This window comes from Nocardia sp. NPDC127526 (assembly GCF_042672265.1).
In the GTDB taxonomy this organism is placed as follows: domain Bacteria; phylum Actinomycetota; class Actinomycetes; order Mycobacteriales; family Mycobacteriaceae; genus Nocardia.
The window spans coordinates 511,965-568,515 of the sequence record NZ_JBHXVO010000003.1; the positions used below are offsets into that span (position 1 = coordinate 511,965).

The following is a 56,551-nucleotide window of genomic DNA, read 5'->3' on the forward strand; positions in this document are numbered from 1 at the left end:
GGGTCGTACGGTGAGGTGCGCGACGAGACGCCCTACGGCGAGATCCGGCAGGAGATCGGGCCGGATGGCATGGTGCGCCGGGTTTTCCCGGATCAGCCGCAGCCCGAACAGCAGCAGTCGCAGCCCGAGCCGGGGCATTTCGGCGGGCCGTCGCAGGGGCAGTTCGCGCCGGGCAATGATCAGCCGGGTGGGCCCATCTACAGCTGGTCGCCGCCGCCCGCGCCGCCGCAACCGCAGCCGCCGGTCGAGCAGTCACAGCCGGGCTTCGCGCAGCAGCCGGGTTATCAGCAGCCGGGCTGGAATCAGCAGCCGCCGCAGGGTTTTCCGCAGCCGCAGCAGCCCTTCGGGCAGCAGCATCCGCAGCCGGGGCAGTCGGTCAATGATCTGAACCTGCTCAAGCGGGCTCGCAAGGCCCCGCGCAGCGGCTGGCGCCGCGCCGTGCACAAGGCATCCGGCGGCATGATCAATCCGGGCGAGTCCTCGGCGGATGTGGTCTACCGGCAGCTGGTGGACCGGGTGAACCAGCCGGTGCGCGGCGACTACCGGATCGCCATCCTGTCGCTCAAGGGCGGCGTCGGAAAGACCACCACCACGGTCGGTCTCGGCTCCACCTTCTCCTCGCTGCGCGGTGACCGCGTCATCGCCATCGACGCCAACCCGGACCTGGGCACGCTCGCCCACCGGGTGCCCCGGCAGACCCGCTCCACGGTGCGAAACCTGCTGGAGGACAGCCACATCACCCGCTACTCCGATGTGCGGGCGCACACCTCCCAGGCCCCCAGCCGCCTGGAAGTGCTCGCGTCCGAACAGGATCCGGCGGTGTCGGAGGCGTTCAGCGAGGCCGACTACCGCAAGGCCATCGGCATCCTGCAGCAGTTCTACAACATCATCCTGACCGACTGCGGCACCGGACTCATGCACTCGGCCATGTCCGGCGTGCTGGATATGGCCAGCTCGCTGGTGCTGGTCACCTCCCCGGCCATCGACGGCGCGCGCAGCGCCTCGGCCACCCTGGACTGGCTCGACCACCACGGCTACCACAAGCTGGTGGAGCGAACCGTGGTGGTGGTCAACGCTTCTCGCAAAGGTTCCTCCACCGTCGACCTGGACCAGCTGCGCAAGCTGTTCCTGGACCGCACCCGCGCCGTGCAGGTCGTCCCCTTCGACGACCACCTGGCCGAGGGCGCGGAGATCGACCTGGAACTGGTCAGCAAGCCCACCCGGCGCGCGCTGCTGGAACTGGCCGCCATGGTCGCCGACGACTTCGGCTACCACGCCGCCCAGCAGGGCTACCCGCACCAGATGCGCTGAGCCCAAGGGCAGTCCCGGCGGACCGACTTCCGTTGGTCTTCCCGGCGAACCGACTTCGGTTGGTCATCCCGGCGTGCCCTTGGCCGGGATCTCCGGCGGCGCGGTGGATTCCGGCCAAAAGCGCGCCGGAATGACAAGGCGGGTGGGCGTGCCGGTCAGCCGGTCAGCCGGTTGGCTTGCTTGGCTTGCCCGAATTGCCCGGGGCGGTCGCGCGCTTGGCCGCGGTCCGGAAGGCCGCCAGGACGGTGGCCACGGCGGGCCGCTTCTCCGCGTGCGGGCGCGTGGCCAGGTCGTAGAGCCGGGCGGCGCGCACCCCGGCCAGTCGCAGCAGCACCAGCTCCGGATTGCGGCTGGCATAGCGGGGCATGAGGGCCACGCCGTAGCCGGAGGCGACCAGGGCCTCGATCACGGTGAAGTCGTTGAGCCGCTGGGCGATCCGCGGCTGCACGCCGGTCACCGTGGCGATCGAGCGCAGCACATCGTCCACCGGGAACCCGCCCCGCACACTCAGCCAGGTCTCGTCGGCCAGCTCGGCGGGCACCACGGCGCCATTGCGCGCCAGCCGGTGCTCCGGCGCGACCAGGACATCGATCGGCTCCCGCATGAGCACGCGCGAATGCACCCGCGGCCCACCGGGAGACGGGCCGCGCTCATCCCGATGCGTCAGCACCACGTCGTAATCCGCCAGCAGCCGCGGCACCTCGATGGGCGGCACATCCTCGTCCCGCGCCACGATGTCCACCCCGCTGTCGCGCAACTCCGCCAGCACGTGCGGCAACAGCAGCGCCGCCCCCGAGGGGAACAACGCCACCCGCACCTGCCCGCGCGGCGATCCGCGATACGACGCCATTTCGGACGCCGCCCGGTCCATGGCGGCCAGGACCTCATCGGCCCGCACCACCAGCGCCCGCCCGGCATCGGTGAGCCGCACCCGCCGCCCATCGGGCTCGAGCAGCGCCACCCCGGCCTCCCGCGCCAGCACCTTCAACTGCTGCGACACCGCCGACGGCGTCATCGAAAGGGCCTGCGCCACAGCGGCAACCGTCCCCCGATCCGCCAATTCCCGCAACACACGCAGCCGTTCGACGGCCATGCCGGTCGCACCGATCCGCGTGGCGGCGGGACCCGCCGCCACGGCCCGATCCGAAGGTCCGGCCTCCTCGTGCGCTGGTCCGGCTTCCTCATGCGCCGACGTGGCCGGGTTGCCCGTGGGTCCAGACCTCCGGGGCGTTTGCCGGGCAGGGTTGGGGATGCGGCGTGGAGGCGGGACGGTGCGCGGGGGGTGCTGGTCCGCGGGGTGGGGTGGATCGGCCTGCGGCATAGTTAAGTTGTACTACATTATTGGTGCAGAATTATTCGATTGTTCTTACCTATCGATGGCCCCAGAATTTTCCGCATGACCAATCGCGATCGCCTGCTCGGGCTCACTGTGGTGGTGCTGTGGGGGCTGAACTTCCTCGCCATCCGAGTGGGCCTGGACCACTTCCCGCCGTTCTTCTTCGCGGGGCTGCGATTCGCGGTCATCGCGCTGCCGGTGCTGTTCTTCATTCCGCGGCCGAATGTGCCGTGGCGGTGGCTGTTGTTGTACGGCACCGGATTCGGGATCCTGCAGTTCGCCTTCTTGTTCACGGCCATGCGCGCCGGGATGCCGACGGGGCTGTCGTCGCTGGTGCTGCAGTCCTCGGCGCCGTTCACGGTCATGCTGGGCGCGCTGCTGCTGAAGGAACGGCTGCGCGGGATTCAGCTGCTGGGCATCGCGGTCGCCATGGCCGGTATGGCCGTCATCGGCTGGGATCGCGCGCAGCACGCCGCACTGCTGCCCCTGCTGCTGACGCTGGCGGCCGGATTGGGCTGGGCCTTCGGCAATATCGGATCGCGGCTGGCGGTCGCCGGCGCGGACGCGTCGCCCGATCACCCGGTCAATCCGCTGCACCTCACACTGTGGATGGCCGTCGTGCCGCCCATCCCGATGTTCGCCCTGTCCGCCCTGACCGAGGGCCCCGCCACCGGCTGGCGCGCGCTGGCGGCCTCCTTCTCGCCGAGCGGCTGGCCCGCCTTCGCGGCGCTCGCCTACATCGTGCTGCTGGGCACCATCGCGGGCTCGGGCCTGTGGACCTATCTGATGAGCCGCTACCCGGCCGGCACGGTCGCCCCGCTCTCGCTACTGGTCCCGGTGGTGGGCATCGGCGCCTCCTGGGCGTTCCTGAACGAGACCCCCTCGGCGCTGTCGCTGCTGGGCGCTCTCATCGTGATCATCGGTGCGTTCACCGCCACGTCCGCGGGCAGCCGGATAGCTATCCCGGCCCGCTGGAGAATCTTCGGTCCGAAAAAGATCACCCCTACGGACCCGGTGCCGGTTCCCGCTGCTTAGGATTCCTCCCAGCGTGGGAGGTAGCAGGGATGGCAGGACAGCGGAGGTCCGTCACGCGGCGGACGGTGCTGCGGGGCGCGGTCGCGGCGGGGGCTGTAGCGGGGGCGGTGAGCGCGGGCGCACTGCGCCCCACCTCGGCGACCGCGGCGCCGGGCCGTCGCGTGGCCGTACTGGGCGGCGGCGTGGCGGGCCTGACCGCGGCGCACGAGCTCGCCGAGCGCGGCTTCGCGGTGACGGTCTACGAGCGCCGGGCGCTGGGCGGTAAGGCGCGCAGCATCCGGGTGCCCGGCAGCGGCCGCGACGGCCGCCCGGAGCTGTGGGGTGAGCACGGGTTCCGTTTCTTTCCCGGCTTCTACCGGCACCTCCCGGACACCATGCGGCGAATCCCGTTCGCGGGCAATGCCAATGGCGTGTGGGACAACCTGGTCGCCGCCCCGGAGGCCCGCTTCTCCCGCCGCGACGCCGACGATGTCATCCTGCCGCTGGGCAAGGCGTTCAAGTCCTGGGCCACCCCGGACCAGTTCCGTGAGACCGTCGGCTCCGCCATCTCCACCTCGGCCAAGATGCCGACCGCGGACGCGCTGTTCTTCGCCAATCGCTTGCTGGTCTTCAACTCCAGCTGCGATGCCCGCCGCTACGGCCAGTGGGACGACATCTCCTGGAAGGAGTACGTCGGTGCGGGCCAGCGGTCCCGGGAATTCCGCATGCTGCTCTCCCGCACCCTGACCACGCTGCTGGTGGCGGCCAAGGACGATCTGGCCAGCACCCGCACCATCGGCAATATGGGCGAGCAGTTCCTGGGCAATCCGCTCGAGATCGCCAATGACGGTCCGCTGGACCGATTGCTGAACGGCGCCACCACCGAATCGTGGATCGACCCGTGGACGGCCCTGCTGCGCGATCTGGGCGTCGAATTCGTGCAGGCGGAGGTGCGCGGCCTGGAAGTGGGCGGCGGCCGCATCGCCGCCGCCACCACCGCCGGCGGATCCCGCATCGAGGCCGACCATTTCATCGCCGCCATGCCGGTCGAGGTGGCGCGCACCCTGTGGACGCCCGAAATCCTGGCGCTGCGACCGGAATTGGCGGGCATGAGCCAGCTGGTCGTGGACTGGATGACCGGCATCCAGTTCTTCCTGAAGAACCCCACCACTATCGTGCGCGGTCACGCCGCCTACGTCGATTCCCCATGGTCGCTGACTTCCATTGCGCAGCAACAGTTCTGGAATCGCACCCCGATGACCGACCTCGGCGACGGCACCGTGCGGGACTGCCTGTCGGTCGACATCTCCGACTGGAACACCCCCGGCATCCTCTACGGCAAGCCCGCCAAGGAATGCACCCACGACGAGATCGCCCGCGAGGTGTGGGCGCAGCTGCAGGCGCACCTCAACGATCGCGAGGATCTGCTGCGCGATGACGATCTGCACTCCTGGTTCCTGGACACCGGCATCACCTGGGATGCGGCCAACCGCCGCAATGTGAATGCCGATCCGCTGCTGATCAATACCGCCGGTTCCTGGGCGCTGCGCCCGGAATCGCATCAGCCGGCCATCGAAAACCTGTTCCTGGCGGGCGATTACGTGCGCACCGGCGTGGATCTGGCGACTATGGAAGGCGCGTCGGAGTCGGCGCGGACCGCGGTCAACAAGATCCTCGAGGTGACCGGTTCGGACGCGCCGCGCTGCAAGCTGTTCTCGCTGTATCGCGCGGCCGAACTCGAGCCCTTCCGGCAGCTCGATATCGCCAGGTACGCGGCCGGGCAGCCCAACCTCTTCGACGTTCCGATCTAGCGACCGTGCGAGGGGTAAGGGGGTGTGCGGGCCAGGTTTCTCACAAATCACTGGTGCTCCAGCGCGGTTCACCGTTGAATCGAGTGATGAGTGAGATCACCGACCCCGCCGAACTACGTGAACTCCTCGGCACCCCCGCCGAGCGCACCGTCAAGAAGGAACGCGCCCTCCTGCATCCCCGCGATCGGGAGTGGATCGCGGCCTCCCCGTTCCTGGTGCTGGCCACCAGCGACGCCGACGGCAATTGCGATGCCTCCCCGAAGGGCGATCCCGCCGGTTTCGTGCGGGTGCTCGACGACAAGACCATCGCGATTCCGGAGCGCCCGGGCAATCGCCGCGCCGACGGCTATCTCAATATCCTGAGCAACCCGCACGTCGGCGTGATCTTCCTGATCCCCGGCCGCGGTGAGACCCTGCGGGTCAACGGCCGGGCCCGCCTGATCCGCGAGGCCCCGTACTTCGACGACATGGTGGTGCGCGGCCATCGCCCGATCATGGCCATCGAGGTCGATATCGACACCATCTTCCACCACTGCGCCAAGGCCTTCCTGCGCAGCAATCTGTGGAAGCCCGAGCAGTGGGCCGAGGTCACCCTGCCCAGCCAGGCGCAGCTGGTGAAGGAGGTGCAGCCGCAGATCTCCGAATCGGTGGAGGAGCTGGAGCGGCACTACGGCGAGCACTACGAGAAGCTGCTGTACAACACCTGATCGCACGTCACACCCGCCATCCCCATAAACTCGCGTCGTGGCAGACATCTCGATGCGGGGACGATTGGCGTTGCGGGCGGCGACGGCGGCGTCGTGGGCCTCGCAGGCGGCCGGGCGCGGCAAGGGCTCCATGATCGGCGGCCTGATCGCGCTGAAGATCGATCCGACGATCATGACCCAGCTGGGCCGCGGCCGGCGCACGGTGCTGATCACCGGCACCAATGGCAAGTCCACCACCACGCGCATGACCACCGCGGCGCTACAGACGCTGGGCCCGGTCGCCACCCAGGCCGACGGCGCGAACATGGACGCCGGAATCGTGGCCGCGCTCACCGCGAATCGCACCGCGGGGCTGGCCGCCATCGAGGTCGACGAGCTGCATCTGCCGCATGTCGCCGATGCGCTGAACCCGTCCGCGGTGGTGCTGCTCAACCTGTCCCGCGATCAGCTGGACCGGGTCGGCGAGATCAATATGATCGAGCGCCGCCTGCGCGCCGGCATGGCGAAGCACCCGCACGCGGTGCTCATCGCCAACTGCGACGACGTGCTGGTCACCTCCATCGCCTACGACCACCCCAATGTGGTGTGGGTGTCGGCGGGCAGCGGCTGGGCGGTGGACGCCACCAGCTGCCCGCGCAGCGGTGAGCCCATCGTGTGGGAGGGCGAGCACTGGTACAGCACGGGCGCCGATTTCAAACGCCCCGAACCGCAGTGGCGCGTCGACGAGCACACCCTCTACGGCCCCGACGGGCTGGAAATCCCGCTGTCCCTTGCCCTTCCGGGCCGGGCCAACCGCGGCAACGCCGCGCAGGCGGTCGCCGCGGCGGCGGCCCTGGGCGCGGATCCGGCGCGGGCCACCGCGGCGGCGGCCACCGTCCGCGAGATCGCGGGCCGCTACCGCACCGTCGAGATCAACGGCCACAGCACCCGCCTGCTGCTGGCCAAGAATCCGGCGGGCTGGCAGGAGGCGCTGTCCATGATCGACCCGGCCGCAACGGGTCTGGTCATCGCGGTCAACGGCCAGGTGCCCGACGGCGAGGATCTGTCCTGGCTGTGGGATGTCCGCTTCGAACATTTCGAAGGCACCCAGGTGGTCGCCGCCGGGGAGCGCGCCACCGACCTCGCCGTGCGCCTCACCTACGCCGGCGTGGAGCACACCACCATCGCGGATCCCTTGCGCGCCATCGCCTCCTGCCCGCCCGGCCGGGTGGAGGTGCTCGCCAACTACACCGCGTTCCGCGATCTGAACCGCGACCTCGAGGAGAAGGCGGCCGCCCGCGCATGACCGAATCAACGCTTCGAATCGGCCTCGTCCTGCCCGATGTGATGGGCACCTACGGTGACGGCGGCAATGCGGTGGTGCTGCGCCAGCGCGCCCGCATGCGCGGCCACGACGCCGAGATCGTCGAAATCTCGCTGAGCGACCCGGTTCCCGACTCGCTCGACATCTACACCCTCGGCGGTGCGGAGGATTCCGCGCAGCGGCTGGCCACCCGGCATCTGCAGCGCTATCCGGGCCTGCAGCAGGCCGCGGGCCGCGGGGCCCCGGTGCTGGCGATCTGCGCGGCCATCCAGGTGCTCGGCCACTGGTACGAGACCTCCTCCGGCGAACGCGTCGACGGCGTCGGCCTCATCGACGTCACCACCTCCCCGCAGGACAAGCGCGCCATCGGCGAGGTGGCCACCGCGCCCCTGATCCCCGGTCTCTCCCAGCCCCTCACCGGCTTCGAAAACCACCGGGGCGGAACCAAACTCGGCGGCGAGGCTACCGGCCTGGCCCGGGTCACCCGCGGCGTCGGCAATGGCGTGGGCGACGGCCTCGAGGGCGTGGTCCAGGGTTCGGTCATCGGCACCTACATGCACGGTCCGGCACTGGCCCGCAATCCCGAGCTCGCCGACCTGCTGCTGGCCCGCGCCCTGGGCGTGGATTCCCTGCCGCCGCTGGATCTTCCGGAGGTCGACCAGCTGCGCCGGGAACGCTTGCGCGCCTGAGGATATGAGTCCGGTGCGCGGCGAATAATAGCTTATCGGCATTAATTCCGGCCGGTTCTTTTCGAACGTGTTGAGCCGGTGCCCTCCTCCCGGTAGTGTCGCGCGCGGCCATATGTGATGAGGGAGGTGGCCGGTTGCGCAGGCGCGCCGTGTTGAAGGCTGCCGGGGTGGCGGCTCTGCTGGCGGGCGTGGGAACGGGTGCCGCCGTGCGCGGTACGGGTGCCGCGTCCGCGAATCCGGTATGGAACGCGCTCTTCGCGGAATGGGTGCCGGAAATCTTTGCGCCCCTTCCGAACCCGCCCGAGCACTCGGAGGCCATCGTCATCGGCTCCGGATTCGGCGCGGCCGTCACGGCGCTGCGGCTGGCCGAGGCCGGCGTGCAGAACACGGTGCTGGAGCGCGGCTCGCGCTGGCCCAATGATCCGTGGCGGGAGATCTTCACCGGCGACGATCTGCCCGACGGCCGCGGCTTCTGGCATCGCACCAGTTTCACCGGCGTCACCAAGGTGCCCATGTCCTTCGCCGATTTCGGCGGCGTGCTCGATGTCACCGAATATCCCGGCATCGACGTGTGGCGGGCCGCGGCGGTCGGCGGCGGCTCGGTCATCTTCACCGGCGCCATGGTGGCACCGCCCAAGCATCTGTTCGACGCCGTCTTCGGCGGCGTGGTCGACTACGACGAGCTGGACCGGGTCTACTACCCCCGCGTGCGGCAGATGCTGCGGCTGAGCCCCATGCCCGCGGATGTGTACAACTCCGCGCCCTTCGCCCATTCCCGCATCTGGGATCAGCAGGTGCGGGCCGCGGGTTATCAACCGCAGGCCAATGATTCGATCTTCAACTGGGATGTCATCCGGGCCGAACTGGCGGGCACCTCGCGCGCCTCGGCCACCGCCTCGCGCAGCAATCTCGGCAATTCCAATGGCGCCAAGTTCGATCTGAACCAGAACTATCTGCGCTACGCGGAGGCCACCGGCAAGTCGGCCATTTACCCGGGCCATCGCGTGGATTCCATCGGCCAGGACGCCAATGGCAAATACGTCGTCAAGGTGACGAAGCTGGCCCCCACCGGTCAGGTGCAGGCCACCCGCACCCTCACCTGTGATCGCCTGTTCCTCGGCGCGGGCTCGGTCGGCACCTCGGAGCTGCTGGTGCGCGCCCAGGCAACCGGCGCGCTGCCGCAGCTCAACGAGTACATCGGCGACGGCTGGGGCACCAATGGCGATGTGGTGCTGGCGCGCAGCTTCAGCACACCCACCGGCACCGGCGGCGGCGTGCCGAGCGCGAGCCGCATCCTGGACGAGTCGGGCGTACCGCTGACCCTCGAAAACTGGTATGTCCCGGGCATTCCCGTGGAGACCGGCGCCATCGCCTCGCTGGGCATGGTGCTGGACCCGACGCGCGCCCGCTTCGGGTACCACCGGGGCAGCGATTCGGTCGGGCTGTCGTGGTCGCGAGCCACCCAGGATCAAGTGCTCGCGGCCTGCCGCACCGTGGACGATCGTATTGCCGCCAAGGGCGGGTCCTCGGTCGACTACACCCCGATCGGCTACGACGCCAATGCCTTCTTCACCGCCCATCCGCTCGGCGGCGCGGTGCTCGGGCGGGCGACGGACGCGCACGGCCGCGTGCACGGGCACCCGGGTCTGTACGTCATGGACGGCGCCGCCCTGCCGGGCAGCACGGCCACGGTGAACCCGTCGCTGACCATCACGGCGGTGGCGGAACGGAATATCGAGGCGATCATTCGCGCAGGTCGGTAGACCTTCCCCGGTCCTCGGCGCGGCCGATTACGCTGGCGCGGGACCGTTCGATGTGGAAGGGGTCGGCGTGATCGAGGCCAGTGCACCGGATCCGGAGTTCCCGCGCAAACCGCCGGCCCTGTGGACGGACTGGTTCATGCTCGCCCTGGCCGTGGCGTCGGTGGTGCTGGTCGTCTGGGTGACCTTCTTCCCGGTCTCCGGCCATACCTACCGCACCATCCAGATCCTCGACTACGCCATCTGCGCGATCTTCGCGGCCGAATTCCTGTGGCGCTGGCGGCGGGAGGGCTGGAGCTGGACCTTCCCGTTCGTCTACTGGTACGAGGTCCTGGGCATGATCCCGGTGACGAGCCCCTTCTTCCGCGCCTTCCGGCTGCTGCGCATCGTGGTGATCGTGGTCCGCCTGGCCCGCGTGGCCGATCGCGCCTTCGGCGACCGGGTCACCGCCGCCATCGTGAACCGTTCGGTGGGCACCATTGTCGAGACCATCAAGCGCCCGGTCACCATGGCCGTGCTGGACGAGGTGGCGCACGTGCTGCGCACCGGTCACTACACCCGCAATATCGCCAATGCGCTGGAGGAGAATCGCGGTGAGATCGACGAGATGATCGTCGAGCTCATTCGCAAGGACCCGCAATTGGGCCGTGTCCGCTATCTCCCCTTCCACGAGGACATCATTCGCGGCATCGCCGACGCCAGCTTCCGCATCGTCTTCCAGGTGCTCGCCGATCCGCGCACCGACGAACTGGTCGCCGATGTGTTGCGGGAGAACGTGAATCAGATGCGCGATGCCGTCCGCGAGGGGGTGCGGGTGCCGGAGTCGATCAACCACCGGCTGCCCGCCCAGTAGCGGCTCCGCTAGTGCGCGTGCCGGATCTCTTCGCGCGGATCCCGGTAGCGCACGGTCTCCCAGCCGATCAGCGCCGCCAGCACCGCGCACAGCATGCCCAGCGCCGCCAGCGCGGGCAGCACGTTCGCCAGCGGTATCAGAACGAGCAGCAGCAGCGCCGCCACCAGTCGATGCACACCCAGGTTCCCCGTGGCGTAATGCTTGAACCCGACCAGCGCGAGCAGATACACCACCACGCCGCCGTACAGCGCGAACAGCGGAATGCCGTGCAGCGCGTCGCTGAGCGTGTGGTCGGTCCCGTCGCCGACGTAGTTCAGCACCTTCTTCAGCCCCAGCGACAGCGCGATGACGCCGACGATCATCGGGAAATGCCAGTAGGTGTAGCAGTTTCGCGCGATCTGGATGCGTCGCGCCCCGGTGGCGTGGTGCATGGCGTGCTCCACCGTCAGCGCCGCCACGTCGAAGTAGGCCCACCACAGCAGTCCGGAAACCGCCAGTCCCAGCATGGATCCCACGATGATGGGCCAGTCGATGGGCAGCCCGGCCACCCCGATGCCGATGGACACGATGGATTCGCCCAGCGCGATAATGATGATCAGCCCGTAGCGTTCGGCGAAGTGCTTGACGGAGTTGAGCCGCCAGTCGGTGCCCGCGAACTGGGTCCACAACATGTCGCCCGCGAGCGCCACGAACCACAGCCCGATCTGCCAGCCGCCGTCGGTGAAGGCGCCGATGAGCAGGAAAGTGGCGGAGACACTGAGTGATCCGGCCGCCCAGCGCACCACCTGACCGCGTAGCTGCGCGTCATTGGCGCTGGCGAGCAAGAACACCGCCAGGTGCACCAGACGCACCACGAGATAGGCGATGACGAACACCAGCGGCCCGTAGAAGCCGCCCGCCAGATCGTGGAAGGCCTCGGGAATGGTCAGCGCGATGACGAAGACCGCGCCCATGGCCACGAACATGGCCACCCGCACGATGCCCTCATCGGCCTTGACCACATTGCCGAGCCAGGAGTAGGCGATCCACGCCCACCACAGCATGGTGAGGATCAGGAGCGCGCGCAGCATATTGACCGCTGTGGTCTCGTGCGCGGCGAGGTCGGTGACCATGGTGAAGGCGAAGACGATCACCAGGTCGAAGAAGAGTTCCAGCTGGGTGACGGAGGCGTTTTCCTCGACCTTCGTCATACGGGAGCGTTGCGCACCGGGCATAGGGGACATCTTGCAATGTGCAAGCCCCCGAAACAGCCCCCAAATATGGCGTGTTCGCTGTTGGCGTCAGGCGGTTCCGAAACCGGGCTCGAACTTGCCGCCGTGATGCAGCCACGGATTGTTGGTTGCGGGTTCGTAACCCACGGAGTCGGCGTAGGGCATTTCCTCGAGATCGGCCGGTCCGTCGGCCAGGCCCTCGACGCCGGTGAGCGCCTCGACGAAGGCGACGAAATTGGCGATGGTCGCCTCGCCCTCGCGCCGCGCGCCGCGCTTGAGCAGCATGCCGGGCGCGGGAATCGGCAGGTAGACCTCGGTGTGGTACCAGACCTCGGTGCTGCCGTCCTCGAGCTCGGCGAGTTCGAACCAGCCCTGGCCGCCGGCGCCGGCGCTGCTCTCGGTGACCTTCCAGGCGACCTTGTTCTCGGTGCAGGTGTATTCGACGACCTGCCGGTCCGGGCGGCCCATGATGTTGGCGGAGACGTAGACCCGTTTGGGGCGGCCCAGCTTGTCGCGGGTGGCGACGCGAACGTCCTGGTGGGAAGGCGACCAGTCGGGCAGTTGCTCGACCAGGAGCAACGCCTCCATCACCTGATCGGGATCGATGTCGATGACGAACCGGTGATCGTTCTTAGTACGCATTCCAAACCCTCCAGCTTTGAGGCCCGATTGTGACCAGCGTCGCTTCGAGAGTCAACTGCGTCGACCGCCCCGCGGGACCCCTGCGGCCGGGTTGAGCTGTGAATACTGCTGGCAGCCAAGGGAATCGGAATAAACCGTACGAAAACATAAAAATCGGTCGGCTAGCCGCCGTCCGGGGGCAACACCTCCGCATCCGGGCCCGGGAAGACGAGGCTCTCGTGCCCGTCCGGGAATCGCACGACATACGGCGGCGCGCCGTCGTCGCCGCGCACTTCGATGATCTCCGCGGTGTGGTTGGGCAGGCCCACATTGCGGCCGTGCACCACAAGCTGGTCGCCGATGTTCGCTCGCATGACTGAAATTTTCTCCGCTCGTGACGCGCGTCACAAGGTTCCGGCCACATTTGCCCGTTGACACCACTCCAGACGTAGTACTACATTTCTAATCACTACGAACGAAGTACAACAAACGAGGCGGTTAAAGATGCGAAAGCTTGTCTACTACGTCGCGGTCTCGCTCGACGGCTACATCGCTGGTCCGCAGGGTGAGTACGACTTCTATCCGCTCGATCAGGACATGGCGGCCTGGATCTGCCGGCGGTATCCGGAATCGGTAGCGGCCATGTTCCGCTCGCAGGCGGGCCTGGACGGCGTGCCGAACGTGCACTGGGACACCGTGCTCATGGGCCGCGCCACCTACGAGGCGGGCGGCCAGGCGAATCCGTACGGCCACTTGAAGCAGTACGTCTGGACGAACTCGCGCACCATCGACGAACCCGGAATCGAGCAGGTCACCGGCGATCCGGCGGAGTTCGTGCGGGGGCTGAAGAAGCAAGCGGGCAAGGACATTTGGCTGTGCGGCGGCGCGCGGCTGGCCGGCGCCCTCATGGACGAGATCGACCAGCTGATCGTCAAGAGCTATCCGGTGATCGCCGGTGCGGGCATCCCGATGTTCGCTGCCGGGTTCCGGCCCACACAGTTCAAGGTCACGCAGCGAGAGGAGTTCGGCAATGGCGCGACGGTCACCTGGCTCGACCGAGCCTGATCACTTCGACCCGATCATCCTGATTCTCAACGGACAAGGCGGTATTCCCATGCGAAAGCAGACCAGCACCTACCCGGCCGCGATCCAGCGGCGCTTCCAGGATCCGGGCAGGTCGAAGATCCGGGCCGACCGCGGCCGGCAGGCCAAGCAGCTCAGGCGCGTTCGCGCAGTAGCCCGGTGACCCGCACCGAAGTCTCGTGCAGCCGGTTGAACACCTCGAGCAGCCATTCCAGCTGCTCGACGGTGTAACCGGCGGATATCTTCCCGAATTCGCTTGCCAGCACCTCGTAGTGGGGCGCTATCTCGTCGATGCGCTCGGCGACCGCGGTGATGATGACCCGCCGCCGATCCCGTGCATCGTTCTCCCGCCGCACGAATCCGGCCTTCAGCAGCCGGTCGATCATGCGGGTGATGGCCCCCGTGGTGAGCCCCGTGCGCTGGGCGAGCTCCCCGGCCGTGGCCGGTCCGTCCAGGCGCAGCATGTTCAGGCAGCGCAGATCCGTCACGTGCAGGCCCAGCCGATCGGCCATGGCCTGATGCATCATCACCGCATCGGTGGCGGTGCGCTGGGCGGCGAGCGTGAGCGCGGCCCCGAGTTCTTCCTGCTTCTTCGTCATTGCTTGACAGCTTAGTCTTACCCGGGCAGTATCTTACTCATTCAACTATTGATCAATTCAGTTAATGAACAGATCAAGTAATTAGGAGCTGTCATGACCACGCACGTCACCGACGAAGCCGCCGTCCGCGCCGTCTTCGACCGGCTGAACCAGGCCTGGGCCGCGGCCGACGCCCGCGCCTTCGCCGCCGAGTTCACCGAGGACGCCGACTACGTCACCTTCTTCGGCCCGCGCTACAAGGGCCGCGCAGATATAGAGGCCATGCATCAGCCGGTCTTCGAGAAATGGCAGCGGGGCACCCGGCTCGACGGCGAGGTCACCGCGGTGCGATTCCTGACGCCGGAGGTGGCGCTCGTGCACGGCAAGGGCGCGGTGGTGAAGGGCAAGCGCCGGCGCAACCGCTTCAACACGAAGGTCAATCTGTTCGTAATGATTCGCGAGGCCGGCCGGTGGCGGGTCGCGGCATTCCACAACACCAAGCAGAACTGGTTGCTGACAATGCTTTCCACCCGGCACGACCCCCGGCCCGCGGCATAACGTGGATCACAGCCGGGAGGTAGCGCAAATCCGCTGGACCCGGCTCGGTAGTCTTGGGGATCGGTAGCAGCAGTTTGTCGATCTTGGAGGATTCCCACCGTGGCTCTCGTCGTCCAGAAGTACGGAGGATCCTCGGTCGCCACCGCCGAGCGCATCCGCAGGGTCGCCGAGCGGATCGTCGAGACCAAGAAGCAGGGCCACGATGTCGTCGTCGTGTGCTCGGCCATGGGTGACACCACCGACGAGCTCCTCGACCTGGCCCAGCAGGTGGCCCCCGCGGCCCCGGCCCGCGAAATGGACATGCTGCTCACCTCGGGTGAGCGCATCTCGAACGCGCTGGTGGCCATGGCCATTCATTCCCTCGGCGCGGAGGCCCGGTCCTTCACCGGTTCCCAGGCCGGCGTGATCACCACCGGCACGCACGGCAATGCCAAGATCATCGACGTCACCCCGGGCCGCGTCCAGGACGCACTGGCCGAGGGCACCATCGTGCTGGTGGCCGGCTTCCAGGGCGTGTCCCAGGATTCCAAGGACGTCACCACGCTGGGCCGCGGCGGCTCCGACACCACCGCCGTCGCCCTCGCCGCCGCGCTGAACGCCGATGTGTGCGAGATCTACACCGATGTGGAGGGCGTCTTCTCCGCCGACCCGCGCATCGTCTCCGACGCCCAGAAGCTCGACACCGTCTCCTTCGAGGAGATGCTCGAGCTCGCCGCCTGCGGCGCGAAAGTTCTCATGCTGCGCTGTGTCGAGTACGCGCGCCGCTACAACGTGCCGGTCCACGTGCGCTCGTCGTACTCGGATAAAGAAGGCACCCTGATTACCGGATCGATGGAGGACATCCCCTTGGAGCAAGCAATCCTCACGGGCGTCGCGCACGACCGCAGCGAGGCCAAGGTGACCGTGGTCGGCATTCCGGACGAGCCGGGCTACGCCGCCAAGGTGTTCCGGGCCGTCGCCGATGCCGAGATCAATATCGACATGGTGCTGCAGAACATCTCGAAGGTGGAGACGGGCAAGACCGACATCACCTTCACCCTGCCCAAGCTGGACGGCCCGCGCGCCGTCGAGCTGCTCACCAAGCGGCAGGGCGATATCGGCTTCTCGCAGGTGGTCTACGACGACCACGTCGGCAAGGTGTCGCTGGTCGGCGCGGGCATGAAGTCGCACCCGGGCGTGACCGCCACCTTCTGCGAATCCCTCGCCGAGGCGGGGATCAACATCGACCTCATCTCCACCTCCGAGATTCGGATCTCGGTGCTGGTCAAGGACACCGATCTGGACGAGGCCGTGAAGGTGCTGCACCAGGCCTTCGATCTGGGCGGCGACGAAGTGGCGGTCGTGCACGCCGGAACGGGACGGTAGAGCCATGGGAGTACGCGTAGGCGTCGTCGGCGCGACCGGTCAGGTCGGCGCCGTCATGCGGAAGCTGCTGGAGGAGCGCGACTTCCCGGCCGATGAGGTGCGCTTCTTCGCCTCCTCGCGCTCGGCCGGCACCAAGCTGCCCTTCCGCGGCCAGGAGATCGTCGTCGAGGACACCGAGACCGCCGATCCGTCCGGTCTGGACATCGCGCTGTTCTCGGCCGGGGCCACCATGTCCCGCGTGCAGGCCCCGCGCTTCGCCGCCGCCGGCGTCACCGTCATCGACAACTCCTCGGCCTGGCGCAAGGATCCCGAGGTGCCGCTGGTCGTCTCCGAGGTCAATCCGGAGCAGACCCGCAACCTGGTCAAGGGCATCATCGCCAACCCGAACTGCACCACCATGGCCGCCATGCCGGTGCTCAAGGTGCTGCACGACGAGGCGAACCTGCGCCGGCTGATCGTGTCCAGCTACCAGGCGGTCTCGGGCTCCGGCCTGGCCGGCGTGGAGGAGCTGGCCTCCCAGGTGCGCGCCGTCATCGGCGATGCCGAGAAGCTGGTGCACGACGGTTCCGCCGTCCGGTTCCCGGCCCCGAACAAGTACGTCGCGCCCATCGCCTTCGACGTGATCCCGCTCGCGGGCTCGCTGGTCGACGACGATTCCGGCGAGACCGACGAGGACCAGAAGCTGCGCAACGAGTCGCGCAAGATCCTGGGCATCCCGGATCTCGCGGTGAGCGGCACCTGCGTCCGCGTCCCGGTCTTCACCGGTCACTCGCTGTCCATCAATGCCGAGTTCGCCGAGCCGCTCTCGGTGGCGCGTGCGCAGGAGTTGCTGGCCACCGCCCCCGGCGTGCAGCTGACCGACGTCCCGACTCCGCTGGCCGCCGCCGGCATCGACGAATCCCTCGTCGGCCGCATCCGCCAGGATCCGGGCGTTCCGGACGGCCGCGGCCTGGCTCTGTTCATCTCGGGCGACAACCTGCGAAAGGGCGCCGCCCTGAACACCATTCAGATCGCCGAGGTTCTGCTCGCCGATCGCTGATCCGGCCGAAACGGAAAACGGGCCGTCCGATCCCTCGGGATCGGGCGGCCCGTTTCGTATCTCCCGCCAAATATCCGAAATATCGGTAAGTTTGATTAGGGATCAATCGGTCCAAAGTTCGGCACAGGGGAGGGGCGGCAGATGATCTATCGCCATCCCGTCGATCGTCACTTCAATGCAGTGCGGTCGCAGGTGTCTTGCGAGGCGTTCGGCAATTGTGCGTTCGGTGCGGTAGTCGAGCACCATGCCACCGGGAAAGCGTAGGCGCACATGAACTTCGCGTGTTCCGGGTGCCACGCTCATGACCACCCCTTGTCGTCCGTTCGGTTCGACGGGTCCTCTTCAAACGGTAAACACAGAAAAATTGCGGTGCAATAAGAAAAATACATGTTCCATACTGTGCGCCGTAAGCTCGCCGGTTCTGGAATCCTTGTCGGCAGATCCCATCGGGAAGGAGAAGGGCATGAAGGACATCGGCGAAACCAGCGGGCGGTGACGGCCGGGAAAGCCGATCAGGCAGAAGGAGTTTGACCCGGTGGCCGAAAGTACCCTTGGGGCACGGGTAGCGGAGTTACGCCGGCGGCGGGGACTATCGCAGAAAGAGCTGGGCGCGGCGATCAGGCGCTCGGAAAGCTGGGTGTCGCAGGTCGAACGGGATGTACTTCCCGTCGAGCGATTGTCGGTGCTGCAACGACTGGCCGATGTGCTCGGCGTGGCGGTGCGGGATCTGCGGCCGGAGGCGGCCGAACCCATGGCCGCCGACCGCGGGGACGGCCATCGCGCCGGATCCGTCGTCTTCGAGCAGTTGCGGTTGCTGCTCACCGGGCATCCCGCCCTGGAGCAGCTCTTCGGTGACGAGGCCGATCGCGAGTCGGCCGACACGTTGCCCGGATTGCAACAGCGCGTCGATATCGCCTGGCAGCTGGCACACGAATCGCGGCTGGTGGAAGTCGGCGGCGCACTGCTGGAACTGATTCCGGAGCTCGAGCACGCCGCCCGGATCACCAGCGACAAGCGGCCGGAGGTGCTGACGCTGCTGTCGCGCGCCTACCAGGTGGCCGCGACCGCGTTCACCCGGCAGGAGGAGGTCGATGCCGCGTGGGTGGCCGCCGATCGGGCGCTCACCGCGGCCGAGGAATCCGGTGATGCGCTCAGCGTGGTGGCCGGAACCTACCGCATGGCACAGGCATTCCTGCGCTTGCAGCGACTCGAGCAAGCCGAACAGGCGGCCCGGGTCTCGGTGACGGCACTCGCGCCGCAGATCGGCGACGAGACGCTGTGCCGGCCGGAAGTGCTGTCGCTCTACGGATCTCTGCAGCTCATGCTGGCGGTGATCGCGGCGACCGACGGGAATCGGCTGGCGGCGCGCGCGGGCCTGGCCGCGGCGCGCACCGCCGCGGAGCGACTCGGCGAGGGCCGCAACGACTTCGACACCGAATTCGGTCCGACCAGCGTGGCTGTGCACGCGGTGGCGGTGGCGGTCGAATTGGGCGATGCCGGTGAGGCTCTCGATACCGCCCGCACCGTGGACGCCACGGTCCTGTCCCCGGAGCGGCAGGCCCGCTTCCTGGTGGACGTGGCCCGGGCGCACGCGCAGCGGCGGCAGGCGCAGGAAGCCTTGGCGGCCTTGCTCACCGCCGAACGGCTGACGCCGGAACTGGTGCGCACCGATCATCGGGCGCGCGAGGTCGTCCGCGATCTGCTGCAGTTCGCGGGCCGGCGGCCGGCCGACGAACTGCGCGAGCTCGCGGGCCGGGCGGCGGTGACACCCTAGCGCCTACTCGCGAATGCCGGGTGTGCGCGGATCCGGGCCGACGCATGCCAGCAGCAGGCAGCCGGGCGGTGCGTCGGTGAACGGCGCCGAGAGGGGGATGTTCAAGCAGGCGTGCACATCACAGCCGGGGTAGGCGTACCGGCCGAGACCGAAGACGGCGAGCGCGATCTCGGTGTCGAAGAACTTGCTGTAGTCGACTTGCAGCGGAGGTTCGACGAATTGCCCGGGATCGGGGACGGGGCGGTCGTGGAAGGCGGCGAACAGCTGCCGGAAGAACTCGTACGCGGGTTCCTCGGTGTACTGCACGATTCCGCTCACGCCCCGGGTGGTGTGCACGCCGAAGACGCCCGTCCACACCACCAGCAGGTCCAGGCTGGGGATGACGTAGACGTGCTGCAGCCCCAGCCCGGACATGGAATAGGTGTCCCCGGGCAGGAAGGCGGGGTTCTCCGCGCAGTCCGCGCCGAGCCAGAACAGATAGCCGTAGCAGCGGTAGGTGTCCGACGGGGTGACGGCGCGCCTCAGGTAGTCCTCGGAGACGATCCGTGCGCCGTGCCAGCGGCCGCCGTTGGCGACGAGCAGGCCGAGCCGGGACAGGTCGTCGGGCGGGATCATCAGATGCGCGTAGCCGTAGGTGTGGCCCGACCGGTCCCGGGCCCAGTAGTAGTCCTCGCGCGCAATCCCTATGGGCCCGAACAGTTCCCGCTGGGCGAAGTCCTGCAGGGACTCCCCGACGGCCAGTTCGATGACGTACGCGAGCAGGTCCACATTGCGCTGGCTGTAGGTGAACTCGGTGCCCGGCGGATCGTCGAACGGCAGGGCCAGCGCCTGGACGGCGCTGAACGGGTCGACGGGTATGACGCCGGTGATGCCCTCGGTGACCACGCCGATCCGCAGTCCGGAGGTCTCGGTGAGCAGGTTCTCCACCGTGATCGCCCGATGCGCCGCATCGCCCAGTCCCGGCGGCAGATACGCGTCGATGGGTGCGTCGATATCGAGTCTGCCCTGATCCCAGGCGATTCCGGCGAGCAGCGACACAATGCTCTTGGTGACGCTCCAGACATTCCAGGCCACCGGTCCGGTCAGCTCGTTCGAGGGACCCTCGCCGATGAGACAGCCGTAGCGAAACACCTGGACGTTCAGCCGGTTTCGGCCGGCGGCGAAGGCCAGCGCGTCGTCCAGCCGCTCCGCGTCCAGCCCGGCTGCTTCCGGGGACGCCCGCTCGAATTCCCGGCCCACCGGCTCCGCGCAGCGCAATTCCCCCGTATCCGCCTGTGCGAATCCGCCGCCGAAGATCACGCTGCCCGCTGTCAGAACCGCCGCCACCGCGCCGGCCAACCCCCTGCGCATGCGCACCATGGGCTTCAGGCTATCGCCCGTCCCGCCGTCCTCCCTGCTGAAACGTTCACCGCGTGGCGAATTTCCGCGCCCAATAGGCGATCGCCCCGACCGCCAGCACCGCCGCGCCCGCGATCACCGAACTCATCGGCAGGGAGAGCGCGACGACACCGCATCCCAGCGCGCCGATTATCGGAATCGCCCGCGCCGGACGGTTTTCCGAAACACTCAGCGTGCCCGCCGAAATATTCGCGATCAGGTAGTAGGCCAGCACCGCGAACGACGAGAACCCGATTGCCGCGCGAATATCGAAACTCGCCGCCACCACCGCCACGATCAACCCCACCGCGAGCTCGGCCCGATGCGGCACCTCGTATTTCGGATGCACCGCCGCGAGCGCCCGCGGCAGATGCCCGTCCCGCGCCATGGCCAGGGTCGTCCGCGACACCCCCAGGATCAAGGCCAGCAGCGACCCGGCCGCCGCCAGCACCGCGCCCACCCGGACCACCGGCGCGAGTCCGTCCACCCCGGCCGCGGTCACGGCGCGCGCCAGCGGATCGGCCCCGGCCGCCAGCCCCGCCGACCCGAGCACCAGCAGCACCGCGACCGCCACCACCGCGTACACGGCCAGCGCGATACCCAGCGCCAGCGCAATGGCCCGGGGAATCGTCCGCCCCGGATCCCGCACCTCCTCACCGAGGGTCGCGATCCGCGCGTACCCGGCGAAGGCGAAGAACAACAGCCCCGCCGCCTCCAGCACCCCGCGCGGTCCGATCCGATCCGGCAGCGCGGCGGCACCGCCATGGTCTCCGGCGAAGCACACCGCCGCCACCACCGCGAGCACCACCAGCACCGCGCCGACGATGACCCGGGTCGCCAGCGCCGACTTCTGCACTCCTGCATAGTTGATCGCGGTGATCACCACGACCGCCCCCACCGCCACCGCCCGCGCCTGCTCCGGCCAGGCATAGCTCCCGACCGTCAAGGCCATGGCCGCACACGAGGCGGTCTTCCCGACCACGAACCCCCACCCGGCCAGATACCCCCAGAAGTCCCCGAGCCGCTCCCGCCCGTACACATACGTCCCCCCGGATACCGGATACACCGCCGCCAACCGCGCCGACGAGGTCGCATTGCAGTACGCCACCACGGCAGCGATCCCCAACGCGAGCAACAGCCACGACCCCGCCGCCGCGGCCGCGGGCGCCAGCGCCGCGAAAATCCCCGCCCCCACCATGGACCCGAGCCCGATCACCACGGAATCGCTCAATCCGAGGCGCCGCCGCAGCTCGGGTTCATCGCTCATGCGCCCAATCATCGGTGAGCCGGCCGCAATCCGCGCGCTACGACTCCCGGATACGCGAAACGCCGCCAGGCGGGGGGTCCTGGCGGCGCGCGCTCGCGGCATACCGCGAAGTGAAAGCCGACGCCCGACAAGCGCCTCTCGGCGAGGGGTCGCTCGAAGCGACAAGGGGTGCGGCCCGGGGCTGTCCAGGACGCCGACAGTGGGGTTCAACCGCGACCCCCCGATATCTATTCCGCCCGACCGGCTGTGATCCGCGCAACGCAATCCGATGGTGGATTGCCACCCCCACCGGATAACATTTCGCCCCTACGCACAGTGTTCTCCGGGGGTGGGCAGCCGAATCGATTTCGGCCGCCGTGACTTTCGTGTGAATCAGCTCGAAAGGTCAGCGGGGATGAACAGCTCGATCGATGGCGCCACTGTCCTTCTCGACGAGGCCGAAACGGCGGTCCGAATCGGCGAGTCCGAACGAGCGCTCGAACTGTGCGCGACAGCCGAGCCGGAGCTCCCCGACAGCGGCCGGGTGTGGCGAATCCGGGCCTTGGCTGAACTGCAGCTGTCCCGCGAGGTCGATCGGGATGTCCGCGAGATCGACGAACGCCGGTTGAATGCCGTGGTGGCGGCCCGCCGAGCCGTCGAACTCGAGCCCGGCAAGGCCGAGAACCACTACGTCCGAGCCCTGTCCCTGCAATGGCTGGGCCAAGCCGACGCCCTCCGCGCCCTGGACCGCGCCGCCACCCTCGATCCCCGCGACACCCGGATCGACCACCTGCGCGAGCGCATCGACCGCGCCCGCGCCGCTGCGGCCGTCCCCCGCCGCGTGCACCGGCCTACGGCCCCGCGCCCAACCCGTCTTGCACCCGTCGACACATACGACCCTACGGACTGGGGCCTCATCATCAAGATTGTCGTCGGCGTGGGCACATTCGTGGTGGGCCTCCTGGTCGAAGTGGCCATATCGGATACGAAGAACAATCAGGACCGCGACCTCCCCGTGCATCCCACCGCCGTGTACAACCCCTGGGCAACCACCTATCGGCCGGTCAGCATCCCGCCCTCATACCTCCGCCCGCCGCTGACCACACCGGCTCGGTAGTCGGCCCGCGGATCTCCGTTCGCCCGGAGTCGGTGCGGCCGATTAGCATTCGTGAAAGATCACTTGTTCTTGTGGGGGAGCGTTGAGCGAACATTCGGTTCTCACCGAGTTGCTGACCATGCTCGAATCGAATCCGGAGTTGTTGCCGGTTCGGCTTCGGGTGATCGAGTTGCTGGCCGCGCAGGGCCGATATTCGGATGCGCTGGGTCAATGCGGTGCGGCTCTCGCTCAGGACCCGGGCAACGCACAGGTGCTGGAACTGCTACAGCGGTGCACGGCGGCGCTGGCCGGCGGCGAACCGGCGGTGACCCCGGCTCCGGCGACGCCGCCGCAACCCCCGGCGCCCGCCGGGGCCGGTGGATTCGATTGGGCTGCCGCCGAACGTGAGGTCGGCGACATCATCAAGCCCGCCTTCATCGCCGACGACGGTGAACCCCTGGTCGTCGGCCCCGGCGATACCGGCCTGTTCGAACGGCCGCGGGTACGTCTCGACGAGGTCGGCGGCATGGCGGACGTGAAGCGGCAGTTGGAGCTCTCGCTGCTCGGCCCGCTGCGGAATCCGGAGCTGGCCAAGGCCTTCGGCACGAGCGCCCGGGGCGGTCTGCTGCTCTACGGTCCGCCGGGTTGCGGCAAGACCTTCATCGCCTCCGCCGTGGCGGGCGAATTGGGCGCGAACTTCTACCCCATCGAGATCGCCGAGATCCTTGATATCCATCTGGGCGCGAGTGAGCGCAATCTGCACCAGATCTTCGAGATGGCCCGTCGCAACGCCCCCTGCGTCCTGTTCATCGACGAGGTCGACGCGCTGGGCTACCGGCGCAGCCAGATGTCCGGCTCCGCCGGTCTGCGCACCGTGGTGAATCAGCTGCTCACCGAGATGGATTCGGCCACCGGCGACAACGAGGGCGTCTACATCCTCGGCGCGACCAATCACCCGTGGGATATCGATGTGGCGCTGCGCCGCCCGGGGCGCTTCGACCGCATGATCCTGGTGACCCTGCCGGATCCGGAGGCCCGCGTCTCGATCCTCCGCCATCATCTGCGGGACCGACCCGTCGAAGGCATCGATCTGAAGGCGATAGCCGTTCGCACCGAGGGCTTCTCGGGCGCGGACCTGGCGCATGTGTGCACTTCCGCCACCCAGCTGGCCATGGCCGACTCGCTGCGCACCGGCACGGTCCGGCCCATCGGCATGCCCGATATCGAGCAGGCCATGAGCCAGATCCGGCCCAGCTCGACCGCCTGGTTCGAATCCGCCCGCAATGTGGTCGAATTCGCCAATAACGACGGGACCTACGACGAGTTGGCGAACTATATGCGCGGTATGAAACCGCGGTGAGGTCCGAGTCCCGTCCATGAGCGACAAACTGGACAAGGCCTGGCTGCTGATGGGTCTGGGCCGCTACGACGCGGCCCGGGAACTGCTGGCCGAGTTGCTCGCCACCGATCCCGACGATCCCTCGGCGCTCGCCGGGCTGGCGGAGGTCGCGCTGCGCATGGGCGAGTACGAGCGCGCCCTCGACCACACCGGCTCGGCGCTGCGGGTGTCGCCGGAGTTCACCATGATGTGGCGGGTGCGGGCGCTGGCGGAGTATCAGCTGACCCGGGATTCCGACATCGACCCCGAACAGGCCGATCGATATCGGGACAGTGCCGTGGCGGCGGCGCGGCACGCGGTGGAGCTGGATCCCGACGATGTCGACAATCTGCGGATACTCGCGCTGGTGCAACAGGATTCGGATCCCGTCGCGGCGCTGGAGCACCTGAAATCGGCCCTGGAAATCGATCCGGACCAGGTCGAGCTGCACATACTGCGCGGAAGTATCCTGCGGCGCTACGCATCCGGGACGGCGGCGTTCGAATTGGCCGCGCAGTCCCTGCATCAGGCGCTGGGATTGGACCCCGAACGCGCCGACGCACTGTTCGAACTCGGGCTGGTGGAGCTGGAGTTGGGGGATTTCGACGCGGGGCAGGAGAAGGTGCGCCGCGCCGCCCAATACGACCCGAGCTATGGCGATGTGGTGCGGTTGCTGTTCGAGCAGATCGAGCAGGAGCGGGCGCGGCGAGCGGAGGCCGCTGCCGCGCTCCCCGCCCTCACCCTGGAGGAGGCCGCTCGGGCCGCGGAGACCGGGCGACTGGCGGGGCGTTTCGAACCGATGCCGCGGCCGCAGTACGTGGCGCCGCCGCCCGCGCCGAGCAAGGCCGGACGCTGGATCGGCGTGGTGCTGGCGATCTTGGTCGTCATGGGCCTCAACAGCGCGTTCAACGATGATGGGCGCGACCCCCGGGATCGCTGGACACCGTCCACGTCCACGACGTACAGCCCACCGTTCCGGCCGCCCGTCCTGCCGCCCAGCTACTTCAATCAGCCCTTCCGGACCTGGCCGTCGAACATTCCCCGGCCGACCTTCCTCCCGCGCCCGACCACGGAGCCCGCGCCGCCGCGGGTGACGCTTCCGCCGAACTTCAACCCGTACGGATGACGATCCTCAGTGATATTTAAGCCTTCTACCAGCTAAAACTTTCTTTTCTTGACTTATTCCAGAAAAGATAGCAGGGTGTATGGCATGCACACCGGATACGACGCGCGGGAGCAATTGCGTGCGGTCGGCCTGCGGGTCACCGGCCCGCGGGTCGCGGTTCTGGATGTTCTGGCTAACTCTCCGCATACCGATGCGGAGGGGGTGACCGCCAAGGTGCGGGAGACGCTGGGGTCGGTGTCGACGCAGGCCGTGTACGACGTACTGCGGGCTTGCGTGGGGGCCGGGTTGTTGCGGCGCATCGAGCCCGCCGGGTCACCGGCGCTGTACGAGGCGCGCACCGGCGACAACCATCACCATCTGGTGTGCAGGAAGTGCGGCACGGTCGTGGATGTCGACTGTGTCGTCGGCGCAGCACCCTGTCTGGAACCCGATCAGTCCCACGGTTTCGTGATCGACGAGGCCGAAGTCGTGTTCTGGGGCCTGTGCCCGGCATGTAATTCCTGAACTCCCCAAGGAGGTTTCGCATGACCAAGGCGACCACCACCAATACCGGCACCCCGGTGCAGAGCGATGACGAATCGCTCACCGCAGGTACTCAGGGTCCGATCCTGCTGCACGACCATTACCTGATCGAGAAGCTCGCCCAGTTCAACCGGGAGCGGGTGCCGGAGCGCATCGTGCACGCCAAGGGCGCCGGCGCGTTCGGCGAACTGGTGGTCACCGGCGATGTCAGCCGCTACACCAAGGCCGCGCTGTTCCAGCCGGGCGCCCGCACCGAATCGCTGGTGCGCTTCTCCACCGTCGCCGGTGAGCAGGGCTCGCCCGACACCTGGCGCGATCCGCGCGGTTTCGCGGTGAAGTTCTACACCACCGAGGGCAACTACGACATCGTCGGCAACAACACGCCGATCTTCTTCATCAAGGATCCGATCAAGTTCCCGGACTTCATCCGCTCGCAGAAGCGCTTGCCGGGCAACGGACTTCGCGACAACAACATGCAGTGGGACTTCTGGACCCTGCGCCCGGAGACCGCGCACCAGGTGACCTGGCTGATGGGCGACCGCGGCATTCCGAAGACCTACCGCCACATGGACGGCTTCGGCTCGCACACCTACCAGTGGGTCAATGCCCAGGGCGAGCGCTTCTGGGTGAAGTACCACTTCAAGACCGATCAGGGCATCGAGTTCCTGACCCAGGCGCAGGCCGACGAGCTCGCGGGCAAGGACGGCGACTACCACCGCCGCGACCTGTGGGAGTCCATCGAGCGCGGCGAGTTCCCGAGCTGGACCCTCAAGGTCCAGGTCATGCCGGCGCACGAGGCCGAGGGCTACCGCTTCAACCCGTTCGACCTGACCAAGGTGTGGTCGCAGAAGGACTACCCGCTGATCGAGGTCGGCAAGTGGACCCTGAACCGCAACCCGCAGAACTACTTCGTCGAGATCGAGCAGGCCGCCTTCGCGCCGTCGAATGTCGTTCCGGGCATCGGCTTCTCGCCGGACAAGATGCTGCTGGGCCGCGTCTTCGCCTACGCCGACGCGCACCGCTACCGCATCGGCGCCAACCACGCGCAGCTGCCGCCCAACCGCGCCAAGGCCGCCGAGGTGAACTCCTACTCCAAGGAGGGCTCCATGCGCTACGACTTCAATGCGCCGGATGTGCCTGTCTACGCACCGAATTCGTTCGGCGGCCCGCACGCCGATCCGGAGAAGGCCGGCGATGACGGCCTGTGGAACTTCGGCACCGAGGCGGTGCGCGCCGGCTACGTCCAGCACCGCGAGGACGGCGACTTCACCCAGGCGGGCACCCTGGTCCGCGAGGTGCTCGACGACGGCGAGCGGGATCGCTTGGTGGCCAATGTGGTCGGCCACATTCTCGGCGGCGTGCAGGAGCCGATTCTGAGCCGCGTCTTCGAGTACTGGAAGGCCGTCGACAACGAGCTCGGCAAGCGCATCGAAGAAGGGGTTCGTTCCCAGCTCTGAGCGTGATCACCCGTTTCCGGGTCAGCCCCTCGGAAACCGCGGGCCCGCATCCCTTTCCGGGATGCGGGCCCGTTGTGTTCGACGACGAGGCCGGGACCGTCATCCCGGCTGCGGCGGTTGGACTCCGTCGAGCAGGCGGGCGATGTGCTTGGCGAAGCCTTCGTCGCGGACGGTGTCCATATCGGCGGTGAGGCCGTCGGTTCGCGCGTCGAAGCTGGTGTAGCGGCGGTGCAGGCGCGGGTAACCGCGGGTCGCGGCCTCCGCCGCGGGCCACATCTTCTGAAACCACTCGGAGTCGCTGAGACCGCTGCGGCGGATGGTCTGCCGGGAGGCGGCCTCGCTGATGGCCATGCCGAGAACGAACGAGAAGAGCAGTGTGACAACGTTATCGGCCTCCTCGTCGTCGAAGCCGTTCTCCTCGAGCAGGGTGAGCAGGGCCTCGTTGAGCCGCATGACATTCGGGCCCAGGTAGAGCAGGCCGATCTCGCCCAGCATGATGGACAGCCAGGGGTGGCGCAGGATCATGGCGCGCAGATCGTTGGCGAGGCCGGTCAGGGCCGAACGCCAGTCGGCGCCGGTGGCGGGCGGGGGCACCTCGCCGAAGGTGGCGTCGGCGACGAGCTCCATGAGTTCGTCCTTATTGGCGACGTAGGTGTAGAGGGAGGTCGCTCCCGCGCCCAGGCGCGCGCCGAGTTTGCGCATGCTCAGAGCCTCGGGACCCTCCTCGTCCAGTAGGTTCAACGCCTCGGCGACTATCTGGTCGCGGCTGAGCGCGGGTTGTTCGCGCCGCCGCCGTGGCTGTTCCCGCGTCCATACCGAGCCGATGCCCTGTTCCTTGGTCGTCATCGCGAGTCCTCCTTCGTCTACCCATGAGCATAACCGCTGCTAGAACGCTGTTCGTATGTTCGCACATCGTTCCCGCTTGCGAACAGTGTACGTCAGACCGTACAGTGTTCGACAGCACCGCACGATGTGCGGAGAAGGTATCCGAAGGGGATCGAAATGAGTAAGACCGAAAACGCCGCGGTGGTGAATGCGCCCGCGGCCGAACGCAATCCGAAGCGCTGGCTGATTCTGGTGGTGCTCTGCCTGAGCTCGCTGGTGCTGGTGATCGACAATATGGTGCTGAATGTCGCCATTCCGCAGATCTCCACCGAGCTCGGCGCGACCTCGCAGGACATTCAGTGGATCATCGACTCCTACATCCTGGTGTTCGCCGGTCTGCTGCTCACCTCGGGCAGCCTGTCCGACCGGTTCGGGCGACGGCTGGTCATGGTGGTCGGCCTGGCGCTCTTCGGCGCGGCCTCGGTGCTCGCGGCCTATGCCACCAGCCCGGAACTGCTGATCGCCGGTCGCGTGGTGATGGGCATCGGCGGCGCGCTCATCATGCCGAGCACGCTGTCCATCCTGATCACGGTGTTCGACGAGGAGGAGCGCCCGAAGGCCATCGCGTCCTGGAGCGCCGTGGCCATGATCGGCATGGTGGGCGGGCCCATTGTGGGCGGCGTGCTGCTGAACCACTTCTGGTGGGGTTCGGTGTTCGTGCTGAACGTGCCGATCGCCATTGTCGCCATTGTCGCCGCGCTGGCGCTCATGCCGGAGTCGAAGGGCCCGTGGGCCAAGCCGGATGTGTCCGGCATGGTGTTGTCGATCATCGGCACCACCGCGCTGGTGTGGACCATCATCGAATGGCCGACCAAGGGCATCGAGGGCACCTGGCTGTCGCTGCTCATCGCCGTTGTTGGTATGACCGCCTTCATCATTCGTGAGATGAAGGCCGAGCACCCGATGGTTCCGCTGCAGCTGTTCCGCAATCGCGTCTTCACCGGTTCCAGCTTCTCGCTGGTGCTGGTCACCTTCGCCAATGGCGGTCTGCTGCTGGTGCTGACCCAGTATCTGCAGTTCGTGCTCGGCTACTCGCCGATCCGCACCGCGCTGGCCTTCACGCCCTTCGCTCTGACCGCCCTGATCTTCAATGGCGTCGGCGCGGGCCTGGTGCAGAAGTTCGGCGTGCGCCCGGTGACCCTGATCGGCATGACCATTCTGGCCGGCGGTTTCGGGGTGCTGTCCATCCTCACCACGGAGTCCGGCTTCTGGACGCCCGCCGCGGCCATGGCACTGGTCGGCGCCGGCGCCGGTCTGGCCATGCCCGCCGCCATCGGCGCCCTGATGGGTGCGATTCCGCCGGAGCAGGCCGGTGTCGGCTCGGCCCTGAACGACACCATCCAGCAGACCGGTGGCGCTCTGGGCGTGGCGGTGCTCGGCGCGGTGCTGGCCGGTACCTACACCGACGCCATGCCCGCCGACGCCCCCGAAGCGGCGCGCGAGTCCATTGCCCCGGCCCTGCTCAGCGGTGACAGCGCCCTCATCTCCGCGGCCCGCGAGGCGTTCACCGACGCCATGTCCGCGACGTTCATCGGCGGCGGCATCAGCGTGGTGGCCGCGACCGTGATCGCCTTCTTCCTGATGCGCGGCGCTCAGGCGGCCGGGCACGAGGGCGCGCCGGTCGAGTCGGCCGATGAGGAAATGGTCGAGGCCAAGTAAGCCCAACCCGCACAACGAGATCCGCCCCCGGCTCTGCTGCCGGGGGCGGATTTCTTACATCCTTGTCAAAGTTAATCGGCGAGCATAACCTTGACACGTTGTAAGAATTCCATGACAGGAGATGTGCATGCGTACTCGTCTCGTTCACGCGGTGGCCCTGCTGAGCACCGGACTGCTCGCCGGCGCTTTCGGTTACGGCGCAGCCAATCTCGCGCCCACCTTCCGCCGGGTTCCCTTGCAGATGCGGCTCGAGTTCCACACCGAGCTCATGAAGAACAACAGCGTCAGCATGCAGCTCACCATGGCCATCGCGGCGGTGAGCTGCCTGGCCCTGGCCGCGCTGACCCGGGGGCGGGCCCGGCTGCTGGCCGGGCTCGCGACCGGGTTGGTGGTGGCGTCCTTCGTCATCACCCGGTTCGGCAATGTGCCGATCAACTATCGGATCAATGACTGGGTGACCGAGGGCGCGCCGGCCGATTATGCCGAGATCCTGTCGCGGTGGGATGTGTTCCACTATCTCCGGACGGGCACGGGCTTGGCGGCCTTCGGGTTGATGATCCTGCTCGCGCTGGGTGTTTCACGCCAGCAGCTGCGCGATGCGGGCGGTGCAGAAGCCGGTGATGTTCATATCCGGCGGCAGCCGGACCTGATTGGACATGCGGAGTAGCGGAACCGAGAGCAGCACCGCCGCCAGGATCTCGTTGTAGCGGAGGTTGCGCACCTGAAGGCCGGTGCGCCGCTCGTAATAGGCGATGGTCTCCGCGCGGGTGGGCGTGCCCGGCAGTCGCTCGTGGCCCTCGAATTCACTGCAGGCCCAGTCCAGGAACAGCATCCAGGCCAGATCCAGCTCGGGGTCGCCGAGATTGGCCATCTCCCAGTCCAGTACGCCGGTGACGCGAAAATCGCTGTCGTACAGAATATTCGACATGCGGGCATCACCCCAGCACAGTGTCACCCGCTCCGGTTCGTATGGATTCTCCCGCAGGAAGGCGATGGCCCGCCGGTAGATCTCCGGCTGATTCCCGTCGCAGGCCCAGGTCAGTGCGGTGTCCAGGTAGTTCACGGCCTGGGTCACCGGCCCGGCGCCGTGCTGCGGGAAAGCCAGGAACCCCAGGCGCAGCGCCCGCCAATCCACCTCGTGCACGGCCACCATGGTGTCCACGCACTCCCACCACATGCGCGCCCGCTGCTCCGGTGTGGCCTCGAAGTAGTTGCCCGCCACGTGATACGACGGGAAATCACTCGGGGCCGCACCCGGCAGCCGGGTCATGACGACATAGGGTCCGCCGAGCTCGCCGCCCGCGCGGTCGATCCACAGCGGGGTCGGCACCGGCAATCCGGTGGCGGACAGGCGCTGCATGACCAGCACCTGGCGCAGCAGGTCGTAATCCGGGAACAGCGGCGACTCCGGCGGCCGCCGGAATACCAGCGGCAGTGTGCCGCTGGCATCCTCGAGCTCGAAAACGTATGTCTCGGTCGAGAAGCCGCGATCGGTGCGGGTGAAGTTCCGGATCCGCGCCTGATCGGACACCGGGAAGTGCTTGCGCACCAGCGGTTCCAGGGCCGCCGCCAGCTGTTCGGCCGGCAGTCTGTCGGCACACATGGTCAGTGGCCCTGGTAGCCGTAGCGCGCATTGCGCCCGAAGAACACCATTTCGACCAGCCCGTAGCCGACCTTGCCCTCGGATTCGATGCGGCACAGCGTTCCCGACAGCATGCTGACCTGCTGCAGGTCTTCGGTATCGGTGAGATCGGCGACGAAGCCGTCGCTCCAGGATTCGCCCTTCCAGACCCCGGAGGCGTAACCCCGATAGTCGTCGTATCCCGCGATGCCCGGCCAGTAGTTGGTGACCGGGGTGACGGCGAATTCGCGCCGGGCGCGGTCGGCCCCGATCACGGTGAACGTGCCGCCGCTGATGATGCGGAAGTCGTCGCGGAAGGTCAGCTCGTGTTCGACGTCGATGATCGGCAGCACCGGCGCGCCGGAATCGATGCGCGGCAGAATGTGCCCCTCGAAATGCCAGCGCTGCCCGTCCGCCGTCTCGCGCTGCGCGAAATGCACCAGCTCGTCGTCGAATTCGAAGATGCCCATGTAATAGAGCACGCCGTCCGGCACCTCGGTCGGCTGCAGTCCCGTCCCCTCCGGCAGGCTGCCGCCGCCGCCCCCGTGCCGGGTGCCCCAGGAGTGATCACGGCCGAACCACCACTTCTCGGGATCGATATCGATTCGCTCGCCGTCGATTTCGAGCCAGCCCGACACCAGCCCGTTCTGGTAGAACCGCCGCGCGTCCTCCCGCACCCGGCCCCGGCTCCGGAAGAACGCGGGTTCCTGTTCGTAGGCTTCGAATTCGCCGTCGAAGTCCAGGTGCATCCGGATTCCGTGCTCGTTGTCGTCGAGCGTGCCGCGCACCTTGCGCAGCGGTTCCACGATCTCGTAGGTGAACGGCCCGACCTTCCAGGAGGTGAGGCTGTCGGAGCCGGAATCCAGCTGCCGGGAGAATCGCGCCACATGCGCCTGCTTGTTGTCGATGGTGACCATGACGTAGGCGTCCACGACATTCCGGTTGGGGTAGCGCGCCATCCCCGTCATCACGTTCACCTTGCCGCTGGTGTCGAACCCGTACAACACGATTCGCTCGGTCCAGCGCAGATCGCTCTGTGCCACATGGTCGAAGGTGGTGGGCAGCTGATGGCAGAGCAGCTCGTCCTGGGGTGTCAGCATCGACGGGTACCTCTCATGCGTACGGCCTGGCCGTAATTCGAATACGGGTCGTAGCGTATTTGAAACAGGTTCTAGCTGTAGCCTGAATCGCGGAATTGGCTTCGACCCGAGGGAGATGCCCGTGAGCGCACCCGCAGGGACCCGCCCCGGCCCGGGGCGCCCGCGTGACCCGCAGCTGGATGCCCAGTTGCTGGCCGCCGCGCGGGAACTGCTGGTCAGCGAGGGCTATCAGGCGACGACAATGGCCGCGGTGGCGCGCAAGGCGGGTGTGGTCACCACCTCGATCTACCGCCGCTGGCCGAGCAGGCGGGCGCTGATCGAGGACGCCATCTTCGGCCTGGGCACGAGCGCCTACCCGGAGCCCACCGGCGATCTGCGCGCCGATCTCCTGGCCTGGACCCGGCTGTTCCTGGAATCGGCCGCCCATCCGGCGGCGCGCTCGGCCCTGCCGGGACTGCTCTCGGAGTACCACGACGACCACGACAGCTATCGCCGGATACTCGATCGCGGAGAGCTGCCGACCCGGGATGCCTTGCGGGAGTTGCTGTCCGGAGCCGCGAGCGCCGGTCAGGCCGCCCCCGGCTGTGACGCCGACGCCGTCTTCGAACTATTGCGCGGAGCCACCCTGATCCGGGCGCTGACGCACGGCACCGACGATGCCGGCGAGTTCTGCGAGCAGATCGCCGATGCCCTGCTCGCCGTCGCCTCGGCTCAGCGTAAGAGGCCGAACCAGTAGATCAACGTTGCCAGCAAGAAGACGACCACGGTTTCCATCGTCTGTTCCAATCTCTGTGGCGACCTTACTTCCATGATGCAGTGCGCGGCGTCCGTTCTGCCACGAAAAAGAACCCGCCGGACCTGACAACCGTTCCTAACCGGTGAGCGATGTTGTGGCTCGCTCGGGTGCGGCCCGAACGGTCTTGGCCGCTGGCGCGTGCTGCTGCCTGCCGGACCCGTCCGGACTCCCATAGGGGCCAGGGGCGGGGTAGGGCGTGGCACACACCACGCGGTCCCGGTCCGATGCTGACGCCAGGCCCGAGGGTTGGCCCGCCACGCTCCTCTGTGCGTGGCGGGGACCGCCCGAGTGACGCGAAAGCTTCATACCGAGTCCGCGTCGACCGATCGCGACCGCCGCCCCATGATGGGTGGTGACCGTCGGACCGGACGTCTTCGATTGCTCCTTCAATGGCTCGCGCCAGCAGCGGCCGCCGGCCTTGCTGGTGTACGCCGGATCCACCGCCACCACCGCGATGCTGCGTCGGGAGGCCATGGCGCGCAGACGTTCTCGGAACCTGCAGGTAGGAATACCGGCGACGGTACCGCGGAACCGTTTGCCCCGTGGGCCGCGACCCATCGTTTCCCGGCCGGTGGCGCGAACGTTCGCGAAATCGAGGTTCTCGATAACGACTCCAGCGCACCCAAGCCGCTCGGCGGTGTCGAGTAGTGCGGTGATCGCAGCCCGCACTTGTCCGTCGCGTTGCGACGTCGGTTGACCGTGGGTGGTGAGCAGGATCGTCTCTGGCAGGCCGACCGGATTCCCGGACCGATCCAGCACACAGGCGGCGAGATGGCCGTCGTTGAGGTCGACTCCCAGCACCCGCCCGGCTCGGATCGTGGTGAGCGGAACAGGCTGTGCAGATTCGGTTTTCCAGGACGCGTCGAGGTACCAGCGTTGCCGGGTCGGGTCATAAACGATGTCGTAGCGCACGGCGCGATTGTGGGCGATGCGGTCGGCCCACTCCGGTCCGCGGTGACTGAACGCTACCGGCGTGGTGAGGCTGAGGTGGGTGCCGAGGCGGTCAGCCAGTGCGGCGGGGATTTTGATGCGCAGCTGCCCAGTGACCGGTGTGACTCGGATGGTTTCGTTGCCTCCGGTTTTGCCGGTTTCTCCGTCCGCGGTCAGGAACATGCGTGCCGTGTCCCACTGTCGGCGCCATTCGGCCTCCGACAGATCCGCATCGTGGAGGTGGTTGCGTTTACGCCACAGGCGTTTCCCGCCGACTACGATCGCCGGATGCGCGTCGGAAAGCGCACGGTGGGTGTGTTTGGCGCGGTCGCGCAACGAGGCCAGGCGGCGGGACTTAGTGAACCGCTCGGCCGCGTCACGATAGCCTTTGACCCTCCCGACACGCTCGCCGGGCGCCAGCGCGCATCGCGCGTCGAGCGTCGCGATCGCCGAATCCAGCTGATGCGCATGGGCTTGCAGTGCGCGCAGACCCGACTGGTATTGACCCTCGACGGTGCGGGTGATTGCTCCTGCCCATCGGGAAGACGTGTCTACGGTCAACGCCTGTTTGCGATCGGCCCGGTATTCGGCCTGCTGGGTGCGGTCCAGTGAACCCTGCTCGATTCGGTCGGCAAGCTCGCGCCGATGTAACTGTCCGAGGAACTCGCCGATCTCCCGCAGCGCCGCGGCTTCGTCAGGAGTGGGGTGCAGGCGGGTGCGGATCCGCACCCCCGTTGGTGCGGCTACCAAGAATGGCTCCTGGCGCCGAGGCTTCCTTCCTGAACCGACCATGGCACGACCATAAGCGGACTATCGAAACAGTGTTCGAAGGCAGTGAATATCTGTCGGGAATCACCCAACTCGCTTGTACTGATGGCATGTTGACGATTTGGGCATATTCACCGAATCGTGCACGGGCAGTGTAGGTCAGAACGGCTTCGCTGGATTCGGGTAGCCGACTCTAGACGTCATGCCCACGAGATTGACCGCATCGGTACCCATTCCGCCAGATTTATATGCCAGCGCTGTCACAGGCCGCGGTGCGCTGCAGGATGCGCAGCGAGCCGGTGACCGACAGCTCCCGGAACTTTCCGCCGTCGAGGGCGCGCCGGTAGATGTGGAACGGCGCCTGCCCGCCATCGGCGGGATCCGGGAAGACATCGTGAATGGCGAGCAGCCCGCCGCCGGCCACCCAGTGCGCCCAGTTGTCGTAATCGCGCTGGGCGGCTTCCTCGGTGTGGCCGCCGTCGATGAACAGCAGGCGCAAGGGGGTGCGCCAGTGTCGCGCGACGGCGCCGGAGGAGCCGATCACACCGACCACGGTATCGGTGAGCCCCGCGCGAATCATGCTGCGGCGGAAGGCCGTGACGGTGTCGAAGACGCCGGTCTCGGGATCGACCAGGGTGGTGTCGTGGTACTCCCAGCCGGGCTGGTGTTCCTCCGAGCCGCCGTGGTGGTCGACGGTGTAGACGGTGGCGCCGGTCTCGCGGGCGGCCGCGCCGAGGTAGATCGCGGACTTGCCGCAGTAGGTGCCGATTTCCAAGATGACGCCGTCACCGGCGTAGTCGCGGGCGGCCTCGTAGAGGGCGCGGCCTTCTTCCGGCGGCATGAATCCGGGAACTTGTTCGGCGAGTGCGAACAATTCGCCGGTGCGGTCGGAAATCTCGGCCTGCGTCATCCGAAAACCTTTCTGGAGCCTTCGCATTCATGCGGGTCACGCATGCCGCGAGTTGCTCGGAGAGCCGACCCATAGTAGCATCCGGACACGTGTCTGATTCCCTTTCCCGCTCGGTGGTGAACATGGAGGCCACCCGCCGCCGCCTCACCGAGAAGCAGGCCGACACCGTCGACCGGCTCACCCGGGCGGCGATGGAGGTGCTCTCGCGCGAGGGTTTCGCGGGGCTCACCGTGCGCATGGTCGCGGCCGCCGCGGGCGTGGGAACGGCCACCGCCTACACCTATTTCTCCTCCAAGGAACACCTGGTCGCGGAGATGTTCTGGCGTCGGCTGGCGGCCACCGAACCGCCGTCGACCGAGGAGCCGGACCCGACCGCCCGGGTGGTGGCGGTACTGCGGCAGATCGCCATGCTGGTGGCCGACGATCCGCAATTGGCGGGCGCGGTGACCGCGGCGCTGCTGGGCACCGATCCCGATGTGGCGCATCTGCGTTTGCGCATCGGGCGCGAGATTCGGCAGCGACTGGTCGACGCGCTCGGTGAACCGGCCGATCCGGAAATCGTGGAGACGCTGGAATTGCTCTATGCGGGCGCGTTGGTGCGCGCGGGCATGGGTTATGCCTCCTACGCGGAAATTGCCGACCTGTTGGAGAAATCTGCTGTGCGCGCACTGCGCGACTGAGTTTCACCCCGCATTTCCCACGTTCGCGAAAATCTCCCGATTGTCGTGGAATATCTTGCCGCGCAAGGACTCCCATAGTACCGTCCAGACAGGTGTCCATGACGCGGGAGGATCCCCATGACCCTGGTCAAGCCCCGGCAGGTATCGGGCGGCGAGCACGAACACGGCCATCTGGAGGAGTTCCGGACCGATCCCATCGCGCTCATGACGCGGGTGCGCGCCGAATGCGGGGATATCGGGGCATTCCGGCTCGCGGACCGCGATGTGATCATGCTGTCCGGCGCCCAGGCCAATGAGTTCTTCTTCCGGGCGGGCGATGACGAGTTGGATCAGGCCGCCGCCTACCCGTTCATGAAGCCGATCTTCGGCGAGGGCGTGGTGTTCGACGCGCCGCCGGAACGGCGCAAGGAGATGCTGCACAATTCGGCGCTGCGGGCCGAGCAGATGCGCGGGCACGCCACCACCATTGCGCGCGAGGTGGATCGCATGGTGGCGCGATGGGGCGATGAGGGGGAGATCGACCTGCTCGAATTCTTCGCCGAACTCACCATTTACACGTCCTCGGCCTGCCTCATCGGCGCCAAGTTCCGCGAGGAATTGGACGGGCGGTTCGCGCACCTCTATCACGAGCTGGAGCGCGGGACCGACGCCTACTGCTACGTGGACCCGTACGCGCCGATCGAGAGCTTCCGCCGCCGGGATGAGGCGCGCTGGCAGCTGGTGAAGCTGGTGCGGCACATCATGGCCGGGCGCATGGCGAATCCCCCACAGGGCAAGGCGGATCGGGACATGCTCGATGTGCTGGTGTCGGTGCGCGACGAACAGGGCAATCCGCGGTTCAGCGCCAGCGAGGTCACCGGCATCTTCATCTCCATGATGTTCGCGGGCCACCACACCACCTCGGGCACGGCGGCGTGGACGATCATCGAACTACTGCGCCACCCCGAGATCCTGGCGCGGGTGGTGGCCGAGCTGGATACGCTCTACGCCGACGGCGCGGACGTGAGTTTCCATGCGCTGCGGCAGATTCCGCAACTGGAGGCGGTGCTCAAGGAGGTGCTGCGGCTGCATCCGCCGCTCATCATCCTCATGCGGGTGGCGCGGGAGGAGTTCGAGGTCTGCGGGCACCGCATCGATCCCGGGGACCTGGTCGCCGCCACGCCGGCGGTGTCCAATCGGATCGCCGCGGACTTCCCGGACCCGGATCGATTCGACCCGGGCCGCTATCTCGACCCCAAGCAGGAGGATCTCGCCAACCGCTGGACCTGGATTCCCTTCGGCGCCGGGCGGCATCGCTGCGTGGGCGCCGCGTTCGCGCTCATGCAGCTGAAGGCGATCTTCTCGATCCTGTTGCGCGATTGGGAATTCGAACTGGCCCAGCCATCGGAGAGCTATCGCAACGACCACTCCAAGATGGTGGTGCAACTGGAACAGCCGTGCGCGGTGCGGTACCGGCGTCGCGGCTGAGAGGGTGGATCCCGGCCAAAAACATGCCGGGATGACGGACGATTGTCATTCCGACGCGCTGTTGGCCGGAATCCACACCGGCCTTAGAGCGCGGCGTCGATGGCCTCGGTGATCGCGGCGTCCTTGGGCTCGGTGCGCGGGCGGAAGCGGGTCACCGCGCCGTCGCGGCCGATGAGGAACTTCTCGAAGTTCCACTGGATATCGCCGGCCTCGCCCTCGGCGTCGGCGACCTGGGTCAGCTCCCGGTAGAGCGGGTGCCGGTTCTCGCCGTTGACCTCGATCTTCTCCAGCAGCGGGAAGTCCACGCCATAGGTGACCGAGCAGAACTCGGCGATCTCCTCGGCGGTGCCGGGCTCCTGGCCCATGAACTGATTGCACGGCACGCCGATCACGGTGAACCCGCGCGGGCCGTAGTTCTGCTGCAGTTCCACCAGGCCGGTGTACTGCGGAGTCAGGCCACACTTGCTGGCGACATTGACCAGGAGCACCACCTTGTCGCCGGCCAGTTCGGCCAGCGTGGTGGGCTCATCGGAGAGAGTGCGCAGCGGAATTTCGCGAAGTGAGGTCACGATCGAATACTAGAACGAGTTCGTGACCGGCACCGCGTCACCCGTAGCTGACCTCCCAGCGCTTCACACCGTTGATCCAGCCCGAGCGCAGGCGCTCCGGCGGCGCGACCTCGGTGATCTCCGGCATCGCATCGGCGATCGCATTGAACATGAGGTCGATTTCCAGGCGGGCCAGATTCGCGCCCACACAGAAGTGGGTGCCGGTGCCGCCGAAACCAACATGCGGATTCGGATCGCGCAGCACATCGAACCGGAACGGGTTCTCGAAGGCGTCCTCGTCGAAATTCGCGGAGCTGTAGAACAGGCCGACGCGATCGCCCTCGCGAATCTTCTGCCCGCCGAGTTCGGTGTCCTGCATGGCGGTGCGCTGGAATGCGGTGACCGGGGTCGCCCAGCGCACGATCTCGTCCGGCGCGGTACGCGGGCGCTGCGCCTTGTACAGCGCCCACTGATCCGGGTTGTCGACAAAGGCTTTCATGCCGTGGGTGATCGCATTGCGAGTGGTTTCATTGCCCGCCACGGACAGCAGGATGACGAAGAATCCGAATTCGTCGGAACCCAGGGCCTCACCATCGATATCGGCGTTCACCAGCTGGCTGACGATATCGTCGGCCGGATGGGCACGGCGCTGTTCGGCCATGGTGTAGGCGTATCCGAGCAGCTCGGCATTGGCGGTCATGTTCTCGCCGGCGAATTCCGGATCATCGTAGTTGAGCAGCTGATTGGACCAGGTAAACAGCTTGTGCCGATCGTCCTGCGGTACGCCGAGCAGTTCGGCGATCGCCTGCAGCGGGAGTTCGCAGGCGACCTGCTGGACGAAATCGCCGCCGCCGCTCTCCTTCGCCTCGGCGACAATGGCGGCCGCGCGGTCGGTGAGCGCCCGGCGCAGGCCCTCCACCGCGCGTGGAGTGAAGCCCTTGGAGACGATCCGCCGAATCTTGGTGTGCTTGGGCGGATCCATGTTCACCAGCAACGCGTTTCGCGACAATTCCATTTGCTCGGCGGTGGAGTCGGCCGGCATCCGGATGATCGCTCCGGTGCGATGGGAGGACCACAGATCCGGACGCCGGGATATCTCCTTGATGTCCTCGTGCCGGGTGATCGCCCAGTAGCCGCCGTCGGTGAACGGGGCCGCCTGTTCGGGTGTCTGCGCATTCCACCAGACCGGCGAGGTGCGGCGCAGCGCGGCGAACTCCTCGGCGGGACTGTGGTCGGCCCACAAGGCCGGATCGGTGAAATCGAATCCGGCAGGCAATGACGGAACAGACACTGTTCCTCCTCGGGCATGCTCCCGCTATGATCACGGAATTGGAACGTGTTTCACGCCGATTCAACCACATCGACACGTGTCCAGACAGGGCTTTCGATCGTCGAATCCGCCCGATCGCACCCTCGCCGCGCCAGCTATCCGGCAGCACTTCTCTAGAACACGTTCGCAGATAAGTCAGCTGTGGCACAATTGCGCCCGCAGGGGTGCTGAACTTTGATCTTGTGACTGGACATTGTGTCCACCGTGTGCGCAGACTAGAACTTGTTCTACAGTGATCGCAGGCACACTCGAGGATGAGGGACTGACATGACCGCTTCGCCGCGCTCCGCGGATGCCGCAACCGAGGCCGATTACGTCGTCGTAGGCGCGGGCAGCGCCGGCGCCGTCGTGGCGGGCCGGCTCGCCGAGCGCGGCGCCAGCGTGATCCTGCTGGAGGCCGGGCGCAAGGACGACACCCGGCTGGTGACCTCCCCCGGCATGATCACCATGGTGCACACGGTGCCGCAGCTGAAGAAGCGCGTGACCTGGAAGCAGTTCTCCACCCCGCAGAAGCACGCCAACGACCGCCTCATCCCCATGACCCGCGGCAAGGTGCTGGGCGGATCCAGCTCGGTCAACGGCATGCTCTTCGTGCGCGGCAACAAGGCCAACTTCGACTCCTGGGCCGCCGAGGGCTGCAAGGGCTGGAGCTACGAGGACGTGCTGCCCGCCTACAAGCGCCTGGAGAACTGGGAGGGCGGGGCCAGCGAGGTGCGCGGCGCAGGCGGGCCCGTCGAGGTCACCCGGCAGCGCGATATCACCCCCATCACCCAGGAATTCATGGTCGCCGCCTCGGAGACGCTGGGCGCGCCGATCATCGACGACTACAACGGCGAATCGCAGGAAGGCATCTCGATCTTCCAGCAGAGCGTGCGCAACGGGTTGCGCTACAGCTCTTCTCGCGCCTTCATCACCGATCGGCCGAATGAGAACCTGACCGTGCTGACGCACGCGCACGTGACCCGCGTGGTGATCGAGAACGGCCGGGCCACCGGCGTCGAGATCGCCGACAAGAATGGCGCGCGCCGGATTGTGCGCGCCGCCAAGGAGGTCATCGTCTCCGGCGGCGTGGTGGGCTCGCCGCAGATTCTCATGCTCTCGGGCATCGGCCCCGCCGCGCACCTGCGGGAGCTCGGGCTGCCGGTGCACGCCGATCTGCCGGTCGGGCAGAACCTGCACGATCACCTGTTCGTGCCCATGACGTTCGTCTCGAAAAAGGCGCTGCACCGCGGTATTCCGACCTACTTCGCGCGCGGCATCCTGCGCGAGCTGCGCAATCCGGGCAGCTCCTGGATGGGCCGCACGGTCTTCGAGGCCGCGGGCTTCGTCAAGACCAAGTTCGCCGAGGGCGACCACCCGGACATGCAGATCCACACCCTGCCGTGGTCCTACCCGACGCCCAATCAGGACGAGGACAAGCTGCACATGGTCGACCGGCGCTCGGCGCTCACCGTCATGCCCAGCCTCATCTACCCGAAGAGCCGCGGCGAGGTGCGGCTGGCCTCGGCCGACCCCTTCGCCTCGCCGCTCATCGACCCGGGCTACCTGACCGATCCATGGGATACCGAATTCCTGGTCGAGGGCATCAAGATGATCCGGGACGTCATGTCGCACAAGGAGATCGCGGGCGACGTGGTGGAGAACTTCTTCCCCGGGAACGAGTGGGCCGACGAGTCCGCGCTGCGGGCGGAACTGCCCAACCGGGTGCACTCCATCTACCACCCGGTCGGCACCTGCCGCATGGGCGCCGACGAGCGGGCCGTGGTGGATCCGACGCTGAAGGTGCGCGGGATCGAGGGCCTGCGGGTGGCGGACGCCTCCATCATGCCCTCCATCACCGGCGGCAATACCAATGCGCCCAGCTACCTGATCGGCGAGAAGTGCGCCGAGTTCATCGAGGTGTAGCCGTCACAGACTGCGGATCGTGAGTGCTGTTACTTCCCTTGCTCTCCCGAACCGCGCGCGGGGCGCCGGATTACGACCACCGGCGCCCCGCTCACTGTCCCGGGCTCAGTCGATGACGAGGGCCTTCCCATGTTCGTACAGGCTGCGGTTGCCGGTCATATCGGTGACGACCAGCCGCGGCAGATACGGGCCGCTGTCGGTGTAGTGGTGCGAGACCACCGGTTCGGTGGTCACCAGGTGGGTGCCATCGCCGAAATACCACTCGTACTGGCGGATCGCGCCGCCCGCCGGGGTCGCGTCGAAATCGACCGTCACACCGTCGGCGCCGGGGGTGCCGTCGACGGTGAAGCCCTCCCCGGCCGGACCGCCGCCGCCGAACCATTCGCGGATGCGCGGGTTCAGCAGGAATGCCTCGGCGTACTGTCGAGCGCCCTCGGGATCCGGCGGCCCCACCGCCCCGAGGCACTGCGGCGGCAGCTCGCCCAGCTGCGGGCAGGCCAGCAGGCGCAGGGAAATCCCTTCGTCGCCCAGGGGATTCATGGCGGGCCGGCGATCGTCGCCGGAGCGGCCCGCGGGCCGGGCGTAGAGACCGTCGGCGGACACGGCGAAGTTCTCGCCCGCGACGGCATTGGCCTGTTTGGCCGCCGTCCGGAAGACCTCGGCCGAGACGCGGACGAATTCCGACCAGCGCTGCCGCAGCACGTCCGGGACGCTCTCGGTGTCGTATCCGTGGAAGTAATTGGCCACCAGCACCTTCGGCCGGCCGGGCAGGGCGTGCGCGAGCTCGATGGCCTCCTGCATGCCGCGCCCGCCGTAACCTGTTGCGGCGCTGCTGAAGTAGGGCACATCGGCGGCCGGATTCACCGGTTCGGCTCCGGCGCCGCCGCATTCGCGGTGAATGGCGGCCGTCAGATCCTGGGTGCCGGGGGTGACGCCGACGGGAATGCCGAAGAAGGGGTCCAGATCATTGATGCAGCCGTCCAGCAGCACCAGATCGACCGTGTAGCCCTGGTTTCTGGCCGCCGCGGCGGCCTGTTCCAGCTGGCAGAAGACATCGGGCAGGCGATCCATGCCCGATTCGGTGAAACCGCCGGCAATGGCCGCCGCACCGGATTCGGCCTGGCACAGTCTGTCGTCATTGCCGGCGGGCAGCTCCGGGGCGTCCAGCACGGCGCCGGATCGCGAGTAGTCGTGCAGTTCGGCGCCGCGGCCGGTCTGCACGCCCAGGGCCTCGGCGGTGAGGTGGGCGAATTTTCGTTCCAGATCCAGGCCCTGCCCCCACATCACCGAGTCGCCGACCGAAACCACGTGCAGCGGACGGCATTCCCGGCTCACCCGGAAGTTCCAGGGCTTGCCGTACTCGCCGACCGCACCGCCGGGCATGCGGGCGCGGGCGTCCATGCGTAGCAGGCCGTCGGGGGGTAGCTCGTCCTGGGCGATATCGAAACCGACCGTCATCACCTCCGCATTGACCGGTGCGATGCCGGAGCGCAGGGGCTGCTGCCCGGCCAGGATCCGCCACTCCACCTCGGTCCCGGCCGGCCCGCCCGGCGGAAAGAAGACCGAGGTGGTGCCGCGCAGCGGGCTGTCGCACCGCTCGCCGGGCAGCGTGCTGACATCGATGATCCGGGGAACCTCGGCGCCGATATCGGCCCGGGCCGCCGGACCGGCCACCGCGGTCGCACCCACCAGCGTGGGCAGCACCGCCGCCCGGCACCAGCGGGATCGCCACAACTTCACATGCTCCTCCTAGGAGTCGTGCTTATCGGGGAGTTGTGCTGATTGACAGCGACATCGTTGAAGGGTCCTCGCCTGCCGCCCGCGCGGCGCGCCGGAATGGCCGAATTTAGGTGTTTTGCAGGGTTTTTCGGCCGGACAAAAGGGACGAATGCCGGATACAAGATCTTGTTAAGGCCGTGCCAAGCACCAACCCGCATCGTTTGTGTCAGCACCGGAACAACCCGGTGCGAGACCACCCGATCGGGGGGTGGAGCGCTGGGGCACGACCCGTCTACGAGGGGTGTCGGGTCGTGCCCCAGCAAACCAAACGAACGGTTCTAGATAAGTGATGACGCCTGTCGCGAAGGGGACGGCGGCAGGCGGCAGGCCCCCGTGAACACCCCGGACCTACCCGTGAGGCTTGCGCTATTGCCTTGACGACTGCGCTCTAGTGAGTGGGCTGGACATACTCGCAAATTAGCGCGCCAGTGTGGGCCGGACCGTGGTGATGTATTCGAGAGCGATATCCGGGAAGAGTTCGCGCGGATAGGCCGTCAGCACGTCGTGCAGCAGGACGACGGCATCGCCGCGCACCCGGAGTAGCCGCAGCGCCGCGTAGGGGATGCGCCGGCGGCCCGCCGCCGTATGGATTTCGACTGTGTCGGAACCGAATCGGGTGGCCAGGGCGTCGCCCGCGCCGGCGTACCCGGCGATCTCGCGTTCCATTCGCCGGGTGGCCGGGATGATCCACAGCAGGCGGCCGAGCACTGCGAGCGCGGCGAGGACGACGGCCGTCAGCACACCGATCGTGCCGGTGGTGAATGCCGTGATCAGCACCAGCACCGTGAACGCTATGCCCAGCAGCAGGGCGAGATCGCCGGTGGTCTGCCGGGTCACGGCTTTCGCGAGATCCCGCGCCGTGCCGGGGCCCGCGACGAATACGGCCGTCGGCTGTTCCAAGGGTGAAATCGGCGGCAGCGGCGGCACTTCCGGATCCGGCCGGCGGATGAGCCGCAGCGCCTGCTCGGGGAACAGCTCACGCGGATACGGCAGATATCCGGCGTCGGTCCGCAGCAGCACCACATCATCGGCCGTCTCGAGGCTGCGGATGCGTTCGTAGCGCACCCGCTGGATCGAGTCCGCGCGCTGAATATCGCAGGCATCCGGCCCGAATCGGGTGGCCATGACCATGCCCGGTGCGGCGAAGACGTTGTAGGCCCGCTGGAACTGCCGGGCGAAGGGGCCGCGCCGCAGCAGCCGTCCCGCCAGCGTCGCGGTGATCACCACCGCCGCCACGGCGAGCCCGGGAGCGCCCCAGAAGTACCAGGTCAGGGGAAGCAGCGCCAGCCACGGCAGCGCCATCGAGACAATGAATTTCCAATGGAACAGCACGCGTTCGGTGAGCGCCCGGGCCAAGTGGAGCGAGGTGTCGTCGCCCGCCACGAACACGGCCGTGGGCTGCGCCAATGGCGGCATGGGCGGCAGCGGGGGAAAGGCGGGGCGGGACAGCGGATGCGGCGGGTCGCCCGCCGGTCGCGCCCGGTCGGCGGACTCGATCGGATAGTCCGACGGATACCGCACTTGATCCCAGCCGGGATACTGTTCCGGACCGTCGTTCACGCCGCCCACCGCGTGAGCATATAGCCGTGCGGAAATCGGGCGGCTCAGCAGCCGGTGTCCCGGAAGATTCCATGGGCGGGCGTGGTCCGGGTCAGCGCGTCGGCGGCCAGCAGCATGGCGGCCGCTGTCCAGGTGGTGCGTTCCTCGGGCCAGCGTTTGCCGTCGGTGAAGACCAGACCGGTCCAATAGGACCCGTCGGTCTCGCGCAGATGCTGCATATTCGTGAACAGCCGCAGCGCGCGGTCGTCGTCGCCCAGGGCATTCAGGGCCAGTACGAGTTCGCAGGTTTCCGCGCCGGTCACCCAGGGCTGATCGGAGACGCAGCGGATGCCCAGCTCGGGCACCACGAAGTCGGACCAGTGGGCGTCGATGCGGGCGCGGCCCGCCGCACCGCGGATCGCGCCGCTCAGGACCGGGTAGTACCAGTCCATGGAGTAGCGGCTCTTGTCGAGGAAGGCCTCCGGATGGTGGCGCAGGGCGCGGCCCAGGCGTTGCGCCGCCGCCTCCCATCCCGGCTGTGCATCACCCACGCGCCGGGCCAGCCGTATCGCGCAGTTCAAGCTGTGGAAGATGCTGGAGGAGCCGGTGAGCAGGGCTTCGCCGGTGCTGCCGTCCGGGCCGCAGGACCAATGGATTTCGCCGCGATCGCCCTGGAAGCGCAGCACGAAGTCGATGGCCGAGCGCACCACCGGCCACATCTCGGCGGCGAAGTCGTCATCGCCGGTGCCGGTGAGAAAGTGCAGGACCCCGGTGGCGATATAGGCGCAGAAGTTGGTGTCCGCGTCGTGGTTCTCGATCGTGCCCTGACGGAATTGCATGGGCCAGGAGCCATCCGAGCGCTGCGTCTTGGCCGACCAGATGTAGGCGGCGCGAGCCGCGTCCAGCAGCCCGGCGGTGGTCAGCGCCATGGCGTTCTCGATGTGATCCCACGGATCGGTGTGACCGCCGGTGAACCAGGGGATGGCGCCATCGGGTTCCTGTGCGGCGGCAATGGATTCGGCGGTCCGCAGATAGTCGCGGGCGCCCAGGACACCGGGGACGACGGGTAGTTCAGAGACCGGCACGGCGGCTCACAGGGTTCGGTTTGCTGAAGTAGAGGGCCACGCTCTTGCCGATGAACGGGTCCAGCAGGCGCTCCGTGACGCGGGTCAGCGGCGGAGCGGACATCATGTCCCACACCAGCATTCGGTGATAGGCCGACACCAGCGGGTGCTCGTTCTCGGATACCCCCACAGCGCATTTCAACCACCAGTACGGCGCATGCAGGGCGTGCGCGTGCGCGGTGTGGGTGTGGCGCAGGCCGTGCGCGGTGACCTTGCCGCGGAGCTGATCGGCCCGGTAGATGCGGACATGGCCGCCCTCATTGGCGTGGTATTCGTCCGACAGCGCCCAGCAGATGCGTTCGGGCAGCCAGCGCGGCACCGTGATCGCCAGTGCACCACCGGGTCTGAGCACCCGGACCAGTTCCGAGATGGCCTGCATATCGTGCGGGATGTGCTCGAGGATCTCCGAGGCGATGACCACGTCGAATTCGCCGTCGCCGTAGGGCAGGTCGAGGGCGTCGCCGCGCACCGTCTCCGCCTTGGCGTAGTCGGGGGCCTCACCGGCCTCGGCCATGGCCTCGAACATGGTGGCCACGCCGGCCAGATCCGCGGCGTTCTGGTCGAAGGCCACGATATCCGCGCCGCGGCGGTAGGCCTCGAAGGAATGCCGTCCGGCGCCGCAGCCGATGTCGATGACGCGGACGCCGGGTTCGATGCCGAGGCGGTCGAAGTCGACGGTCAGCATGGATGTGCCTCCTGCCAAGGGTTGCGGATGATCACCGGCGCGCGCCCAGCGGTGCGATGGCCGGGCGGATCAGATGCCGGGCGATGGCCTGCTCGTATACCGTGACCGTCCGGGCGGCGACGGCTTCCCAGCTGAAGATGTCGAGGGCGCGCCGCCGGCCCGCGGTTCCCATGCGGCGCAGCCGGTCCGGGGAGTCCAGCAACTCGCCGAGCACCCGGGTCAACTCGTCCACATTGCCGGGCTCGACCAGTTCGGCGCAGTCGCCTGCCACTTCCGGCAGCGCGCCCGCGCGGCTGGCGACCAGCGGCGTGCCGCTCGCCATGGCCTCCACCGCCGGCAGCGAAAAGCCTTCGTACATGGAGGGAATGCAGGCGATCTCCGCCGAGCCGAGCAGGTGCGCGAGCTCCTCGTCGCTCAGCCCGCTCGCGGCGGTGACGATATCGGAGAGGCCGAGTTCGGCAATGAGCTTCTCGGTGGGGCCATTGGGCTCCAGCTTGGCGACCAGCCGCAATTCCAGATCCTGGGTATGGCGCAGCCGGGCAATGGCATTCAGCAGATGCGCGATGCCCTTCAGCGGCTTGTCGGCACTGGCCACCGCGACGATCCGCCCGCGCACCCGCCCCGTTTCGCGGGGCCGGAACAGCTCGGTGTCCACGCCCAGCGGCACCGTCCGCAGCTGCTGCGGCGCGACCCCGAAATCGGCCGCGATATCGGCCGCCGAGGACGCGGACACGGTGATCAGGTCCGGAATCCGGCGCGCCACCCGCCGCTGCATCCCGAGGAACCCGTACCACCTGCGCACGAACGGTTTCCGCCGCCACGGCGCGGCCGCCAGATCCACCTCCCGGTCCCGGGTGATCGGATGGTGGATGGTCGCCACCAGCGGCAGATGCGCCGCAATGTCCAGCAGCCCGTAGCCGAGGCACTGATTGTCGTGCACCACATCGAAATCCGCGGCCCGCTCCCGCAGCAGCCGCGCCGCCCGCAGGCTGAACGTGCGCGGCTCCGGGAACCCGGCGGTCCACATGGTCGCCACTTCCAGCAGGTCGATCCGATCGCGGACCTCGCTCGGGCGCGGCGTCCGGAACGGATCGGGTTCCCGGTACAGGTCCAGGCTCGGCACCTCGGTCAGCCGCACCCGGGGGTCGAGCAGTTCGGGATACGGCTGCCCCGAGAACACCTCGACCTGGTGCCCGAGCTCGGCCAGCCCTTGGCTGAGGTACCGGACATACACCCCTTGCCCGCCACAGTGGGTTTTGCTGCGGTAGGTCAGCAGAGCGATGCGCACCTCGATGTGGCCTTTCTCCGTGGGCCACTTTCGTGGCCGTTCTCCGTGGAACACTTTCGTCATCCCGGCGTGCATTTGGCCGGGATCCATGCGGTCATGACGGGTGTGGATTCCGGCCGAAAGCACGCCGGAATGACGGGGGAGGGGACGGTTGTCTGTGCGATTCAGGCGGTGAGACCCAGCGATATCAGCTTCCCCGTCAGACGATCCAGATAGGCGAGTACGTCGGCCTCGGGCTTGTCCGGAAGTCCGTACAGCACATCGGTGACCCCTGCCTCCGCCCAGCGGGCAAGGCGATCCGGATCCGGTTTGAAGTCCAGGGCGACCACCCGCGGCGCGCCGTCGCGCCCGGCGTCCTGCCAGCATTTCAGCAGCAGCGCCGTGGAGGCCGACACATCGGATTCCTGCGGCGTGGTGATCCAGCCGTCGGCCGAGCGGGCGATCCACGTGAAAGTCTTCTCGGTGCCGCCCGCGCCGATCAGCAGCGGGACATGCGATTGCACCGGTTTCGGCCACGCCCAGCTGGGGCCGAAGGACACGAACTCACCGGAGTAGCTCGCCTCCTCCTGCGTCCACAGCGCCCGCATGGCCTCCATGTACTCGCGCAGCACGGTGCGCCGCTTGTTGCCGGGCACGCCGTGATCGGCGAGTTCATCGGTGTTCCAGCCGAATCCGGCGCCCACGGTGACCCGGCCGCCGGAGAGGTGGTCCAGGGTCGCGATGGTCTTCGCGAGGGTGATCGGATCACTCTCGGTCGGCAGCGCCACCGCCGTCGACAGCTCGATGCGCGAGGTCACCGCCGCCGCCGTGCCCAGCGACACCCACGGATCCAGCGTGCGGGTGTACCGGTCGTCGGGCAGTTCGGCCGAACCTGTACCCGGGTGCGCCGCTTCCCGTTTCACCGGGATATGCGTGTGCTCGGGCACGAAGAACGAGTGAAATCCCCGCTCCTCGGCGGCCTTCGCGGCGACCGCGGGCGTAATGCCCCGGTCGCTGGTGAACAGGACGATGCCGAAACGCATGCGCTGCAACCCCTCTCAGTTGCCCTTGGCTGCGGACACGCCCGCACGCCGGCCGTAGAAGCTGCCGTCACCCAGCGAACAGCCGCTGGCGTAGCCGCCGGTGCAGATGCCCGAGGTGACCCGGCCCGCCGCATACAGTCCGGGAATCGGCTCCCCGTCCACGTGCAGCACCCGCGAATCCAGATCGGTGCGCAGCCCGCCGAGGGTGAATCCGCCGGTGTAGCCGCGCAGGTCGTAGGCGCCCAGCGGGGCGCCGATGGGCTTCACCCATTCGGTCTTCTTGTGCAGGAAGGGATCCTCGCCCTTGGCGGCGTGATGGTTGTACAGCTCGAGGGTGGCCTGCAGGGTGTGCTCCGGCAGCCCCATCTCGCTCTCCAGTTCCGCCACCGTCTCGGCCACCCAGGTCGGCGCGATGCGCAGGAAGGACATGGAGGACTGCGTTTCGAACGCCTCCTCCAGCGCGGTCTCGTCGATGATCAGGTACGCCTGGTTGTCCTGATCCTGCAGCACCGCCTGGCCCATGCGGCCCGGATAGGTGTCCTCGGTGATGAAGCGCTGCCCGCGCCCGTTCACCAGAATGCCGCGCACCACCACCTGCGGATCGGCCACCAGCGCGACCTCGGTGGCGTCCATGTGCGCCAGGTCCGCGCCGAGCGCCTGGGCGACCCGGATGCCGATGCCGTCGTGCTCCTCCACGGTGGCGGCGGGGCGGCCGTGGATCTTGGGCGCGAACCGTTCCACCATCTCGTGCTGGTAGGCGAAGCTGCCCGTGGCCAGCACCACGCCGCGCTCGGCGCGCACGTGCACCGGCTTGCCGTAGCGGGTGGCGGCGACGCCGACCACGCGGCCGGCGTCGTCGACGATGAGCCGCCGCAGCCGGATGTCGTATTCGTGCCGCACGCCGAGCTTTTCGGCGGTCTGGGCGAGCGGTTCCATGAGCATGTAGCCCCCGCCCTTCTCGCCCAGCTTCTTGTCCTTGGTCCAGGCCAGATGCCCGCGCGGGGCGGGATCGGCAATGGCGTTGAACGGGGCGGCGTTCTCGCCGCCGGAGTACATCAGGCCCTGATCGGCGGGCGGCTCGTAACCGGGCTCGCCCCAGAACTCCTCCTTGAACGGAACGCCCTGCGCCACCAGCCAGTCGAAGTGCTCGACGCTGCCCTGGCAGTAGTCGTGGATCTTGGCCTTGTCCACCCCCGGGCCGAGGGCCGCGGTCAGGAACTTCTCCATGTTCTCGGGGGTGTCCTCGAAGCCGAGCTTCTTTTGCAGCGCGGTGCCGCCGCCCAGATAGATGAACCCGCCGGACATCGCGGCCGCGCCGCCCCAGCCGCCGGTGCGCTCCAGGACCAGGGTGTCGGCGCCCGCGCGGGCGGCCTCGATGGCGGCGCAGGCCCCGGCGACGCCGAAGCCGACGACCACCACATCGGCCTGGAGGTCCCAGGTGCTCACCTCACTGGACCGGAGCGGTCGCACGGTTGCGGTTTCGGCCATGGTTACTGAATTCCTAACTGGTGTACGGGAATACTGCGGAAAACCTATTGCTTGCGTGACTTCTTGTCCTGGGCAATGACCTTGCCGATGACGCCGTCGAGCTTGGTGCCCGCGGGCCAGCCCGCGTAATGGCAGAGGAACAGCGCGATCTCGCGCAGCTGCTCCTCGTCGAGCTCCTCGTTGCGCAGCGCCGCGCCGATCTGGATCTCGGCAATGTCGAACAGGCCCTGTGCGGTGAGCGCGCCGAGCAGCAGCAGGCGACGGTCGCGAATGGAAAGGCCGGGGCGGGACCAGATCTCGGCGAAGAGATGATCGGCGGTGACCGCGAAGTGCGCGCCCGGGCCGTCCTGGAACTCCCAGCCGTACACCTCGGTCATCTTCTTCAAACCGCGTTGCCTGCGCTCGTCTGTCATGACTGTTCCTTCGCGATATCGCCGGGGCCGACGCCGAGGCCGTCGCCCAGGTTGTGCAGGGACTGTTGCGCCAGCGGAAGTTCCACGCCCAGCCGCCGTCCCAGGTCGAGGGCCAGGGACAGGTCCTTCTCGCCGAGATTGCGGACGTGGCTGAGGATGGGGAACCAGAAGTCGTCCGCGGCCACCGGCGCGGTGGTGTCGCGCAGCATGATCGAGCCGGGACCGCCGGTGTGCGAATCGGAATGCCGGACCACCTTGCCGAGCTCGGTGATGTCCAGGCCCGCCGATTCGGCCAGGCGCTGCGCCTCCGAGGCCGCGGTGAAGGCGACGAAGTGCATGAGGTTGCGGGCCAGCTTCATGCGCGTGCCCGCGCCGACCGGTCCGGCGTGCACGATCAGGGAGCCGAAGCGGGAGAACGGTTCTCGCACGGTGGCGAAGGCCGTCTCGCTGCCGCCGACCATGACCGCGAGCGCGCCGTGCTGGGCGGCCGGAGCGCCGCCGCTGATGGGGGCGTCCACGAATTCCACTCCGGAGTCGGCGCATTCGGCGGCCAGCTGGACCGCCGTGTCATCGGCGATGGTGGAGTGGACCGCGATGACCGTGCCGGGCTTGGCGGTGGTCAAGAGTCCGTTCGGACCCGAGACGACCGCGCGCACCTGGGCGTCGTCGAGCACGACCACCGACACCACGCCGCAGCGCTCCGCGACTTCGGCGGCCGAGTCGGCGTGTGCCGCACCATCTTCGGTGAAAGGCCGCACGGCTTCGGCTCGCATATCGCACACCACCAGCCCGCCGGGCCAGTCGAGCAGGCGCCGGGCCATGGGGGCGCCCATATTGCCCAGGCCGATGAAACCGACTGTGATTTCGCGGGTTTCGCTCATGGCCGGAACACTTGCCCGCCGTCGACGGTGAGCACCTGCCCCGTCACCCACTTGGCGTCGTCGGAGAGCAGATACAGGCACGCGCCCACCAGGTCCTCCGGCGTCCCGAGCCGTTTGATGGCCATCTGCTGCACCATGAGATCGACAATGCTGCCGGGCACCTTGGTGCGGGTGGCCTCGGTATCGGTGGGTCCCGGCGCGATGGCATTGACGCGGATATTCGATCCGCCCAGCTCGTGCGCCAATTGCTGGGTGAGGCTGTTGATTCCGGCCTTGGCCACACCGTAGAACCCGGAGTACAGCCAGGCGGCATTGGAGGACTGGTTCACGATGGAGCCGCCGCCCCCGGCCGACATGTGCTGCCAGACCGCGCGGGTCATATTCAGCGCGCCGTCGAGATTCACGCCCATGAACGTCTTGTAGTAGTCCCAGGGCACGGTGAGCAGCAGATCGAGCTTCATGGAGCCGTAGATGGCGGCATTGTTGACCAGATGGTCGATGCCGCCGAACTCTTTCACCGTGAATTCCGCGACGGCCGCGCCGGATTCGGGGTCGGCGACGTCCGCGGTGTGGAATACGGCCGTGCCGCCGTCCGCGGTGATCTGCTTGGCGACCTCCGCGCCGCGCTCGCCGTCGATATCGGCCACCACGACCCGCGCGCCCTCCGCGGCCAGGGCCTGCGCGTACACCGCCCCGATGCCCTGGGCGGCTCCGGTGACTATCACGGACTTATCGGTGAATCGGGCCATGTCCTGCACTCCTTCAGACGCCGGTCGCGATGAGCTTGGTCTCGGTGTATTCCTCGAATCCGGCGACGCCCATCTCCCGTCCGATGCCGGACTGCTTGTATCCGCCGAACGGGGCGTCGGCCGAGTACCAGATGCCGCCGTTCACGCTGAGGGTCCCGGTGCGCACGCCCTCCACGACGGTGCGGACGCGGTTCGGATCGGCGCCCCACACCGAGCCGGACAGGCCGTAGGGGGAGTCGTTGGCGAGGCGGACGGCATCGGCGTCGCCGTCGTGCGGGATGATGACCAGCACCGGGCCGAAGATCTCCTCCTGGGCCGGAATCGCCGAATTCGGCAGGCCGGCAATGAGAGTCGGCTCGAGAAAATAGCCGTCCCGCTCGGGCCGCGCACCGCCGGTGACGATGGTGCCGCCCGCCGCGCGCGCGAGCTCGAGATAGTGTTCGACGCGTTCGCGCTGACGATCGGAAATCAATGGGCCGCAGACGGTCCCGCTCTTGTTCGGGTCGCCCGGCTTGATATTGCCCAGCGTGCGGGCGGCGATTTCGACGGCTTCGTCGTGGCGCTCCCGCGGCACCAGCAGCCTGGTGTTGATCGCGCAGCCCTGACCCGCGTGCACGCAGACGCCGAAGGACGCGTAGCTGACCGCCGCGGTCAGATCCGCGTCGTCGAGCACGATGAACGCCGACTTGCCGCCCAGTTCGAGGAAGACCTTCTTCAAAGACGCTGCCGCAGCGGCCATGACGGCCCGGCCGGTCCGGGTGGACCCGGTGAAGGTGATCATGTCCACCCGCGGATCGGTGACCAGCTGTGCGCCGAGCGCATGGTCGTCGCCGGTGACGATATTGACCACGCCCGCCGGAATATCGGTCTCCTCGGCGATGATCCGGCCCACGACCGCCGCGCACCAGGGCGTATCGGGTGCGGGCTTGAGCACCACCGTGGTGCCCGCCGCCAGCGCCGGGCCCAGCTTGGCGAAATTGATCTGATGCGGGAAGTTCCAGGGGGTGATGGCCCCGACCACGCCGATGGGTTCGCGCCGCAGCCGCCGGCTGCTCTTGATGCCCATGGGCGCGGCAATGCCGAGATCGGTTTCCCAGCTGTAGTTCTCGGCCAGATCCGCGAAGTAGCCGAGATCGTTGACCGGTCCTTCCAGCTGCGGACCGCTGGTGAGCATGCGGGGCGCGCCGGCCTCGGCGATGGTGATCTCGCGCAGCGCCTCGATATTGTTCCGCAGCGCATCGCGCAATTGCCGCAGACAGCGCGCCCGGAAGCCGTGATCGCGGCTCCACCCGGTGGCGTCGAAGGCCGTGCGCGCGGCGGCGATGGCGGCATCCATATCGGTGGCGTCGGCCTTGGCCGCATGGCCGAGAACGGTGCCGTCGGCCGGGTTGACCGTGGGAAACACCCCGCCCCGGCCGGGCACGAGTTTGCCGCCGATCAGCAGCGCGGAGTTGCCGTCGGGAACGAGACTGCTCGAGCTCATCGGTAGCTCCCATGCTGTCCGGACACGTGTACGGACTATAGGTTCGGCCCTTCCGGACGCGCAAGAACATGTTTCAGAAATGGCGGTTTTCGGCGATCGCCCGATCCGGTCAAATTCGGGATTCCATTGTCAGGCACCTGCCGCGCTAGTACCGTACAGACACGTGTCCAGCTACGTGTCCCCGTAGCCGCCGGGCGTTCCGCGCCGCCGCTGAACGCGTTATCGAATACGAGGTGCAGAGACGATGACCGCAGCCTCCCTCGAGCCGCTGCTCTTCGACCCCTACGACTACCGCATCCACGAGGACCCGTACCCGGTCTACCAGCGGCTGCGCACCGAACAGCCGCTGTACCACAATCCGGAACTGGACTTCTGGGCCTTGTCGCGGCATGCCGACGTGACCGCCGGATTCCGTGACGACCTGCGGCTGTCCAGCGCCAATGGGGTCTCGCTGGATCCGGCCGCGTGGGGGCCGCACGCGCATCGCACCATGTCGTTCCTGGCCATGGACGATCCGGCGCACCTGCGCCTGCGCAAGCTGGTGTATCAGGGGTTCACACCGCGGCGGGTGAACGAGATGAGCGAGCGGATCCGGGAGATCACGCTACGGCACCTCGAACCCGCCCTGGCGGCAGGCGGTTTCGACTGGATCGACGAGGTGGCGGGCAAGCTGCCGATGGACGTGGTGTCCGAACTGCTCGGGGTGCCCGAGGCGGATCGGGCCGAATTGCGCAGGCTCGCCGACATTCTGGTGCATCGCGAGGAGGGCGTGCTCGATGTGCCCGTCGCGGCCATGGAGGCTTCGCTGCACCTGATCGGCTATTACGCCGAGATGGTGGCGCAGCGGCGCAAGCGGCCAACCGCGGATCTCACCTCCGCGCTGGTGGGGGCCGAGATCGACGGGGACCGGCTCACCGAGAACGAGATCATCGGGTTCATGTTCCTCATGGTGGTCGCGGGGAACGAGACGACCACGAAACTGCTGGGGAACGCGCTGTATTGGGCCGGACGCAATCCGGACCAGTACGCCAAGGTCGTGGCGCATCCGGAACTGGTCGAGGACTGGGTGGACGAGACGCTGCGCTACGACGCGTCCACGCAGATCCTGGCGCGGACGGCCGCCGTGGATCTGGAGTACTACGGGCGGACAATTCCGGAGGGGTCGAAGGTCCTGCTGCTGATCGGATCCGCGAACCGCGACGACGCCGTCTTCCACGATCCGGATCGATACGACATCGAACGGCCGGACAAGGGCGGATTGATCAGCTTCGGGCGGGGCGTGCACTTCTGCCTGGGCGCGCACCTGGCGCGGCTGGAATCGGCAATCGTGTTGCGGGAGTTCGCGACCCGGGTGCGTGGGTACGAGGTCGCGGAATCCGGGGCCGAGCGGGTGCATTCGGTCAACGTCCGCGGTTTCGCGAAGCTCCCGGTCACCGTGGAGGTGCGGTAATGCCTCGTTTCGCGCCACACCCGCGGCGGCGACCGGCGCTCATCGCGGGCGCGTCCTCCGGGATCGGGGCCGCCACCGCCGTCGCTCTCGCCGAACTCGGGCATCCGGTCGCGCTGGGCGCGCGCCGTGTCGAAGTCTGCGAGACCCTCGCCGAGAAGATCCGCGCCGACGGGGGCGAGGCCTTCGCGCACCGGCTCGACGTCGGTGACGGCGCATCGGTGGACGAGTTCGTCACGGCTGCCGAAAAGGCGCTCGGGCCACTGGAAATCGTCGTCTCCGGTGCGGGCGATCTGGAATTCTCACACGGCTGGACCATGGATCCCGAGGTCTTCCAGGCGCAGATCCTCGTCCACCTGGTCGGCGCGCAACGGCTCGCGCATCGACTCGTGCCCGGCATGGTCGAGCGGCAGCGCGGCGATTTCGTCGTCATCGGCTCGGACTGCGCCGACCATGCCCGGCCCGGCGTCGGGGCGTACAACGCGGCCAAGAGCGGCGTCGAGGCTTTCGCGCGGCAATTGCGCATGGAACTGGAGGGCACCGGCGTGCGCGCCTCGATCGTGCGGCCCGGCCCCACCCAGACCGGAATGGGGATGACGGCCACGCCGGAGGTGGTGGGGCCGCTGCTGGAGGACTGGGTGAAGTGGGGGTTCGCCCGGCACCAGTACTTCCTGCGGGCCTCCGATATCGCCGCGGCCGTGACGGCCGTGGTGTGCACACCGCGCGGCGCGCATCTCGTACTGGTCGAGGTGCAGCCGGAAGCGCCGCTGCGCGAACAGGATTCGGGAGGCAAATAATGCGGCTGGTCGTCGATCTCGACCTGTGCCAGGGCCACGCCG

General features: G+C 67.8%; 53 protein-coding genes (2 of these 53 only partly in view). 27 read left to right on the plus strand and 26 right to left on the minus strand.

Annotated elements, in window-relative coordinates; all coding sequences use genetic code 11:
• Nucleotides 1–1,311 carry the 3' portion of a MinD/ParA family protein gene (locus tag ACFVIV_RS08500; protein WP_379194132.1) on the plus strand. Its footprint begins 528 nt before the window's first position, so the window shows 1,311 of its 1,839 coding nt (coding positions 529–1,839); its start codon lies beyond the left edge, outside the window; its stop codon occupies nt 1,309–1,311.
• A gap of 163 nt (nt 1,312–1,474) precedes the next feature.
• On the opposite strand, the gene ACFVIV_RS08505 is transcribed toward ACFVIV_RS08500, so the two are convergent.
• Nucleotides 1,475–2,404, minus strand: a complete 930-nt coding sequence (locus ACFVIV_RS08505) for a LysR family transcriptional regulator (RefSeq protein WP_379194218.1) — start codon at nt 2,402–2,404, stop codon at nt 1,475–1,477.
• Nucleotides 2,405–2,707: 303 nt separating this feature from the next.
• On the opposite strand from ACFVIV_RS08505, the gene ACFVIV_RS08510 reads away from it, so the two are divergent.
• The 7 genes from ACFVIV_RS08510 (at nt 2,708) to ACFVIV_RS08540 (ending at nt 10,784) form a co-directional block, all read left to right on the plus strand.
• Nucleotides 2,708–3,682, plus strand: a complete 975-nt coding sequence (locus ACFVIV_RS08510; RefSeq protein ID WP_379194133.1) for an EamA family transporter — start codon at nt 2,708–2,710, stop codon at nt 3,680–3,682.
• 29 nt (nt 3,683–3,711) lie between these two features.
• On the plus strand, nt 3,712–5,472 hold the full coding sequence (locus ACFVIV_RS08515) for an FAD-dependent oxidoreductase (protein WP_379194134.1): 1,761 nt from the start codon (nt 3,712–3,714) through the stop codon (nt 5,470–5,472).
• Between the two features lie 86 nt (nt 5,473–5,558).
• Entirely contained in the window at nt 5,559–6,179 is a 621-nt protein-coding gene (locus ACFVIV_RS08520; RefSeq protein WP_379194135.1) for a pyridoxamine 5'-phosphate oxidase family protein, read from the plus strand.
• A 52-nt stretch (nt 6,180–6,231) separates the two neighbouring features.
• Nucleotides 6,232–7,464 (plus strand): MurT ligase domain-containing protein, encoded by a 1,233-nt coding sequence (locus tag ACFVIV_RS08525; protein WP_379194219.1) that lies wholly within the window; start codon nt 6,232–6,234, stop codon nt 7,462–7,464.
• Complete coding sequence (locus tag ACFVIV_RS08530; protein ID WP_379194136.1) at nt 7,461–8,171, plus strand: type 1 glutamine amidotransferase; 711 nt, start codon at nt 7,461–7,463, stop codon at nt 8,169–8,171. The genes ACFVIV_RS08525 and ACFVIV_RS08530 overlap by 4 nt, the downstream gene beginning before the upstream one ends.
• 134 nt (nt 8,172–8,305) lie before the next feature.
• Nucleotides 8,306–9,934 (plus strand): GMC oxidoreductase, encoded by a 1,629-nt coding sequence (locus ACFVIV_RS08535; RefSeq protein WP_379194137.1) that lies wholly within the window; start codon nt 8,306–8,308, stop codon nt 9,932–9,934.
• 67 nt (nt 9,935–10,001) lie between these two features.
• Entirely contained in the window at nt 10,002–10,784 is a 783-nt protein-coding gene (locus tag ACFVIV_RS08540) for an ion transporter (protein ID WP_379194138.1), read from the plus strand.
• Between the two features lie 8 nt (nt 10,785–10,792).
• Here the strand turns inward: ACFVIV_RS08540 and ACFVIV_RS08545 are convergent, their stop codons facing one another.
• From ACFVIV_RS08545 to ACFVIV_RS08555, 3 genes are all read right to left on the minus strand, one after another.
• Nucleotides 10,793–11,998 carry a low temperature requirement protein A gene (locus tag ACFVIV_RS08545; RefSeq protein ID WP_379194139.1) on the minus strand — a complete coding sequence of 402 codons (1,206 nt, stop codon included), beginning with the start codon at nt 11,996–11,998 and terminating at the stop codon, nt 10,793–10,795.
• A 66-nt stretch (nt 11,999–12,064) separates the two neighbouring features.
• A complete protein-coding gene (locus ACFVIV_RS08550) occupies nt 12,065–12,637 on the minus strand; it encodes an SRPBCC family protein (protein ID WP_379194140.1) in 573 nt (190 codons plus the stop codon).
• A gap of 161 nt (nt 12,638–12,798) precedes the next feature.
• Complete coding sequence (locus ACFVIV_RS08555; protein WP_379194141.1) at nt 12,799–12,990, minus strand: DUF1918 domain-containing protein; 192 nt, start codon at nt 12,988–12,990, stop codon at nt 12,799–12,801.
• Between the two features lie 130 nt (nt 12,991–13,120).
• Between ACFVIV_RS08555 and ACFVIV_RS08560 the strand changes: the two genes are divergently transcribed.
• Nucleotides 13,121–13,681 (plus strand): dihydrofolate reductase family protein, encoded by a 561-nt coding sequence (locus ACFVIV_RS08560; RefSeq protein WP_379194142.1) that lies wholly within the window; start codon nt 13,121–13,123, stop codon nt 13,679–13,681.
• Nucleotides 13,682–13,833: 152 nt separating this feature from the next.
• On the opposite strand, the gene ACFVIV_RS08565 is transcribed toward ACFVIV_RS08560, so the two are convergent.
• Entirely contained in the window at nt 13,834–14,298 is a 465-nt protein-coding gene (locus tag ACFVIV_RS08565; protein WP_379194143.1) for a MarR family winged helix-turn-helix transcriptional regulator, read from the minus strand.
• A 93-nt stretch (nt 14,299–14,391) separates the two neighbouring features.
• On the opposite strand from ACFVIV_RS08565, the gene ACFVIV_RS08570 reads away from it, so the two are divergent.
• From ACFVIV_RS08570 to ACFVIV_RS08580, 3 genes are all read left to right on the plus strand, one after another.
• Complete coding sequence (locus ACFVIV_RS08570; protein ID WP_379194144.1) at nt 14,392–14,835, plus strand: SgcJ/EcaC family oxidoreductase; 444 nt, start codon at nt 14,392–14,394, stop codon at nt 14,833–14,835.
• Nucleotides 14,836–14,934: 99 nt separating this feature from the next.
• On the plus strand, nt 14,935–16,200 hold the full coding sequence (locus tag ACFVIV_RS08575) for an aspartate kinase (RefSeq protein WP_379194145.1): 1,266 nt from the start codon (nt 14,935–14,937) through the stop codon (nt 16,198–16,200).
• Between the two features lie 4 nt (nt 16,201–16,204).
• A complete protein-coding gene (locus tag ACFVIV_RS08580) occupies nt 16,205–17,239 on the plus strand; it encodes an aspartate-semialdehyde dehydrogenase (protein WP_379194146.1) in 1,035 nt (344 codons plus the stop codon).
• Between the two features lie 102 nt (nt 17,240–17,341).
• Here ACFVIV_RS08580 and ACFVIV_RS08585 read toward each other — a convergent pair whose 3' ends face one another.
• Nucleotides 17,342–17,542: a hypothetical protein gene (locus tag ACFVIV_RS08585; protein WP_379194147.1), complete on the minus strand. Its 201-nt coding sequence runs from the start codon at nt 17,540–17,542 to the stop codon at nt 17,342–17,344.
• Between the two features lie 232 nt (nt 17,543–17,774).
• Between ACFVIV_RS08585 and ACFVIV_RS08590 the strand changes: the two genes are divergently transcribed.
• Nucleotides 17,775–19,013: a helix-turn-helix domain-containing protein gene (locus ACFVIV_RS08590; RefSeq protein ID WP_379194148.1), complete on the plus strand. Its 1,239-nt coding sequence runs from the start codon at nt 17,775–17,777 to the stop codon at nt 19,011–19,013.
• Between the two features lie 3 nt (nt 19,014–19,016).
• Here ACFVIV_RS08590 and ACFVIV_RS08595 read toward each other — a convergent pair whose 3' ends face one another.
• Nucleotides 19,017–20,372, minus strand: a complete 1,356-nt coding sequence (locus ACFVIV_RS08595) for a serine hydrolase domain-containing protein (RefSeq protein ID WP_379194149.1) — start codon at nt 20,370–20,372, stop codon at nt 19,017–19,019.
• A gap of 46 nt (nt 20,373–20,418) precedes the next feature.
• On the minus strand, nt 20,419–21,657 hold the full coding sequence (locus ACFVIV_RS08600) for an APC family permease (protein ID WP_379194150.1): 1,239 nt from the start codon (nt 21,655–21,657) through the stop codon (nt 20,419–20,421).
• Nucleotides 21,658–22,051: 394 nt separating this feature from the next.
• Here ACFVIV_RS08600 and ACFVIV_RS08605 point away from each other — a divergent pair, with 394 nt between their 5' ends.
• From ACFVIV_RS08605 to ACFVIV_RS08625, 5 genes are all read left to right on the plus strand, one after another.
• Entirely contained in the window at nt 22,052–22,753 is a 702-nt protein-coding gene (locus tag ACFVIV_RS08605) for a hypothetical protein (protein WP_379194151.1), read from the plus strand.
• A gap of 82 nt (nt 22,754–22,835) precedes the next feature.
• Entirely contained in the window at nt 22,836–24,092 is a 1,257-nt protein-coding gene (locus tag ACFVIV_RS08610; RefSeq protein ID WP_379194152.1) for an AAA family ATPase, read from the plus strand.
• Between the two features lie 16 nt (nt 24,093–24,108).
• A complete protein-coding gene (locus tag ACFVIV_RS08615) occupies nt 24,109–25,236 on the plus strand; it encodes a tetratricopeptide repeat protein (RefSeq protein ID WP_379194153.1) in 1,128 nt (375 codons plus the stop codon).
• A gap of 84 nt (nt 25,237–25,320) precedes the next feature.
• Nucleotides 25,321–25,740 (plus strand): Fur family transcriptional regulator, encoded by a 420-nt coding sequence (locus ACFVIV_RS08620; protein WP_067531758.1) that lies wholly within the window; start codon nt 25,321–25,323, stop codon nt 25,738–25,740.
• 20 nt (nt 25,741–25,760) lie between these two features.
• On the plus strand, nt 25,761–27,215 hold the full coding sequence (locus ACFVIV_RS08625) for a catalase (protein WP_379194154.1): 1,455 nt from the start codon (nt 25,761–25,763) through the stop codon (nt 27,213–27,215).
• 99 nt (nt 27,216–27,314) lie between these two features.
• Here ACFVIV_RS08625 and ACFVIV_RS08630 read toward each other — a convergent pair whose 3' ends face one another.
• A complete protein-coding gene (locus ACFVIV_RS08630) occupies nt 27,315–28,061 on the minus strand; it encodes a TetR/AcrR family transcriptional regulator (RefSeq protein ID WP_379194155.1) in 747 nt (248 codons plus the stop codon).
• Between the two features lie 156 nt (nt 28,062–28,217).
• On the opposite strand from ACFVIV_RS08630, the gene ACFVIV_RS08635 reads away from it, so the two are divergent.
• Nucleotides 28,218–29,759, plus strand: coding sequence for an MFS transporter (locus ACFVIV_RS08635; RefSeq protein WP_379194156.1), 1,542 nt, complete (start codon nt 28,218–28,220; stop codon nt 29,757–29,759).
• 127 nt (nt 29,760–29,886) lie between these two features.
• The gene (locus ACFVIV_RS08640; RefSeq protein ID WP_379194157.1) at nt 29,887–30,426 is read left to right on the plus strand and encodes a DUF1772 domain-containing protein; all 540 of its coding nucleotides are present in this window, start codon (nt 29,887–29,889) and stop codon (nt 30,424–30,426) included.
• Here ACFVIV_RS08640 and ACFVIV_RS08645 read toward each other — a convergent pair.
• Nucleotides 30,337–31,362, minus strand: coding sequence for a phosphotransferase family protein (locus ACFVIV_RS08645; protein WP_379194158.1), 1,026 nt, complete (start codon nt 31,360–31,362; stop codon nt 30,337–30,339). The two genes, ACFVIV_RS08640 and ACFVIV_RS08645, sit on opposite strands and share 90 nt — an antisense overlap.
• A gap of 2 nt (nt 31,363–31,364) precedes the next feature.
• Entirely contained in the window at nt 31,365–32,480 is a 1,116-nt protein-coding gene (locus ACFVIV_RS08650; protein ID WP_379194159.1) for a hypothetical protein, read from the minus strand.
• A gap of 121 nt (nt 32,481–32,601) precedes the next feature.
• On the opposite strand from ACFVIV_RS08650, the gene ACFVIV_RS08655 reads away from it, so the two are divergent.
• Nucleotides 32,602–33,216: a TetR/AcrR family transcriptional regulator gene (locus ACFVIV_RS08655; protein ID WP_379194160.1), complete on the plus strand. Its 615-nt coding sequence runs from the start codon at nt 32,602–32,604 to the stop codon at nt 33,214–33,216.
• 135 nt (nt 33,217–33,351) lie between these two features.
• On the opposite strand, the gene ACFVIV_RS08660 is transcribed toward ACFVIV_RS08655, so the two are convergent.
• Together ACFVIV_RS08660 and ACFVIV_RS08665 are read right to left on the minus strand one after the other, a co-directional pair.
• Nucleotides 33,352–34,956, minus strand: coding sequence for a hypothetical protein (locus ACFVIV_RS08660; protein ID WP_379194161.1), 1,605 nt, complete (start codon nt 34,954–34,956; stop codon nt 33,352–33,354).
• Nucleotides 34,957–35,218: 262 nt separating this feature from the next.
• Nucleotides 35,219–35,884 (minus strand): class I SAM-dependent methyltransferase, encoded by a 666-nt coding sequence (locus ACFVIV_RS08665; protein WP_379194162.1) that lies wholly within the window; start codon nt 35,882–35,884, stop codon nt 35,219–35,221.
• A 116-nt stretch (nt 35,885–36,000) separates the two neighbouring features.
• Between ACFVIV_RS08665 and ACFVIV_RS08670 the strand changes: the two genes are divergently transcribed.
• On the plus strand, nt 36,001–36,564 hold the full coding sequence (locus tag ACFVIV_RS08670; protein WP_379194220.1) for a TetR/AcrR family transcriptional regulator: 564 nt from the start codon (nt 36,001–36,003) through the stop codon (nt 36,562–36,564).
• 117 nt (nt 36,565–36,681) lie between these two features.
• A complete protein-coding gene (locus ACFVIV_RS08675) occupies nt 36,682–38,031 on the plus strand; it encodes a cytochrome P450 (RefSeq protein ID WP_379194163.1) in 1,350 nt (449 codons plus the stop codon).
• An 83-nt stretch (nt 38,032–38,114) separates the two neighbouring features.
• On the opposite strand, the gene ACFVIV_RS08680 is transcribed toward ACFVIV_RS08675, so the two are convergent.
• Together ACFVIV_RS08680 and ACFVIV_RS08685 are read right to left on the minus strand one after the other, a co-directional pair.
• Nucleotides 38,115–38,603 (minus strand): glutathione peroxidase, encoded by a 489-nt coding sequence (locus ACFVIV_RS08680; RefSeq protein WP_379194221.1) that lies wholly within the window; start codon nt 38,601–38,603, stop codon nt 38,115–38,117.
• 34 nt (nt 38,604–38,637) lie between these two features.
• On the minus strand, nt 38,638–39,870 hold the full coding sequence (locus ACFVIV_RS08685; RefSeq protein WP_379194164.1) for a cytochrome P450: 1,233 nt from the start codon (nt 39,868–39,870) through the stop codon (nt 38,638–38,640).
• A gap of 306 nt (nt 39,871–40,176) precedes the next feature.
• Here ACFVIV_RS08685 and ACFVIV_RS08690 point away from each other — a divergent pair, with 306 nt between their 5' ends.
• Nucleotides 40,177–41,814: a GMC family oxidoreductase gene (locus tag ACFVIV_RS08690; protein ID WP_379194165.1), complete on the plus strand. Its 1,638-nt coding sequence runs from the start codon at nt 40,177–40,179 to the stop codon at nt 41,812–41,814.
• A 105-nt stretch (nt 41,815–41,919) separates the two neighbouring features.
• Here ACFVIV_RS08690 and ACFVIV_RS08695 read toward each other — a convergent pair whose 3' ends face one another.
• The 11 genes from ACFVIV_RS08695 to ACFVIV_RS08745 all read right to left on the minus strand — a co-directional run bounded on the left by ACFVIV_RS08695 (nt 41,920) and on the right by ACFVIV_RS08745 (nt 54,265).
• Complete coding sequence (locus tag ACFVIV_RS08695) at nt 41,920–43,554, minus strand: PKD domain-containing protein (protein ID WP_379194166.1); 1,635 nt, start codon at nt 43,552–43,554, stop codon at nt 41,920–41,922.
• A gap of 456 nt (nt 43,555–44,010) precedes the next feature.
• Nucleotides 44,011–45,162: a hypothetical protein gene (locus tag ACFVIV_RS08700; RefSeq protein WP_379194167.1), complete on the minus strand. Its 1,152-nt coding sequence runs from the start codon at nt 45,160–45,162 to the stop codon at nt 44,011–44,013.
• Between the two features lie 35 nt (nt 45,163–45,197).
• Nucleotides 45,198–46,217: a prenyltransferase gene (locus tag ACFVIV_RS08705; RefSeq protein ID WP_379194168.1), complete on the minus strand. Its 1,020-nt coding sequence runs from the start codon at nt 46,215–46,217 to the stop codon at nt 45,198–45,200.
• Nucleotides 46,204–46,941 carry a class I SAM-dependent methyltransferase gene (locus ACFVIV_RS08710; protein ID WP_379194169.1) on the minus strand — a complete coding sequence of 246 codons (738 nt, stop codon included), beginning with the start codon at nt 46,939–46,941 and terminating at the stop codon, nt 46,204–46,206. Before ACFVIV_RS08710 ends, ACFVIV_RS08705 begins: the two co-directional genes overlap by 14 nt.
• Before the next feature lie 31 nt (nt 46,942–46,972).
• On the minus strand, nt 46,973–48,229 hold the full coding sequence (locus tag ACFVIV_RS08715) for a glycosyltransferase family 4 protein (protein WP_379194170.1): 1,257 nt from the start codon (nt 48,227–48,229) through the stop codon (nt 46,973–46,975).
• A gap of 164 nt (nt 48,230–48,393) precedes the next feature.
• Nucleotides 48,394–49,251, minus strand: coding sequence for an LLM class F420-dependent oxidoreductase (locus ACFVIV_RS08720; protein WP_379194171.1), 858 nt, complete (start codon nt 49,249–49,251; stop codon nt 48,394–48,396).
• Between the two features lie 15 nt (nt 49,252–49,266).
• Nucleotides 49,267–50,739 (minus strand): FAD-dependent oxidoreductase, encoded by a 1,473-nt coding sequence (locus ACFVIV_RS08725; protein WP_379194172.1) that lies wholly within the window; start codon nt 50,737–50,739, stop codon nt 49,267–49,269.
• Nucleotides 50,740–50,783: 44 nt separating this feature from the next.
• Nucleotides 50,784–51,152: a carboxymuconolactone decarboxylase family protein gene (locus ACFVIV_RS08730; RefSeq protein WP_379194173.1), complete on the minus strand. Its 369-nt coding sequence runs from the start codon at nt 51,150–51,152 to the stop codon at nt 50,784–50,786.
• Nucleotides 51,149–52,033: an NAD(P)-dependent oxidoreductase gene (locus tag ACFVIV_RS08735; protein WP_379194174.1), complete on the minus strand. Its 885-nt coding sequence runs from the start codon at nt 52,031–52,033 to the stop codon at nt 51,149–51,151. The genes ACFVIV_RS08730 and ACFVIV_RS08735 overlap by 4 nt, the downstream gene beginning before the upstream one ends.
• Nucleotides 52,030–52,782 (minus strand): SDR family oxidoreductase, encoded by a 753-nt coding sequence (locus tag ACFVIV_RS08740; protein ID WP_379194175.1) that lies wholly within the window; start codon nt 52,780–52,782, stop codon nt 52,030–52,032. The genes ACFVIV_RS08735 and ACFVIV_RS08740 overlap by 4 nt, the downstream gene beginning before the upstream one ends.
• Nucleotides 52,783–52,795: 13 nt before the next feature.
• On the minus strand, nt 52,796–54,265 hold the full coding sequence (locus tag ACFVIV_RS08745) for an aldehyde dehydrogenase (RefSeq protein ID WP_379194176.1): 1,470 nt from the start codon (nt 54,263–54,265) through the stop codon (nt 52,796–52,798).
• Between the two features lie 244 nt (nt 54,266–54,509).
• Between ACFVIV_RS08745 and ACFVIV_RS08750 the strand changes: the two genes are divergently transcribed.
• The 3 genes in view from ACFVIV_RS08750 to ACFVIV_RS08760 are tightly spaced (each overlapping or abutting the next) and all read left to right on the plus strand, a layout consistent with a single transcriptional unit that may run on beyond the window.
• Nucleotides 54,510–55,715, plus strand: coding sequence for a cytochrome P450 (locus ACFVIV_RS08750; RefSeq protein WP_379194177.1), 1,206 nt, complete (start codon nt 54,510–54,512; stop codon nt 55,713–55,715).
• Nucleotides 55,715–56,509, plus strand: coding sequence for an SDR family oxidoreductase (locus ACFVIV_RS08755; RefSeq protein WP_379194178.1), 795 nt, complete (start codon nt 55,715–55,717; stop codon nt 56,507–56,509). The genes ACFVIV_RS08750 and ACFVIV_RS08755 overlap by 1 nt, the downstream gene beginning before the upstream one ends.
• Nucleotides 56,509–56,551, plus strand: the beginning of a protein-coding gene (locus tag ACFVIV_RS08760; protein ID WP_379194179.1) for a ferredoxin. 149 nt of this gene lie beyond the right edge of the window; the window shows 43 of its 192 coding nt (coding positions 1–43); it begins with the start codon at nt 56,509–56,511; its stop codon lies beyond the right edge, outside the window. The genes ACFVIV_RS08755 and ACFVIV_RS08760 overlap by 1 nt, the downstream gene beginning before the upstream one ends.

Bases quoted from the DNA above. Each gene is read 5' to 3' on its own strand.
- ACFVIV_RS08505 (WP_379194218.1), bottom strand. From the start codon at position 2,404: ATGGCCGTCGAACGGCTGCGTGTGTTGCGGGAATTGGCGGATCGGGGG.
- ACFVIV_RS08510 (WP_379194133.1), top strand. From the start codon at position 2,708: ATGACCAATCGCGATCGCCTGCTCGGGCTCACTGTGGTGGTGCTGTGG.
- ACFVIV_RS08515 (WP_379194134.1), top strand. From the start codon at position 3,712: ATGGCAGGACAGCGGAGGTCCGTCACGCGGCGGACGGTGCTGCGGGGC.
- ACFVIV_RS08520 (WP_379194135.1), top strand. From the start codon at position 5,559: ATGAGTGAGATCACCGACCCCGCCGAACTACGTGAACTCCTCGGCACC.
- ACFVIV_RS08525 (WP_379194219.1), top strand. From the start codon at position 6,232: ATGCGGGGACGATTGGCGTTGCGGGCGGCGACGGCGGCGTCGTGGGCC.
- ACFVIV_RS08530 (WP_379194136.1), top strand. From the start codon at position 7,461: ATGACCGAATCAACGCTTCGAATCGGCCTCGTCCTGCCCGATGTGATG.
- ACFVIV_RS08545 (WP_379194139.1), bottom strand. From the start codon at position 11,998: ATGCCCGGTGCGCAACGCTCCCGTATGACGAAGGTCGAGGAAAACGCC.
- ACFVIV_RS08550 (WP_379194140.1), bottom strand. From the start codon at position 12,637: ATGCGTACTAAGAACGATCACCGGTTCGTCATCGACATCGATCCCGAT.
- ACFVIV_RS08555 (WP_379194141.1), bottom strand. From the start codon at position 12,990: ATGCGAGCGAACATCGGCGACCAGCTTGTGGTGCACGGCCGCAATGTG.
- ACFVIV_RS08560 (WP_379194142.1), top strand. From the start codon at position 13,121: ATGCGAAAGCTTGTCTACTACGTCGCGGTCTCGCTCGACGGCTACATC.
- ACFVIV_RS08565 (WP_379194143.1), bottom strand. From the start codon at position 14,298: ATGACGAAGAAGCAGGAAGAACTCGGGGCCGCGCTCACGCTCGCCGCC.
- ACFVIV_RS08570 (WP_379194144.1), top strand. From the start codon at position 14,392: ATGACCACGCACGTCACCGACGAAGCCGCCGTCCGCGCCGTCTTCGAC.
- ACFVIV_RS08580 (WP_379194146.1), top strand. From the start codon at position 16,205: ATGGGAGTACGCGTAGGCGTCGTCGGCGCGACCGGTCAGGTCGGCGCC.
- ACFVIV_RS08585 (WP_379194147.1), bottom strand. From the start codon at position 17,542: ATGAGCGTGGCACCCGGAACACGCGAAGTTCATGTGCGCCTACGCTTT.
- ACFVIV_RS08595 (WP_379194149.1), bottom strand. From the start codon at position 20,372: ATGGTGCGCATGCGCAGGGGGTTGGCCGGCGCGGTGGCGGCGGTTCTG.
- ACFVIV_RS08600 (WP_379194150.1), bottom strand. From the start codon at position 21,657: ATGAGCGATGAACCCGAGCTGCGGCGGCGCCTCGGATTGAGCGATTCC.
- ACFVIV_RS08605 (WP_379194151.1), top strand. From the start codon at position 22,052: ATGAACAGCTCGATCGATGGCGCCACTGTCCTTCTCGACGAGGCCGAA.
- ACFVIV_RS08615 (WP_379194153.1), top strand. From the start codon at position 24,109: ATGAGCGACAAACTGGACAAGGCCTGGCTGCTGATGGGTCTGGGCCGC.
- ACFVIV_RS08620 (WP_067531758.1), top strand. From the start codon at position 25,321: ATGCACACCGGATACGACGCGCGGGAGCAATTGCGTGCGGTCGGCCTG.
- ACFVIV_RS08625 (WP_379194154.1), top strand. From the start codon at position 25,761: ATGACCAAGGCGACCACCACCAATACCGGCACCCCGGTGCAGAGCGAT.
- ACFVIV_RS08630 (WP_379194155.1), bottom strand. From the start codon at position 28,061: ATGACGACCAAGGAACAGGGCATCGGCTCGGTATGGACGCGGGAACAG.
- ACFVIV_RS08635 (WP_379194156.1), top strand. From the start codon at position 28,218: ATGAGTAAGACCGAAAACGCCGCGGTGGTGAATGCGCCCGCGGCCGAA.
- ACFVIV_RS08640 (WP_379194157.1), top strand. From the start codon at position 29,887: ATGCGTACTCGTCTCGTTCACGCGGTGGCCCTGCTGAGCACCGGACTG.
- ACFVIV_RS08645 (WP_379194158.1), bottom strand. From the start codon at position 31,362: ATGTGTGCCGACAGACTGCCGGCCGAACAGCTGGCGGCGGCCCTGGAA.
- ACFVIV_RS08650 (WP_379194159.1), bottom strand. From the start codon at position 32,480: ATGCTGACACCCCAGGACGAGCTGCTCTGCCATCAGCTGCCCACCACC.
- ACFVIV_RS08665 (WP_379194162.1), bottom strand. From the start codon at position 35,884: ATGACGCAGGCCGAGATTTCCGACCGCACCGGCGAATTGTTCGCACTC.
- ACFVIV_RS08675 (WP_379194163.1), top strand. From the start codon at position 36,682: ATGACCCTGGTCAAGCCCCGGCAGGTATCGGGCGGCGAGCACGAACAC.
- ACFVIV_RS08690 (WP_379194165.1), top strand. From the start codon at position 40,177: ATGACCGCTTCGCCGCGCTCCGCGGATGCCGCAACCGAGGCCGATTAC.
- ACFVIV_RS08710 (WP_379194169.1), bottom strand. From the start codon at position 46,941: ATGCTGACCGTCGACTTCGACCGCCTCGGCATCGAACCCGGCGTCCGC.
- ACFVIV_RS08720 (WP_379194171.1), bottom strand. From the start codon at position 49,251: ATGCGTTTCGGCATCGTCCTGTTCACCAGCGACCGGGGCATTACGCCC.
- ACFVIV_RS08725 (WP_379194172.1), bottom strand. From the start codon at position 50,739: ATGGCCGAAACCGCAACCGTGCGACCGCTCCGGTCCAGTGAGGTGAGC.
- ACFVIV_RS08730 (WP_379194173.1), bottom strand. From the start codon at position 51,152: ATGACAGACGAGCGCAGGCAACGCGGTTTGAAGAAGATGACCGAGGTG.
- ACFVIV_RS08735 (WP_379194174.1), bottom strand. From the start codon at position 52,033: ATGAGCGAAACCCGCGAAATCACAGTCGGTTTCATCGGCCTGGGCAAT.
- ACFVIV_RS08740 (WP_379194175.1), bottom strand. From the start codon at position 52,782: ATGGCCCGATTCACCGATAAGTCCGTGATAGTCACCGGAGCCGCCCAG.
- ACFVIV_RS08745 (WP_379194176.1), bottom strand. From the start codon at position 54,265: ATGAGCTCGAGCAGTCTCGTTCCCGACGGCAACTCCGCGCTGCTGATC.
- ACFVIV_RS08750 (WP_379194177.1), top strand. From the start codon at position 54,510: ATGACCGCAGCCTCCCTCGAGCCGCTGCTCTTCGACCCCTACGACTAC.
- ACFVIV_RS08755 (WP_379194178.1), top strand. From the start codon at position 55,715: ATGCCTCGTTTCGCGCCACACCCGCGGCGGCGACCGGCGCTCATCGCG.